This is a genomic window from Nostoc sp., assembly GCF_036917375.1.
Taxonomy (GTDB): domain Bacteria; phylum Cyanobacteriota; class Cyanobacteriia; order Cyanobacteriales; family Nostocaceae; genus Nostoc.
In genome coordinates this window covers 1-54,907 of the sequence record NZ_JBALDN010000110.1, presented here as the reverse complement: position 1 = coordinate 54,907, position 54,907 = coordinate 1, and the positions used below count along the sequence as shown (strand labels likewise).

General features: G+C 42.2%; 46 protein-coding genes, 2 tRNA genes and 3 pseudogenes. 21 read left to right on the top strand and 30 right to left on the bottom strand.

From position 1 onward, the window contains the following. Window positions 1-107 precede the first annotated feature (107 nt). The 4 genes and pseudogenes from V7K45_RS30485 to V7K45_RS30470 all read left to right on the top strand — a co-directional run. Window positions 108-257, top strand: a pseudogene (locus tag V7K45_RS30485) (PadR family transcriptional regulator); the annotation flags it as partial. Between the two features lie 84 nt (window positions 258-341). After that, window positions 342-845 (top strand): hypothetical protein, encoded by a 504-nt coding sequence (locus tag V7K45_RS30480; RefSeq protein ID WP_041565591.1) that lies wholly within the window; start codon window positions 342-344, stop codon window positions 843-845. A gap of 87 nt (window positions 846-932) precedes the next feature. Then, entirely contained in the window at window positions 933-1,331 is a 399-nt protein-coding gene (locus tag V7K45_RS30475) for an MAPEG family protein (protein ID WP_335009350.1), read from the top strand. A 99-nt stretch (window positions 1,332-1,430) separates the two neighbouring features. After that, complete coding sequence (locus V7K45_RS30470) at window positions 1,431-1,922, top strand: YajQ family cyclic di-GMP-binding protein (protein WP_012411046.1); 492 nt, start codon at window positions 1,431-1,433, stop codon at window positions 1,920-1,922. A 169-nt stretch (window positions 1,923-2,091) separates the two neighbouring features. On the opposite strand, the gene V7K45_RS30465 is transcribed toward V7K45_RS30470, so the two are convergent. Further along, window positions 2,092-2,649 (bottom strand): glutathione S-transferase family protein, encoded by a 558-nt coding sequence (locus V7K45_RS30465; protein WP_335009348.1) that lies wholly within the window; start codon window positions 2,647-2,649, stop codon window positions 2,092-2,094. A 6-nt stretch (window positions 2,650-2,655) separates the two neighbouring features. Next, window positions 2,656-3,120 carry a hypothetical protein gene (locus V7K45_RS30460; RefSeq protein WP_335009346.1) on the bottom strand — a complete coding sequence of 155 codons (465 nt, stop codon included), beginning with the start codon at window positions 3,118-3,120 and terminating at the stop codon, window positions 2,656-2,658. A gap of 434 nt (window positions 3,121-3,554) precedes the next feature. Here V7K45_RS30460 and V7K45_RS30455 point away from each other — a divergent pair, with 434 nt between their 5' ends. Then, window positions 3,555-4,274 (top strand): tetratricopeptide repeat protein, encoded by a 720-nt coding sequence (locus V7K45_RS30455; protein ID WP_335009344.1) that lies wholly within the window; start codon window positions 3,555-3,557, stop codon window positions 4,272-4,274. A gap of 225 nt (window positions 4,275-4,499) precedes the next feature. Here V7K45_RS30455 and V7K45_RS30450 read toward each other — a convergent pair whose 3' ends face one another. After that, window positions 4,500-4,910, bottom strand: coding sequence for a hypothetical protein (locus V7K45_RS30450; RefSeq protein ID WP_335009342.1), 411 nt, complete (start codon window positions 4,908-4,910; stop codon window positions 4,500-4,502). Window positions 4,911-5,255: 345 nt separating this feature from the next. Continuing rightward, window positions 5,256-5,345: a photosystem I reaction center subunit XII gene (gene psaM / locus V7K45_RS30445; protein ID WP_040630342.1), complete on the bottom strand. Its 90-nt coding sequence runs from the start codon at window positions 5,343-5,345 to the stop codon at window positions 5,256-5,258. A gap of 200 nt (window positions 5,346-5,545) precedes the next feature. Between psaM and V7K45_RS30440 the strand changes: the two genes are divergently transcribed. The 3 genes from V7K45_RS30440 to V7K45_RS30430 all read left to right on the top strand — a co-directional run bounded on the left by V7K45_RS30440 (window position 5,546) and on the right by V7K45_RS30430 (window position 10,782). Further along, window positions 5,546-6,817 (top strand): FGGY-family carbohydrate kinase, encoded by a 1,272-nt coding sequence (locus tag V7K45_RS30440; RefSeq protein WP_335009340.1) that lies wholly within the window; start codon window positions 5,546-5,548, stop codon window positions 6,815-6,817. Between the two features lie 447 nt (window positions 6,818-7,264). Continuing rightward, window positions 7,265-8,443 (top strand): sulfate adenylyltransferase, encoded by a 1,179-nt coding sequence (sat, locus tag V7K45_RS30435; RefSeq protein WP_335009338.1) that lies wholly within the window; start codon window positions 7,265-7,267, stop codon window positions 8,441-8,443. Between the two features lie 224 nt (window positions 8,444-8,667). Next, entirely contained in the window at window positions 8,668-10,782 is a 2,115-nt protein-coding gene (locus tag V7K45_RS30430; RefSeq protein WP_335009336.1) for a caspase family protein, read from the top strand. A gap of 110 nt (window positions 10,783-10,892) precedes the next feature. Here V7K45_RS30430 and hisC read toward each other — a convergent pair whose 3' ends face one another. After that, a complete protein-coding gene (gene hisC / locus V7K45_RS30425; protein WP_335009334.1) occupies window positions 10,893-11,951 on the bottom strand; it encodes a histidinol-phosphate transaminase in 1,059 nt (352 codons plus the stop codon). A gap of 163 nt (window positions 11,952-12,114) precedes the next feature. On the opposite strand from hisC, the gene V7K45_RS30420 reads away from it, so the two are divergent. Beyond that, on the top strand, window positions 12,115-12,879 hold the full coding sequence (locus V7K45_RS30420) for a methyltransferase domain-containing protein (protein WP_335009332.1): 765 nt from the start codon (window positions 12,115-12,117) through the stop codon (window positions 12,877-12,879). A gap of 123 nt (window positions 12,880-13,002) precedes the next feature. On the opposite strand, the gene V7K45_RS30415 is transcribed toward V7K45_RS30420, so the two are convergent. The 12 genes from V7K45_RS30415 to V7K45_RS30360 all read right to left on the bottom strand — a co-directional run bounded on the left by V7K45_RS30415 (window position 13,003) and on the right by V7K45_RS30360 (window position 27,731). Beyond that, window positions 13,003-13,075: transfer RNA gene (locus V7K45_RS30415), tRNA-Ala, on the bottom strand. A 460-nt stretch (window positions 13,076-13,535) separates the two neighbouring features. After that, window positions 13,536-13,609: transfer RNA gene (locus tag V7K45_RS30410), tRNA-Met, on the bottom strand. Between the two features lie 165 nt (window positions 13,610-13,774). After that, window positions 13,775-16,099, bottom strand: a complete 2,325-nt coding sequence (locus V7K45_RS30405) for a peptidoglycan DD-metalloendopeptidase family protein (protein WP_335009330.1) — start codon at window positions 16,097-16,099, stop codon at window positions 13,775-13,777. 794 nt (window positions 16,100-16,893) lie between these two features. Then, the gene (locus tag V7K45_RS30400) at window positions 16,894-17,355 is read right to left on the bottom strand and encodes a tRNA (cytidine(34)-2'-O)-methyltransferase (protein WP_335009328.1); all 462 of its coding nucleotides are present in this window, start codon (window positions 17,353-17,355) and stop codon (window positions 16,894-16,896) included. A 337-nt stretch (window positions 17,356-17,692) separates the two neighbouring features. After that, window positions 17,693-18,832: a glutamate--cysteine ligase gene (gshA, locus tag V7K45_RS30395; RefSeq protein WP_335009326.1), complete on the bottom strand. Its 1,140-nt coding sequence runs from the start codon at window positions 18,830-18,832 to the stop codon at window positions 17,693-17,695. Window positions 18,833-19,020: 188 nt separating this feature from the next. Continuing rightward, a complete protein-coding gene (locus tag V7K45_RS30390; protein ID WP_335009324.1) occupies window positions 19,021-20,829 on the bottom strand; it encodes a hypothetical protein in 1,809 nt (602 codons plus the stop codon). A gap of 64 nt (window positions 20,830-20,893) precedes the next feature. Next, window positions 20,894-21,148: a hypothetical protein gene (locus tag V7K45_RS30385; protein ID WP_335009322.1), complete on the bottom strand. Its 255-nt coding sequence runs from the start codon at window positions 21,146-21,148 to the stop codon at window positions 20,894-20,896. Between the two features lie 291 nt (window positions 21,149-21,439). Continuing rightward, a complete protein-coding gene (locus V7K45_RS30380) occupies window positions 21,440-21,673 on the bottom strand; it encodes a hypothetical protein (RefSeq protein ID WP_335009320.1) in 234 nt (77 codons plus the stop codon). Window positions 21,674-21,762: 89 nt separating this feature from the next. Then, on the bottom strand, window positions 21,763-21,909 hold the full coding sequence (locus V7K45_RS33135; protein WP_442942077.1) for a hypothetical protein: 147 nt from the start codon (window positions 21,907-21,909) through the stop codon (window positions 21,763-21,765). A 130-nt stretch (window positions 21,910-22,039) separates the two neighbouring features. Next, window positions 22,040-22,186 (bottom strand): hypothetical protein, encoded by a 147-nt coding sequence (locus tag V7K45_RS30370; RefSeq protein ID WP_335009318.1) that lies wholly within the window; start codon window positions 22,184-22,186, stop codon window positions 22,040-22,042. Beyond that, complete coding sequence (locus V7K45_RS30365) at window positions 22,164-26,642, bottom strand: translation initiation factor IF-2 N-terminal domain-containing protein (protein WP_335009316.1); 4,479 nt, start codon at window positions 26,640-26,642, stop codon at window positions 22,164-22,166. Before V7K45_RS30365 ends, V7K45_RS30370 begins: the two co-directional genes overlap by 23 nt. A gap of 171 nt (window positions 26,643-26,813) precedes the next feature. Next, window positions 26,814-27,731 (bottom strand): histone deacetylase family protein, encoded by a 918-nt coding sequence (locus tag V7K45_RS30360; protein ID WP_335009314.1) that lies wholly within the window; start codon window positions 27,729-27,731, stop codon window positions 26,814-26,816. A 108-nt stretch (window positions 27,732-27,839) separates the two neighbouring features. Here V7K45_RS30360 and V7K45_RS30355 point away from each other — a divergent pair, with 108 nt between their 5' ends. After that, on the top strand, window positions 27,840-28,853 hold the full coding sequence (locus tag V7K45_RS30355; RefSeq protein ID WP_335009312.1) for a mechanosensitive ion channel family protein: 1,014 nt from the start codon (window positions 27,840-27,842) through the stop codon (window positions 28,851-28,853). A gap of 38 nt (window positions 28,854-28,891) precedes the next feature. On the opposite strand, the gene V7K45_RS30350 is transcribed toward V7K45_RS30355, so the two are convergent. The 4 genes from V7K45_RS30350 to V7K45_RS30335 all read right to left on the bottom strand — a co-directional run bounded on the left by V7K45_RS30350 (window position 28,892) and on the right by V7K45_RS30335 (window position 32,605). After that, window positions 28,892-29,743 carry a metal ABC transporter permease gene (locus V7K45_RS30350; RefSeq protein WP_335009310.1) on the bottom strand — a complete coding sequence of 284 codons (852 nt, stop codon included), beginning with the start codon at window positions 29,741-29,743 and terminating at the stop codon, window positions 28,892-28,894. An 11-nt stretch (window positions 29,744-29,754) separates the two neighbouring features. Further along, window positions 29,755-30,591 carry a metal ABC transporter ATP-binding protein gene (locus tag V7K45_RS30345; RefSeq protein ID WP_335009308.1) on the bottom strand — a complete coding sequence of 279 codons (837 nt, stop codon included), beginning with the start codon at window positions 30,589-30,591 and terminating at the stop codon, window positions 29,755-29,757. Between the two features lie 19 nt (window positions 30,592-30,610). Further along, window positions 30,611-31,666, bottom strand: a complete 1,056-nt coding sequence (locus V7K45_RS30340; RefSeq protein ID WP_335009306.1) for a metal ABC transporter substrate-binding protein — start codon at window positions 31,664-31,666, stop codon at window positions 30,611-30,613. A gap of 159 nt (window positions 31,667-31,825) precedes the next feature. Next, window positions 31,826-32,605 (bottom strand): MBL fold metallo-hydrolase, encoded by a 780-nt coding sequence (locus V7K45_RS30335; RefSeq protein ID WP_335009304.1) that lies wholly within the window; start codon window positions 32,603-32,605, stop codon window positions 31,826-31,828. Window positions 32,606-32,718: 113 nt separating this feature from the next. Between V7K45_RS30335 and V7K45_RS30330 the strand changes: the two genes are divergently transcribed. Then, complete coding sequence (locus V7K45_RS30330; protein WP_335009302.1) at window positions 32,719-33,156, top strand: VOC family protein; 438 nt, start codon at window positions 32,719-32,721, stop codon at window positions 33,154-33,156. 10 nt (window positions 33,157-33,166) lie between these two features. Here V7K45_RS30330 and V7K45_RS30325 read toward each other — a convergent pair whose 3' ends face one another. Continuing rightward, window positions 33,167-34,852: an S-layer homology domain-containing protein gene (locus V7K45_RS30325; protein ID WP_335009300.1), complete on the bottom strand. Its 1,686-nt coding sequence runs from the start codon at window positions 34,850-34,852 to the stop codon at window positions 33,167-33,169. A gap of 171 nt (window positions 34,853-35,023) precedes the next feature. Between V7K45_RS30325 and V7K45_RS30320 the strand changes: the two genes are divergently transcribed. Then, window positions 35,024-35,917 (top strand): alpha/beta fold hydrolase, encoded by an 894-nt coding sequence (locus V7K45_RS30320; protein WP_335009298.1) that lies wholly within the window; start codon window positions 35,024-35,026, stop codon window positions 35,915-35,917. Between the two features lie 128 nt (window positions 35,918-36,045). Further along, window positions 36,046-37,089, top strand: a complete 1,044-nt coding sequence (locus V7K45_RS30315; RefSeq protein ID WP_335009295.1) for a serine/threonine protein kinase — start codon at window positions 36,046-36,048, stop codon at window positions 37,087-37,089. 106 nt (window positions 37,090-37,195) lie between these two features. Here V7K45_RS30315 and V7K45_RS30310 read toward each other — a convergent pair whose 3' ends face one another. After that, window positions 37,196-37,573 carry a hypothetical protein gene (locus V7K45_RS30310; RefSeq protein ID WP_335009293.1) on the bottom strand — a complete coding sequence of 126 codons (378 nt, stop codon included), beginning with the start codon at window positions 37,571-37,573 and terminating at the stop codon, window positions 37,196-37,198. Window positions 37,574-37,681: 108 nt separating this feature from the next. On the opposite strand from V7K45_RS30310, the gene V7K45_RS30305 reads away from it, so the two are divergent. From V7K45_RS30305 to V7K45_RS30295, 3 genes are all read left to right on the top strand, one after another. Beyond that, window positions 37,682-39,322, top strand: coding sequence for an AAA-like domain-containing protein (locus V7K45_RS30305; RefSeq protein WP_335009291.1), 1,641 nt, complete (start codon window positions 37,682-37,684; stop codon window positions 39,320-39,322). Window positions 39,323-39,387: 65 nt separating this feature from the next. Next, window positions 39,388-40,014: a type I restriction endonuclease gene (locus V7K45_RS30300; protein ID WP_335009289.1), complete on the top strand. Its 627-nt coding sequence runs from the start codon at window positions 39,388-39,390 to the stop codon at window positions 40,012-40,014. An 88-nt stretch (window positions 40,015-40,102) separates the two neighbouring features. After that, window positions 40,103-43,969, top strand: coding sequence for an eIF2A-related protein (locus V7K45_RS30295; protein WP_335009287.1), 3,867 nt, complete (start codon window positions 40,103-40,105; stop codon window positions 43,967-43,969). Between the two features lie 302 nt (window positions 43,970-44,271). Here V7K45_RS30295 and V7K45_RS30290 read toward each other — a convergent pair whose 3' ends face one another. Continuing rightward, window positions 44,272-44,979, bottom strand: coding sequence for a Uma2 family endonuclease (locus V7K45_RS30290; RefSeq protein WP_335009285.1), 708 nt, complete (start codon window positions 44,977-44,979; stop codon window positions 44,272-44,274). A gap of 63 nt (window positions 44,980-45,042) precedes the next feature. Then, the gene (locus V7K45_RS30285; protein ID WP_335009283.1) at window positions 45,043-45,789 is read right to left on the bottom strand and encodes a Uma2 family endonuclease; all 747 of its coding nucleotides are present in this window, start codon (window positions 45,787-45,789) and stop codon (window positions 45,043-45,045) included. 181 nt (window positions 45,790-45,970) lie between these two features. On the opposite strand from V7K45_RS30285, the gene uvrA reads away from it, so the two are divergent. The 3 genes from uvrA to V7K45_RS30270 all read left to right on the top strand — a co-directional run bounded on the left by uvrA (window position 45,971) and on the right by V7K45_RS30270 (window position 49,503). Beyond that, complete coding sequence (gene uvrA, locus V7K45_RS30280) at window positions 45,971-48,859, top strand: excinuclease ABC subunit UvrA (protein WP_335009281.1); 2,889 nt, start codon at window positions 45,971-45,973, stop codon at window positions 48,857-48,859. Between the two features lie 75 nt (window positions 48,860-48,934). Then, a complete protein-coding gene (locus V7K45_RS30275; protein ID WP_335009279.1) occupies window positions 48,935-49,267 on the top strand; it encodes a DUF6883 domain-containing protein in 333 nt (110 codons plus the stop codon). 17 nt (window positions 49,268-49,284) lie between these two features. Next, entirely contained in the window at window positions 49,285-49,503 is a 219-nt protein-coding gene (locus V7K45_RS30270) for a DUF4926 domain-containing protein (RefSeq protein WP_335009277.1), read from the top strand. A gap of 79 nt (window positions 49,504-49,582) precedes the next feature. On the opposite strand, the pseudogene V7K45_RS30265 reads toward V7K45_RS30270, so the two are convergent. The 4 genes and pseudogenes from V7K45_RS30265 to V7K45_RS30250 form a co-directional block, all read right to left on the bottom strand. Next, window positions 49,583-50,317 (bottom strand): annotated as a pseudogene (locus V7K45_RS30265) (IS5 family transposase). A gap of 229 nt (window positions 50,318-50,546) precedes the next feature. Beyond that, complete coding sequence (locus V7K45_RS30260) at window positions 50,547-51,029, bottom strand: hypothetical protein (RefSeq protein WP_335009275.1); 483 nt, start codon at window positions 51,027-51,029, stop codon at window positions 50,547-50,549. 125 nt (window positions 51,030-51,154) lie between these two features. Next, window positions 51,155-51,712: a hypothetical protein gene (locus V7K45_RS30255; RefSeq protein ID WP_335009273.1), complete on the bottom strand. Its 558-nt coding sequence runs from the start codon at window positions 51,710-51,712 to the stop codon at window positions 51,155-51,157. A gap of 128 nt (window positions 51,713-51,840) precedes the next feature. After that, window positions 51,841-52,293 (bottom strand): cupin domain-containing protein, encoded by a 453-nt coding sequence (locus V7K45_RS30250; protein ID WP_335009271.1) that lies wholly within the window; start codon window positions 52,291-52,293, stop codon window positions 51,841-51,843. A 182-nt stretch (window positions 52,294-52,475) separates the two neighbouring features. Here V7K45_RS30250 and V7K45_RS30245 point away from each other — a divergent pair, with 182 nt between their 5' ends. Both V7K45_RS30245 and V7K45_RS30240 read left to right on the top strand, forming a co-directional pair. Next, window positions 52,476-54,035, top strand: coding sequence for an ATP-binding response regulator (locus V7K45_RS30245; protein ID WP_335009269.1), 1,560 nt, complete (start codon window positions 52,476-52,478; stop codon window positions 54,033-54,035). Window positions 54,036-54,141: 106 nt separating this feature from the next. Beyond that, window positions 54,142-54,516: a response regulator gene (locus V7K45_RS30240; protein ID WP_335009267.1), complete on the top strand. Its 375-nt coding sequence runs from the start codon at window positions 54,142-54,144 to the stop codon at window positions 54,514-54,516. A 296-nt stretch (window positions 54,517-54,812) separates the two neighbouring features. Here V7K45_RS30240 and V7K45_RS30235 read toward each other — a convergent pair. Beyond that, window positions 54,813-54,902, bottom strand: a pseudogene (locus V7K45_RS30235) (carboxylating nicotinate-nucleotide diphosphorylase); the annotation flags it as partial. Window positions 54,903-54,907: the final 5 nt, after the last annotated feature.

Sequence of the window (54,907 nt, the reverse complement as noted above, 5' to 3'; positions counted from 1 at the left end):
GGTGGTTCTTCTCTCACCTTCTGTCAAAAGTGGGCCTGTGTTCAATCAGACCTCCTCTTTTTTCTTTGATTTCGACGATTTAGTCTAAACTCCAGTACCATAACCTAGAACAGCGTTACTTTCAGAATCCGCAAGAACTGCCAGAATCAAGCAAATTTCAGTATTTAACTCTCCTAAATGGCATTAGTTATGAAACACATTGGCTAGCCTGGTGTAACCAAGTAATGGAGTTACTGAACCAAACAATCGAAAATTAGTCGCAATGTCTAACTTAAGTTTTCCTCGCATCTACACGCTGTTTGGTAAAATATCTGGGTCGTTTAGTCTGATTATCTCCATCTTTGAGCCAATCAACAGACCTTATTAACCTCGATACATTAGCGCAAGAACTGGCGACAATCCAGCAAACGGGTTCTAAAAGAATTGCCTTGCTGGGTTCTCGTCATGTGCCGATTACGCATCAGAATCTTATTGAAATGATGACTTATGCCCTAGTTTTATCGGGTAATCGAATCATTACTTCTGGTGCTACAGGTACAAATTCCGCGGCCATCAAGGGAGCAACCCGGGCTGATGCAAATTTGTTGACAGTGATTCTACCCCAAAGCCTGGAACGCCAGCCTTTGGAATCGCGCCAGCAATTAGAACAGGTAATGCATCTAGTCGAAAATCCCAGTAATGATAATTTGTCTCTAGCGGAAGCTAGTTACTTGTGCAACAAGGAAATTGTCTCCCGTTGCCAGCAACTAATCTGCTTTGCATTTCACGACAGCCGCACCCTGTTACAAACTTGTCAGGATGCAGAAGAACAAAGAAAAGTGGTGACGCTTTTCTACTTTGATTAGTCATTTGTCATTTGTCTTTTGTCATTTGTATTTGACTAATGACTGATGACTGATGACTGATGACTAATAACCAACGACTAATAAGTAATGATAATTTTTTTGTACTCGATCGCTGCTGCTGCATTTCTCATTTATGTGCCATTTTTGCTAGTAGCTTATGCCCGTGCGCGTATTGGGTATGAAATGTTTTCTAGTCCTCGCGCCATGTTTGATAAATTGCCACCTTATGCCCAACGGGCTACTTGGGCACATCAGAACACCTTTGAAGCCTTTATGATATTTGCCGCAGCTGCATTGATGGCTTATGTAACTGGTGTAAATTCTTTTACAGCCCAAGTAGCTGCGATCGCCTTTGTAGTGGCTCGTTTCCTATACTCAATTTTTTATATTTTGAATATACCCCTTTTGCGATCGCTCATGTTTGCGATTAGCATCTCTAGCTCTGCCACTCTCATCTTTTTGAGCATTATCCAAGCTACTAGTTAATTGGGGCATGGCGACTGGGAAATGGGGAACAGTTTGCCCAATCCAAAATCGTTCGACTAAGCGAAGTCGAAGTCCAAAATCTAAAATCCAAAATATTTTATGGCTTCTACTTTTTCCTTTGACATTGTGAGCGACTTTGACCGACAAGAGTTGGTTAACGCTGTCGATCAAGTTATACGAGACATCAAAGGTCGTTACGACCTCAAAGACACTGAAACTACTGTCGAGTTAGTTGAAGAAAGCATTAATGTCAGCACTGACAGCGAGTTTACCTTAGATTCTGTACACACCATTCTGCGAGAAAAAGCCGCCAAGCGTAACCTCTCCCAAAAAATCTTTGATTTTGGCAAGGTTGAATCAGCCAGTGGTAATCGTGTCCGTCAAGAAATCAAACTCAAAAAAGGCATAAGTCAGGAAATTGCCAAACAAATTTCCAAATTGATTCGGGACGAATTCAAAAAGGTACAAGCTTCAATTCAAGGCGATGCTGTGCGGGTTTCTGCCAAATCTAAGGATGACTTGCAAGTTGTCATGCAGCGGCTAAAACAAGAAGACTACCCAGTTGCTTTGCAATTTACAAATTATCGTTAAAAGATTCGTAATTCGTAGTTAAAAATTCAATTACGAATTACGAACTTGTACTGAGCTTGTCCTGAGTTTCGACTGCGCGGAAATCGAGCGAAGTCGAGATTCAACTACCGCGTAGTCGTTGGCGCAGCCTCTCGTAGAGAAGGGCGTAGCCGAAGTATTACGAATTATTTTAAGTCCGTCCGCCAATACTTCTTTGAAATGCCGGACGCTCAGATAACTGCTTCATATAGCTCAATACCGCTGGATAGGGGCTGAGGTCTAGCTTTAGTATCATCGGGATGTAATTTAAAATAGACCCCACTGCTACATCAGCGACAGTAAACTCATTGCCAAGTAAAAAAGGTTGCTTACTGAAAATTTCATTTAACGGAGTCAACAAGCGGGGCATTTCCCGTTCTCGATTCTCTTCTCCAAAAATTCCTGGAGCAAGGGTAGCATTGGCAAACAACACCCATTGGGAAAATAGAGCATTTTCCTCTGGTGAAAGTGGAGTTTGACTATACTTATCGGCAAGATACAACAAGATTGCTCCAGATTCCCAAAGCTGAAAATTCCCATCAACAATTGCTGGAACTTTACCAAATGGGTTAATTGCTAAATATGCAGGCTGGAGGTGTTCACCCGCCTGCATATCAAGCTTGACGAATTCGTAGGGAATTCCTAATTCCTCTAAATACCAGTGGACAATTGACGCTCGACTACGAGCGCCACCGTAAAGTTTTAGCATAATGACTTAAAGCACTTTGTGAGTGTGAGAATGCTGTTTAATATTGTCTTCTTTGGTGACAACTCTGGCAGCATTTAAAACCCGTTTCCGCTCAATTGAATATTTAAATTCAGTGTAGTTTGTACCTAAGGGAATCAGAGATTTTGCAGATTCACGACGCTTATAGGTACGAGCTGCTGCAAATGCCCGCGGCACAAATTCTTCTCCAAACTGAGCCGACTCTGGAAAGCCATCTGGTAGCAGTGGTGAATCGCCATCCAGCACTGATCCCAAAGTTGTGGCATGAGCCAGCTTATAGGAGGTAGGAATGCCCTTTAACAGCGCTTCCAAAGCCGCAGAGGGAATTGGTTCTATAACTTCGATTTGATAAACTTCTCCATCTTCTTTGACGAAGCAGGTTGCCAAGCCGATCGCTATGTAATCATCGGTTGCTAAATCAGGGGCATTGGGATAGGAAATTGCAGTTGTCATCGGGAAATTTCTCAAAATTTAAAAATTGAATTTAGGGAATGGGGCATTGGGCATTGGGCAAAACAGTGCTGAGTTAGGAGTTAAGAGTTATTCTCCCCCTGCTGCTCCTCTGCTCCCCTGCTTTCTCATTCCCTGTTTAACGAACGGCTTGTTGGCATTCTACCAATTTGCTGCTCTCACTACTTGACTAGTCTTTGAGATTAACGTCTGCTATTTCTGGAATTCATCTTCGGGATCGAGTATCTATGAATAGGTTTGAGGAGCAATTGTTTATTTAAGGGGTAGATTTCTACTGGTATGAGTAGTTTAAATCTCAGTCTCAAGATGGCTTTAAAGTAACCATAAATACCTTGAAAATAGAGATAGTGGTAAAACCACCAGCTTTAAACAACTAAAGTTTTATTTAAAAAAGCAGGGATTTCAAGCAGGGAAAGATGAATATTCACTCATTTTTAGCTGACGATGACCAGCAAAGTAAACAACACAACTACGTTCTAAATATTACAAACAAACTTCAAGAGCGGAGGAAAAGCGATCGCAGCGAATCTATTTTTGGGGATAGCGACTTGCGCTCTTGTGCTTTGAGTTTGGCTCAACAAGGAGATTATACCGAAGCGATCGCACTTTTAACCCAACTAATTTTCCGCCATCCCGACAATGCCGTTGATTACAACAACCGAGGGCTAATTTATTTCCAAAGTGGCGAAAGGGAAAAAGCGCTTTCCGACTACAACACCGCCCTTAAACTGAATCCTTATTTGGCTAGTGCTTATAATAACCGCGCAAATTACTACGCGGCTTGTGGAGAATTAGCATTAGCAATTGCCGACTACGATCGAGCAATTGATTTGAAACCTCACCATATCCGGGCCTGGATTAACCGAGGCATTACCTGGCGTGATTTGGGGCAATATCAGGTGGCAATTGAGAATTTTGAGGTAGCACTGCTTTTCGGTCAACTAGAAGGTCATATCTGGGCTGAACGCGGCAGGACTTACCATCTTTGGGGCGACTGGAATTGTGCGATCGCTGATTATCGTCGCGCCCTTATTCAACTACCCTCTCTCGACAACGATAAGGATATTCCTGGTTGTCGCTTACGTTTACAACTCGAAAATTGGCTAGACGAGTTACTGTCTCAATCAGCGTCCTAATTGGTAGATTAGTTCTTCTGGGGGATTTAAAATTCAAAATAATTGATTAATTTTGAACTAGAGTTTAGTGACGCTGTATCGCTAATGACTAATAGATGATAACTAAATAGCTATTCAAAAATTAGCTATTAACCATTACTTATTAGCAATAATATAAATTAACACCCGGTTTATACGTATCCTGAATCACAATAAACCTAAATAATCCCAAATGCACCATTTGTCTTAGGGTGACAAATTTGTTTGCTCATCTTCTCGGCGATCTTGATTCATCAACACGATCTGACGCTGGCTGGGATCGAATCGGTATCCTTGTCGTTGTCTAATAATTTTAGCTTCTTGGGGATCGAAGTTACGGCTAAATTCCGCCTGTAAACCATTGACATGTACTTCCATCAGCTTGACTTCAGTACTCATTTCTCGCAATTTTTCTTGCTGTAACCAATGATAAGGCAAGAGTTGTGTCAAGGCAGATGCTGCAACGGCTGTAATCACAAGATTAACTGCTATTGTGGCTGTGCTTTCCAGTGCCATCACTTTGTAAGAACGTTGACGAAGATGCCGCTTTGGTCGAGAAATGACCCGGCGTTTTTGTATAGGTTGTAACGGTGGTCTGGAGGGTTGAATCGCGTTCATGATGCTAAAAGATAACCTCGCTTAGTGAAGGGAAGTACTATCAAGAGTGCTGAGTTATGAGTGCTGAGTGAAATTTGCAACTCAGCACGGGCTAAACGCCCCGCTACCGCTAACAGCACTCGATACTCGGAGCTGAATTAGCACTCAGCACTCCTGAATGCTTGATTTAGCTGTCATATTACTTCATTTTTTTGAAATAGCTACAAGTGTCGCACTAGTTAAAAAATAACCTGGCTTACGTAAGTGCAAGCTTTCTAAGTACTTATGACATAAAGCCATAAAATCTGGAAATTGCACCCCGTACTGCCAGGATTATTAGCTTTTCAACTGTGTCACATCGGAGCCTTATTTGTAAAGTTCTGTGGCTAATCGCCAAGCTAGAACTCCTGGGATCAAGGCTACAACTAGAGCGATGTAGACTTGAGTATCTGAGATGGAAGATATCTGAGCAATGTACAGAGTATCTAAGATAGGCATGGCTGAAAACCTCCTAACCTGAATTGATTTTGAACAGTTCGTTTACTACTTTTCCTTGTTTTGCCAGAATTGTGGAATATCTTGTTACAAGATGCAACAAAAGCAGTTATTGGTCAGTAGTTCTTATTTATTCTCCATTAAAAAAATTTATAAAAATTATGAATTTATATCTGGGTATCGACTTCGGCACATCTGGCGGACGTGGTGTGGTGATTGACGAGGAAGCCTATTGTATTCAGGCAGAGGTGCGATATCCCTTCCACGACTCACCAAATGCCGTTACGCCAAAAATTTGGCAGGAGGCTTTGTTTGCGTTGGTGGAACAAATACCTGACCAATTGCGGCGAGAAATTAAAGCGATCGCAATCAATGGGACTTCCTCTACCGTATTGCTGGTCGATGCTGCTGGCAACCCTGTAGATGCACCATTGCTGTACAACGATGCGCGGGGATCGTTAGTGCTAGACCATTTGAGGAGTATTGCACCCCCCAATCATACTGTATTGAGTGCCACCTCCAGCCTCGCTAAACTTTTGTGGATGAGGCAACAACCCTCTTTTAGTGAAGCTAGATATTTCCTGCATCAAGCAGATTGGCTGGCGTTTCTCCTGCATGGACAGTTGGGTATTAGCGATTACCATAACGCTTTAAAGCTGGGTTATGACGTAGAAGAGTTGAAATACCCAGAATGGCTAAAAAAGCTAGAAATACAGATTCAGCTACCCAAAATTTTAACTCCTGGGACTCCGATTGCCGAATTGCGTCCTGAAGTTGCGGACAAGTTCGGGTTAAGTCGTAATTGTCTGGTGTGTGCGGGTACAACCGATAGTATTGCCGCTTTTCTTGCCAGTGGCGCAAAATTACCTGGTGAAGCCGTGACTTCCCTTGGTTCAACGTTGGTACTAAAGTTGTTAAGTCGTACCCGGCAAGAAGATGCCAAATATGGAATTTATAGCCATCGGTTGGGTGATTTGTGGTTGACTGGGGGTGCTTCTAATACTGGAGGTGCAGTACTAAAGAAATTTTTCACAAACCCTGAGTTAGAAAGCCTTAGTCGGGAGATTGATGCTTCAATTGCCAGCGAGTTAGATTATTATCCGTTGTTGAAGGTAGGCGATCGCTTTCCGATTAACGATCCCAATCTACCCCCACGCTTGTCACCACGCCCAGATAATCCAGTAGAATTTTTGCATGGGTTATTAGAAAGCATTGCCCGCATAGAAAGCCGAGGGTATGAATTATTACAACAAATGGGAGCAGACAAATTGAGTCGTGTTTATACCGCTGGTGGTGGTGCGGCGAATGATACTTGGGCTGCAATTAGGGCGCGTCATTTGCAGGTTCCTGTAGTAGCGTCAGCGTACACAGAAGCTGCTTACGGGACAGCACTGTTGGCGATGGGGAATGGAGGAAGTTTTGAAAAAGAGTAATTGTGTACCTATCTTTTTGTAGATATCTTCTAAATCAGTATCTATCCCAGTGACAATCGACATATCTCAGACGATACTGGGATGATTAGATACCGGACTATAGATTCCAGGTTAATTATCTGGGCAGCTATTCGGGGATGGGTGCTTCGCAGCAAGCGAATGTCATCGATCCCCTTTACTAATTACTGGTATAAATTCTAAGAGGATTAGCAGAAAATTTAAAGGTTCTTGAAGAAGGTTTGATCTGCGCGATCGAGATTATCATCTAGGGAAAAGCTAAAGCTGCGGACTCGGATTTCGATCGCTTTTAAGATTTAGTTTGCCCCATGCCCCTCTGCTCCTCTGCTTTTGTGCCCAATGCCTAAACTATTTTTCTCTACGTACCAGCATTTGATAAGTTAGTACATAATCTGAAACAATAACAGTAAAAGCAGAGAGGGGATTAAGTTGAGTCACAATCCAGATGCCATAGCCCCCCACGGTGGACAGTTGGTTAACCGTATCGCTACACCAGAACAAAGAGCAGAGTTTCTCTCAAAAGCTGACTTTTTGCCACGAGTGCAACTTGACGATCGCGCCGTTTCCGATCTAGAAATGATTGCGATCGGTGCTTTTAGTCCGCTGACGGGTTTTATGAACCAAGAAGACTACGATCGCACTGTGACAGAAATGCGATTAGCTAACGGTCTTGTGTGGTCAATCCCGATTACACTATCGGTAAGCGAAGAAGTAGCTTCCCCGTTGCAAGAAGGCGGCTTAATCCGTCTGGATAACTCCAGAGGCGAATTTATCGGAGTTTTGCAACTCACCCAAAAATATCGCTACGACAAAACCCGCGAAGCAATAAAAGTCTACCGCACTGATGATGTCAATCATCCTGGCGTACAGGTACTCTATAACCAAGGTACTGTACATCTGGCGGGTGATATTTGGTTGTTGCAACGCGAACCTCATCCCCAGTTTCCCATTTATCAAATCGATCCAGCAGCCTCACGGCAACTATTTAAAGATAAGGGCTGGAAAACCATTGTCGGCTTTCAAACTCGCAACCCCATCCACCGCGCCCATGAATATATTCAAAAGTGCGCTTTAGAAATTGTTGATGGTCTATTTTTACACCCATTAGTCGGGGCGACAAAAGAAGATGATATTGCCGCTGATGTGCGGATGCGCTGCTATGAAATTTTGCTAGAACACTACTACCCCTTAGACAGGGTAACTTTGGCAATTAATCCCGCCGCAATGCGCTACGCTGGTCCTCGTGAAGCCATATTCCATGCTTTAGTCCGCAAAAACTACGGCTGTACTCACTTTATCGTCGGCCGGGATCATGCTGGTGTTGGTGATTATTACGGCACTTATGACGCTCAATATATCTTTGATGAATTTGAACCAAGTGAATTAGGCATTGTGCCGATGAAATTTGAACACGCTTTTTACTGCACGCGCACTAAGCAGATGGCAACATCTAAAACCAGTCCTAGCAGGCCAGAAGAACGCATTCACCTATCAGGGACAAAAGTCAGGGAAATGCTGCGGCGCGGTGAGTTACCTCCACCAGAATTTTCTCGTCCAGAGGTAGCAGCAGAGTTGGCGCGGGCAATGCGGATAGAAGTACCAGCTTAGGGCATGGAGCATTGGGCATTGGGCATTGAGCATTGGGCACAAGAGGCAGAGGTGCAGAGGGGCAGAGGGGCAGAGGAGAAAAACTTACTGCAACTTTCTCCCCTGCTCCCCTGCCCCTCCGCTCCTCCGCTGCCCTGCTCCGCTCCCCACACTTTTGTAACTTTACAATACAGAGTTCAGCCCTGTAAGCTGCTAACTGAATAGCTGAGGGCTGATAGCTAATTATGAAACGTCGTACGTTTTTAGAGAGAATTGGCTCAATACTCGCGGTATTGGGGATAACTGAAGCTGAGTGGTTGTCTTTGGGAAATCGCTATTACGAAGCTTTGGCACAACCCAGTCCGCGCAAGTTGGCATTGTTGATAGGTATTAACCAATACCCAAAAATTCCAGCCCTCAGTGGTTGTCTGACGGATGTGGAACTACAAAGAGAACTTTTGATTCACCGCTTTGGTTTCCAAGGGTCAGATATCCTAACCTTAACTGAGGAAGAAGCTAGTAGGGAATTCATTGAGACGGCTTTTTTAGATCGGTTGAGTAATCAAGCTAAACCCGATGATGTGGTCTTCTTCCACTTTAGCGGTTATGGCAGCCGTGTCAAATTGGAAACATCTCCAGAGATAATGGAAAATGCTCTGGTGCCAGCTAATGCCAGTTTAAAATCACAAGATGAAAAAATAGTCAACTATATATTAGAAGAAACTCTACTGCTATTATTGCGATCGCTCCCTACAAATCGAGTCACAGCAGTATTAGATACTAGCTATTATGCGCCAACCCCAATATTAGGATTAAAAAGTCGCGTCCTTCCAGAATCATTAGAGGCAAAGCTAGCAGCAGAAGAACTCGACTTTCTCCAACAACTTAAAACTCAGAAGTTACCTAGCACGCCGATTGTCTTAGCAGCTACCTCAAATCCCAAGCAGTCAGCAAGGGAAGAACTCTTTTCTGGTTTTAGTGCTGGGTTATTTACCTACGCCTTGACGCAGTATTTGTGGGAATTCACCCCAAATACCAAAATTCAAGTCGCCCTCTCGTATATGGAAAATTCTCTATCCAAATTGGGTAGTAAACAGCAACCAGGGTTATTAAGTAGTCAAAAAAATCAACATTTAACGTCTCTACCGCCAGACAGTATTATTGGTGCAGAAGGCGCGGTGACAGCCATTGAAGAAGACGGCAAAACAGTCCAGCTGTGGTTAGCAGGATTACCGCCACAAGTGCTGCTATACTACGGAGTTAATTCTCGATTTACTTTAGGAACAACAAGAGAAGAATTAGTATTGCGATCGCGGACTGGGTTAACAGCAAAAGCGCAAATTTCCCAAATAGAAGGTGCAAATCCCCTACAAATTGGACAACTTATCCAAGAAGCAGTCCGGGTTTTACCCCGAAATATTCATTTAATAATTGCTCTGGATACTGGATTAGAAAGAATTGAGCGGGTAGACGCTACAAGTGCCTTTGCTGCATTTCCCCATGTCTCCACCGTAGTCGCAGGGGAAAAATCGGCTGATTATCTATTTGCCAAACTACAGCAAACACCTAGCCGTTATGGTTTATTTTCTCTTAGTGGCGAACTAATTTCTAATGCCACGGGGGAAGCAGGAGAAGCAGTAAAATCAACAGTGCAAAAGTTAGCACCAAAATTATCAACCTTGTTAGCAGCCAAATTATGGCGACTCACAGAAAATCAAGGTTCTTCCCGCTTGGCTGTCAAGACAACCTTAGAAATAATTAACAATATATCGCCTCGCGTTATCATGCAGCGCGAAACGGTACGAACTTTCAAAACAGAAACTTCGATTCAAAAATCACTCCCTACTCCGATTGTCCCTATCGGTAGTCGAATGCAATATCGGGTAGAAAACCAGAGCGATCGCCCAGTATATTTAATCTTGCTGGGATTAAACAATAATCATACAGCGATCGCCTTCTATTCTTGGGAAACCCCCCAAGAACCAAACACCGCGGACACAAAACCCCTCCTGAAAGAAGTCGTTATCTCTCCAGGTGAAACCTTCATCCTACCCCAAACGAATACTGCTTCCGAATGGATGATTTCAGGGCCAGCTTCTGAGTGCGAACACCAACTGATTTTTAGTACTGCCCCCTTTAACGGAACTCTCGCCGCCTTGAACACTACTGCCAAGTATTCCACAGCCGAACAAGAGCCAATTGGCCCATTGTTGAATTCCTTAGAAGTTGTACAAGCCTTGCTACAAGACTTACATAACGCTAGTGCCTTCAAAACAGAGATGAACGTTACAGCAGCCGATTCACATAGCTTGGATGTGAATAATTGGGCAAGTCTTAGCTTTAGTTTTCAAGTGCTGTAAGTTAATGTGATTGAAGAAGAATGCAGAATTCAGAATCAAGACGTTCTCTAGGAGACGCTGCGCTATCCGCTTTTTCAATCAGAATAATATTCTGACTCCTGCCTCCTGCCTTATCCCAACGACGCCCATCTACTTAGTGCCTCTACTAAAGCCTGATTTTGCTCATCTGTCCCAACAGTGATGCGTAATTTATCATCTAGTCCAGGCTGCTTGAAGTAGCGGATTAAAATTCCCCGTTCCTTCAATTTTTGATAGAGATATTCTGCGTTTCCTTCTCTTGGTTGTGCCAGCAAAAAGTTAGCTTGGGAATCCCAGATATGGAAACCTAATTGTTTCAAGTCTGTTGCTAACTTAGTCCGTGATGCTTTAATCTTGGCTACACAAGCATTTTTATAAGCTTGGTCAGTAATGGCAGCCGTACCAATTGCACAAGCGATCGCATCAATGTTATAGCTATCTTTAACCTTAAACAATCCCTGTAAGAGTTTGGGATTCGCCACCCCAAAGCCCAATCGCAATCCTGCCAACGAGTACCCCTTAGATAGTGTCCGAATCACGATAACGTTTTCGTATTCCTTAACCAAAGCCAATGCATTCTCTTCGGTAAAATCTATGTATGCTTCATCGATCGCTAAAACTCCAGATAACTGGCTGGCTAATTTTCGCAAATCATTTGTTGCCACCACATGCCCCGATGGACTATTGGGCGACGCAATAAAGGTCACAGCCCCATTGGCAGCAACTAATTCGTCCTTTGGTAAGCTGTAGTCTTTGCTGTAAGGAATCTCAATAATTTCTGCCGCTTGCATTTCTGTCAATGTCCGATATAGCACGTAAGTAGGCATCGGATAAACTACCTTTTTCCCAGGTTCAGCACAGGCTCGAATCACTACACTTAACAATTCATCACTGCCATTTCCGACAATTATCCAGTCGCTAGGAACTCCTAAAACTTTACTTGCAGCTTGCCGAAATTCTCCCCCAAAAGGTTCTGGATACCGCCGCAACCACTCACCATCAATATTCCGTAGCACAGCTAATGCCGCAGGAGAAGGAGGATAGGGATTCTCATTGCTGTTAAGTTTAATAATCTGTGTACCACGTTGAGGCTGCTCGCCAGGAACATAGCTAGCCATTGCATCAACATTAGAGCGAAAGTAGTTGGTCATAGGGCATGGTAAATTGGGTGGGATGTCTACAACGGGCGTAGCTGCGACACCTTATGGCGTATCCTAAGCAAATTTCAACCCGCAATTTCTGACGATATCGTTTTTTTGTCGTTTACATCAGAAAATACGGCTTTATAAATTACGAATTACGAATTATAAAAATATGTCAGATAAATGGAATCCAGAACTATACGAACGATTTCAAGCTGAAAGAAGTCGTCCATTCTACGACTTGGTAGACATGGTACATCGGCAAGAAAACTTACGAGTTCTCGATTTAGGGTGTGGAACTGGAAAGTTAACGAAATATTTGCATGAAACCTTAGCAGCACAGGAGACTTTAGGGATAGATGCTTCTGAGAAAATGCTGGAAAAGGCGCGTCAATTTGCAGGCAATGGACTACGGTTTGAGCAAAGACGGATTGAGGAAAATCCAGGAAATGAAGAGTTTGATGTGGTATTTTCTAATGCGGCATTGCAGTGGTTGACGGGACACGAGATTTTATTTGAGAAATTGCGGGCAAAACTGCGACCTGGTGGGCAGCTTGCCGTACAAATACCAATGATGGATAGTGAGCCAGTGCATCAGATAGCAGTTGAGACTGCACAGGAATTCAGTGAAGAATTAAGAGGATATGTGCGGCGTTTAGAGGTACTTCCTCCAGAAACATACGCCAGACTGCTTTATAAATTGGGGTTTGTCAAGCAGGAAGTCAAGCTTCAAATTTATGGGCATGTGTTACCCTCACGAGAAGCCGTAGTGGAGTGGTATCGCGGGACATTGCTAACGGCTTATGAGTCCCTACTGGATGCCCAAACCTATGAGAGATTTGTGGAACGCTATCAGCAGAAGCTATTCGAGTTGTTAGAGGATGAGCGCCCGTTCTTTTTTCCCTACAAGCGTATCTTAATGTGGGGGCATATTTAAGAAACTGAAGCTAGTTGTAATTTCAAGCATAATCTTGCTTGATTTGGAAGGTGAAGTTGCACAACCTGTCCAACTTTTCCTTCAAGTCACACAAACAGGTTTTGAGTAGCTATGTTTTAATAATGGAGCTAAGCGGATTCGAACCGCTGACCCCCTCAATGCCATTGAGGTGCGCTACCAACTGCGCTATAACCCCAAAACTACTAGTAGATAAGCTTAAAAAGCTTACTAATTAGTTTTATAAATTGTATTAGCTTTATTATTATGCAAGTTTATGCAATTTAAGTCAAGACACCTATATTAAGTTGTGTGGATGCGATCGCCATCAGTTACGCTTGTTATCAAAATGCCCTTTCTGTGAAAAACCCTTTCCTATTCTGGCTTGATGGATAAACGGACAATGCAAGCAATGTTTTATATCCTTTGTAGAAATTGCAGAATATCAAAAGCATTACTGACTAAGAGAATTTGTCCTAACAAACCACTCTACACAGTCGATAAGTCTCTAATATTGCGACATTAGTTTGTGAAACTCTCGAATGAGCTACGACACCAATTAGTGCAATAGCGACATTAATTTGTGAACGGCGACATCTAATTTGTGAATGTACAGTACAACTAGGAGCTGAAACCCTTATATTATCTTACTTCTAAAGTGGCTCAGGTCGGAGTTGAACCAACGACCCCAGGCTTATGAGTCCCGTGCTCTAACCAACTGAGCTACTGAGCCATGTTTTTCAAAATCATTAATTAATATAGCACAGAAATTTGCTCAAGACTAGTCCATTTTGCAATTTTGTTAGAACTTTCATCCCTATTGAGGTAATAAAAGTAGAAGAGGGAGGTAAACTCCCTCAACTAACAAAGCAATGATTTAGTTAAAGACAACTAAGAATTACAGGCGTTGTGGTAGAAAGGCTATTGGGTTAACAGCACCCTTGCCTGATGGATGAATTTCAAAGTGGCTGTGTGGGCCAGTGCTGTGACCAGTAGTACCCATTAAAGCAATTGTTTCTCCTTGATGTACCTGTTGACCCGGTTGCACCAGAATCTTGCTGTTATGAGCATAGCGAGTACTGCTGCCATCAGGATGATGGATTTCGACGAGGTTGCCGTAGCCACCATTGTTCCAGCCGGCTTTTTCTATCGTACCGTCAGCTGAGGCAACAACTGGCGTGCCAGTGGAGTTAGCAATATCAATTCCCTTGTGGGGTCTTCCCCAACGCATACCAAAGCCAGAAGTGAGAGTACCCTTCGTTGGCCAGATATAAGCCAAAGTTGAACTGGATGGAGGAGGCGTAAGTTCGTCAATGGGTCTGGGAAGATATTGATCCACTGCTGCCAAAGGCGGTAATACCTGTGGAGAAACTGTGGTTCCTCGCATCTTTCCTAAGGAGTCAGAGGTATTTACTTTACCAAGAGGCGTTGCCACCCTTGTCGCAGATTGAGTCCGAGAGGGAGTCCACTGGCTAGCAGAACCTAGATTAGGCAAGAATTCTGGGTTTACTGCTTCGGTAGGGCGTACAGTAGTACGGAATTGGGGCTTAATTGGCTGAACGCTATAGTTAGCCCGAATCGGTGTTGGAACTGGAATTGGTATTGCTACACTATTCGGTTTAGATGCAGGGTTAGGTACACTGAAATTATTGGGCGTAGAAATAGGAGTGAGTATAGCAGCATTATTTGCTTCGATCGCTGCTGCTGGTACAACTAAATTACCAGACTGTTGAGCGCGATATTTCTGCTGTAACCTCTGGATTTCCGCTTGTAAGCCCCGCAAACGGTCATTATTGTTATTGTTTACCCTTGCTACCCTATTTACTGGTGTCTTCGGCTGTTGCATTTCGGCAAAAGCTTGTGGCACTGGAATATCACCACCGACGCCATTAGACTTAGCTGTTGGGGGAGCAGTTTCTAAGTCGGTTGCACTATTTGCCTGAATCTGTACAGTTACCGGTGCAGGAACGGCAACGCTACTGTTGTCGGCAATAGTTGGTGATGGTGAACTAGGTAGATATGAGTTAGCACTACCAATATTCAAAGGTGAGGTAGCAACATGAGGAGTTTTGCTAGACTCTACAAAAGTCGGCTGACTTGCTACAGTTGCCTCAACTTGAACGGTAGGAATTTGAACCGCAGGAATTTGAACCGCAGGAATAACTAGTTTTTGACTAATTCGCAGTTCATTGGGATTATTGAGGTTATTTGCTTTAACTAGTTCTGATACTGAAGTGTTGTATCTGCTGGCGATCGCTGCTAGTGTATCTCCAGGTTTAACTTCATAAGCTGTATGTGTCGAGGAGGCAATAACTATTGGCGCCGATGGTACAGATGCAGTGTCTCTTGTTTTCTGTTTTAACTTCGATACCAGGTTCGCTTGGCTTGCATCGCTAGAAGTGTCTGACTGGACTGCTAATGCAGTCTTCTCAACCACAGTTGTCGGCTGCGCCAATTCTATATCAGCTTGTGATAAATTTTTGGTCTCTCCAGACTGCAACTGCGCCAGACTCTTTCTTAAACGGTTCGATTTTTCTTGTAAGCGATTTAGTGCGAACTCTTGTTGCGCCTTAAGTTGTGCATTTATTTCACTGTTAGCTACGCCAGATGTTGCCACTATTTGTTGTGGCTGGGCAGTTAGTGATGTATTTGTACTATCAACACCATCAGCACTATAGTCAGACAGCTTATTGACTGTTGGAAAACTAGTTTCGGCTAAGGTATTGTTCAATCCCTGTGCCATTTTGGGCTTCAGGTAAGTGGAATTTTTATAACCTGCTGTTTTTTGAGAAAACGTGTTTGATGCAGGAACTTGCAAAGATATTCCACTTGCCGCTACTTGCCATTTAGCTTCAAGCCCAGGCACTTGTGATACTGCCGTTGGTTCCACGATTACAGGATTTTCCGGCACGCTCCCTGATGAGACTGCTTGGGACTCCAGCTTTGTGGAGGCGAATTTCACCTCGGTGTCAGGAACAGCAGGAATCGCTGAAGTTGCCTTTTGGCTACCTACTGGCACCGCTGCTTGGGCTTGATCGCTTTGTCGAGTCACCAAAAGGCTGGTTGCTCCCATAGAGATTGCCAAGCCAATCATCGCCGCTTTTGTCCGCACCCGGCTCTTAACTTTTGAATTCATCACATTTAGCAGTTCTACCGGGGCATCATCGCTGCTAGGGGTATTGTTCAACACAGCTTTTACTCTCTTTTTCAATGCTCGTTTCAAAGACGACCTCCTTACGATCACTAGCGCTTAACTAACCTCGATTTTTCAGTTGGATACTAGTCAATGATTTAGATCGCAACAAATGATAGATCGAGATCACATTCACCAGAGATGCTTACGCAAGATTAACCTGCTTCTCTGATTTAGACAAGTTCACATCTGTTTGCAAAACTTAAATTTTGCTGTGTTTACTTGTCCGAACCACTCCTAACACCACTTAGGACGAGATTTTATTCTTTACCATTATCCGCGCTTGTCTTGCGTCAATCGCGGGGACTGGACAAACTATTTGCCAAGTCCAAGTCGCTGCTAAAAATTAAATTGCGGCGACTTCTGGAAAAGTTATGCCCCCTGCTGTAGATATCTTCAAGATATTTCTACCCCATCCGTCTTCTCAACACGAGACTTTACGTTGATTATTCCCTAAAAAACAACCGTATTAACTATCGGCTACTTTTAGGCTGATTTCTGTCCTTGATTGAGCAAAAATAGCTCAAATGTAGTACATGACTGGATTTTAGCAATTTCGTTCCTAGTTTAGGATGTTTTAAATTCATCAAAATCTATCATTCAAATTTGGCAATATCCCAAGTTTCATATACAAATTTCTTATAATAACCTTACTATACTTGTAAGTATCTTCCACTACATTTCGCGAATAAACCCAATTTTTGGTATATTGCTTTACATATTCTTGCTGCGATCGAGAAAATTTTTGCAGTCACAAATAAATCGTCTAATAGGTTTCTGGAAAGCTTATAAGTAAATACACTTATAAACATTCATGTAAACAATTATTCTAAATAGCCTAACTGACGACGGGTTTCAAATAAACCTATTGCTACACTCACTGACAGATTCAAGCTGCGAACCCCTGGTTGGCTCATGGGAATATAGACGGTAGCATCGCAATCTGACAGGATTGCTGGTGGTAAACCCGTGGTTTCACTACCGAACAGTAGCCAATCATCAGGTTGAAACTGAAAGCTTACATAATTACAATTTCCATTAACCGTATAACCCAACCATCTGCCGCCACGCTTTTGATGTACGGTTTTAAAGGCTTCTAGTGATTCGTGATAGTGTAGTTTGACATAAGGCCAGTAATCTAAGCCGGCTCTTTTGAGGTAGCGATCGCTAATTTCAAACCCCAAAGGCCCCACTAAATGCAACTCTGTACCTGTAGCTGCACAAGTACGAGCAATATTACCTGTATTAGGAGGTATCTGCGGGTTCACTAAAACTACCTGAGGCATTATCCGTATAATTTAAGTATTGTATAAAACAATTTATGGTCAATGTTAAATCTACCAAAAGATAGAGGCTATTCATAGGTTTTGTTAATAATAATCAAGCATCCTTTATCGATTAGATTTTTAAAAGGAAGTACAAATTATCCCAGATCAATGCCTGAGAGGATATTTGGCTACAATCGGAAAATATTAAGTTTTGTGTAGATAAAGTAAGTACTTGTGTTTTTTAGGGCTGGTGGTGCCTGCAAAAAAATCTACCATTTGTATGAACACGAAAGTGGGGAAATGAGTAGATAAAACTAAGTGTTTTCTCAATGCTCAATCCCCAATGTCTTTTGAGTTAACCCAGCAAAGACGAACATAATTTGTCTTCGAGTTCGATTTCGCGCTCTTGGGTGGCGATAATAGCCTGAGTGATGACGCGCTGGGTGTCAAAACCGACCGCGTGTAATTGCAACCACTGTTGAGCTTCATTGCCTTCGCGGAGGATTTTGTGCAAAGGCGAAAGAAAACAGCTAAAACCTTGTTGCTTGGCGATCGCCCAAACATCTTGGTAAATTTCGGCAATCCAATCTCTGGCTACGATGCTTCTGCCATCTTGCCAATGCCTTAACTGAGCATCAAGGCTGCCAGCAGCAGCAGCAGCTTCGTTTTCAGCAGTGAGGGTAACGAGTTCTTCAGCAGAGAAAGTGCTTTGGGTTAACGGATCGATGCTGGGATTTTCGATTATTTGCAACAAACGCGCTTCTAATAAGGCAGTAATAGCTAATAAAGCAATGGGATCTGTGACTAAATCGCAAATTCGCAATTCTAGGCGATTCAAGTCATAAGGACGGCGATCGCCATTTGGTCGCACCGATGCCCACAAATGCCTTACATTCTGCATGGTTCCGGCAACGAGTTGGTCTTCCACCCACTGGATATGATCGGCGTGGCTGGCAAATAAGGGCACATGGCTAGGCGTTTGTGGGAAAACGCCCCAACGGGTGGAATGATAGCCAGTAGCTTTGCCATCCAAGAACGGAGATGAGGCGCTGAGGGCGAGAAATAGGGGCGCTTCCATACGGATGACTCGACACGCCCGCATTAATATTTCTGGGTCGCTGATGCCTATATTGATGTGTACGCTGGCGGTAACTACTTTCGTGCCGTAGGTGTTCTCAATGTAGTCATGATAGGGGTTTGCTGGATCGGAACGGAGAAAGCGATCGCTCCCACCCAAAGATAAAGTACTCCCTGGTATTAAGGTGTAATCACCCAAACGATTGAGATAGTTTCGCAACTCCCGCCGGGGACGCAGCAAGGCACACAATAAATTTTCGTAATTATGGGATGGTTGAGTTATGTACTCGACGTTGCGGCTATCTGGTTCGCGCATAAATCCATCCAAAGCCGCAACAATTTTGTCGGAGAGACCGACGATTTCACCTTGAGGCGTGCCTGTGTACATCTCAATCTCAAAGCCTTTTAATAAGACCACCTTGTTCTCCTCGGCTCTCTCTACCTATAAATTGTATCGAACAAGACGAATCTCTGGATCTATCTTTAAGTCAATCAAAGGTTAAGAATCATTTAATTGACATCCCCGCAAAATGCAAGCTCGGTATATTTCTGGGCTGTCTTTGATAAATTATGACTATTGGAGTATGAAAAATATCCTAGTGTAGGTTAGGTAAGGGACAAAATAAAATCATTGGGTGAATCACTCTCTTGAACAATCTTGAGACGTATAAACTGCGCCCATACTCGATCGTTAAGTAAGTTTAAAGCAGTTTCGGGATTGTTAATTGCGATCGCGCTGATAACTTTACGCCATCCCTGCTGCAATAAATCAATAAAAGCCTCTTCGATAGAAACTTGACTCAGCAACGAAAGTGCAGTTTTAAAACTTGCTGAATCACCTGATAAGTTTTTTGACTTTAATCCCTGTATTGCTACATCCAACCATACAGGTAGAAGTTCAAGCCAATTGTTTTTCTGTATCTCTTTGAGTGCAATATCTTCCATACCTAGCGCACCCCACATACATAAAGACTCTACAGCCAGTTGAAAATCACGGTTTTCTAGAGCATTTTGCCATAATTTTTGAGCGTGATTTTGGAAGCGATTAGCGAGAAATTCATAAGCTTCCTGGACTTGAAGGGGAATTGTCACTTTATAAACTGACTCGCCTAGTGGTAGGTAATTGCCGCGATAAGATAGCCAGTTATGAGAGCCGCAAAGATAGATTTCTCGATCGACTATTACTTCTTTGACATGGGAATCTCCCAACCAAAAAAACTGTACAGATGGTAAACCATCAGGTGTTTTTATCGCTCGAAGTTTTTTTTCCACTTCTGGTGGAATTGGTTTATCCTCATTTTCTAGTTGCCGTGTAATTCCATGTCCGATTAAAATCCATACTCCGCGATTAGCTAATTTCTGAAATAGAGTCAGAATTTTTTCATTAACAACTGCTTGATTTATCCAAGGAGAATAAATCAGAACTTGGCTTTTAGCCGAATTTAAAACTTCTAAAAAATTTTGAATAATTTGTCCATTCCGTAACTGAATTGCTTCACCTAATACTGGTTTTTTAGAAGTTTCTAGAGCCTTTGTGCGAATACTTTTGAGTCTAGCTTCTATTTCAGTATTTTTCAGATCGAGAATGGTTTCACGTTCACAATTGATGGTTTCGGTTGACAACTTACATAATTTTTGTACAGAAATTTTACCTTCGCTATGTAGCACTTCTAACCAATTGGATGATAACTCTAAAATTTGTTTTCCATTTCTTACTTGAATACTCAATTTATCTTCAAGGGCATCAAATATAATGAAAATCGATATCTTTCTCCAAAATTTTTGAGTTGAAGCTAGCACCTTACAGGAAGTGACAATTTTTCCTTCTTCTGGTACATGAAGTGCTAAACCTGAAGCTTGAATGCTTGTTTGAATTTCCTCAAGTGCTAAGGAAGCAATATCAACAATTGTATTATCAATAGTTATAAAGTCTGCCAAATCAGGCAAATTTATTACTGTCTCATTTAAGGATTCAGATTGAAAGGTTATCTTATCGCTTAAAGAATCTATAATAGCATTAATTTGTATAGGATATGGCGGCTGTGGTACAGACCCTTTTTCATAAAATGAGCGACCTTCAGGAGTAACTGTTAGTGGTGATGTTGGTGATAGAGTTTGTAAAGAACGAAGAGTTGTAGTAGTAGTTTTAATAAATACAGAATCCAGCCCAAGTACAGAGGCTAATTCATCCTCTGTTGGCGGAGGTTGAAATTCAATAGCAGCACGGATGATAAATTCTTCGAGTAGGTTAAACTGGCGGGGTTCTTTGATGCTCACTTCTACCGGAGTTTGAAGCAAACTATAACGGAATTGACGCGCTGCTAAAACTGATAAACTAGAACTTTGGGCTTCAATTTCGTCTACCAAGTTTTTGAGATTGTCATCAATGGGTTTAGCAGAAGAGGCTAGAAACATCAACGTAACAAGATTAGATAATTCAATTTCTATAAATACTTGTAAAGCATGAGGTAAACTACTTTTATGCTTTCAACAAGTCTTGGCGACGACTAGCCCACCAAGTAAATCCAGCACCAGTAATAAACATTAGTAGACCATAAATTGCCCCAAGAATGGCCATTGTAGGACTATTCAGTAGCGTAGGTGTAGAAGTGATCGCGATCGCCAGTGTCCCATTTTGAATCCCTACTTTTCCTGTAATTTGCGTAACACGTTTTTCTCCTAATCGGGTTAAAGTAGCGATCGCAAAACCTAAAGCTATTACAACCACATTCAAAACTAGAGTTGCCCAACCCACATCTATGACATAGAAACAATAGCGTCACAGAAAGAGCAACATCACCCCCAGCCAAAAACGTAATCATATCACTTCCATCCTTAACCCGTGTTGGTAACAATAAAAGTGCCTCTGGATTTTACCGTATTCCCGTTAAAATTTTAGTTATTGCTTGTGACAATCAATATAATTAACCACAGATAAACATAGATTCTCATAGAGGCGCACAGATGTACGCCCCTAAGCTAGCCTATATTTAATTCAAATGAGAATCGCTACAGCAGGCAGACTTCATCGAAGAGGAGTGCTTTGTACCTCTTCTAACGATGGTAGAGATTTAGAAGAACTAGCGCTACTTTCTGGTGTTGAAAGTTCATCATTTGCAACTCCATCCCATGAATAATTGCAGATTTTAGTGCGAAGTAATGTACCAAATGTCAGGTTAATTACTCCAGCGAAGGAATCGATAAAAATTAGATTCAAAAAGCGATCGATCATTAGACCCCCTTGAGCTAACTTGAGCATCAAGTGATATTTGCTTTCTTACTACACATGCCACAATGTCTTTTCCAGAAATGCATGGTGTATTAATACTTCTCGGTTGGATCGCACAGCTAACTGTGCGCCCATATGGTGACAGAAAAACGCCGAGTCCCTCGATCTGGTTGTATAGCTTCTACCCATGCGCCTGCGATCGCTTGACCTTGAGTATCGGTGACTATCCCCGATCGCGTGTAAGAACGAATTAGCGGAATCATCACAGGGGTATAACTGCCAGCAATCACATCAACGGCTAAAGACTCAACCGCTGCCTGCCAATCAGGCGGTAAACCTGCTGGATCGAGGTCTAGCGGTGTCAGTACTGGCGAATAAGGTGAATTGAGGCAAAACTCACCAATCTAGATTAAAACGGCTAGACAAGCGATCGCTGAGAAATGCAGCACTCAAGCTGGCAGATAGATTATAACGAATATCTGTTTTATCTACTAAATTCTTAAGAGTTTCATCAATAGATTTAGCTGAAGAGGCGAGAAACATCAACGAAACCTTCATGAAGACTTACAATATTTGAAACTTCTGAATACATACTTCCGACTTTACCTGATTGATGGGTAAATAAATTATGGCAACCTACAATTATTAATAGTTCCTGAGCGCGGGAAAATGCAACATTTACTCGTTCTGGCTTCTTAGCAAATCCCACATCTCCTTTACTATTGTTGCGAACCATACTCACAATAACAACAGGTCTTTCCATGCCTTGAAATCTGTCTACTGTACCAGTACGAATTTCTAGCGAAGGAAAAAGTTCAGATTGCAGACGTTCATCAATTTTTCTTAATTGAGCGCCATAAAATGTAATTACGGCAATTTCTTTTTTGGGTTCACCATTAGCAACTCTAGAAGCCCAAGTATTCTCAAACTGATGACACAAACGTTCAATCGCATCAATTTCTGGAGTATTAAAGTAAGAAGTTCCATTTTTTTGCTCTAAAAACTGATTCTCTATAGGCGTTTTTACCCAGAGAAGATGCTGAGATTCTCGGATAATTTCATCTGCTAAATGATGTGCGCGTTTTGTGTCCGGTTCCAAAATTCCAGATTCTAGTTTACCGTCATAAAATTGATTGATTGCTCCCATAATAAATGGATGCATTCGATATTGTGTAGTTAGCATTTGTTTAATGCTTTCATCAGCAGATTCAAACTGACTTTTAAATAGTGATTCTTCTAAGAATTGTAGTTCGTCTCTTGTATTGCCTATTGTTTGGGCAACTTCTTCTAAAGTGCTAGTATCAAGCATGGGTGGTAATTGCCGATGATCTCCTACCATAACTAACTTTTTGCCTTTCAATGCAGGGATTAGTAACTCTGGTGGAGTACACTTACTAACTTCATCAATGATGACGACATCAAATGATTTGAATTCTTCTGAAAAACCTCTATTTGCAGCCTGAACACAGGTAATACCAACTACATTAGCATTATCTAAATATATGCGCCTTAAATCGTCGCGATCGCCTTCAGTTGGCTCTCTTAATTTCCCTATCCAATCTTGAACAAAATTCTGATATTTCTTGAGATAAGTTTCGTCTGTCTGGAGTTGTTGCTGCCAAGATTCAAACTGAGTTTTTATTTTGCGTAAAAACTCTATACTAAATAAGTCGGCTTGGGAATTTTCTAGTTTCAATTTATCAGGTATTGTTTGCCATTTTGTCAACCACCAGCTTCGTTCTTCTCTTAGGTTTTCTGATGGCTGTAGTTGTGATTTTTGTTCTACCTCACATAGATTAATTTGTAATTTCTGAAGTTGCTGTAGAGAAGTTTCAGTTTCTTCTTGTAGCTTTGATAAATGTTCATTTAGAGAATGTTTAATTATCTCCAATACAGCAAAAGGTTCTAATGATGAGATTAAAGTTTCAAGCTGACTAATGGAAATTATACAATAATTTACTTGATTTGCAAATTCTTGGGGTTGCTCCCAAATATTTGATTGTGTTGCAAGATATTTTTCAACTAGAATACGTAATTGAGCGGGGATATTTTTTTGATTAAGTTCTTGCAATTTATTAATAACTATTCCCAGTTGGTAATTAGCATCTTGCTGTGCTTTTTCTACCTCAGCTTGAGTAATAGATATTTGCTGTTGGCTAACTTCATTTTTCTGAAGTTCATTTAATTGTCGTTGCAGATGCTGAAGCTGTTGTTCAGTTTCCGTTTTGACTTTTAAAACGCATTGGCGCGCATTTGTAAGGATAATATCTAGCAATTCTTCTGTAATGCGGGTGAGAGTAGAGTCGATATTATTCCATTCCCATGATGTACCATAAGTCCTTTGCATTCTAATTAAGAAAACCTGGGTATTCTCAACAAGTAATTTTCGCTGTTTGGGGTTTAGTAGTTGATAATTGCTAAACTGTTGATAGGTTTCTTGCCATTGGGTGCGATCGCTCTTTGATAGCACCATTGGAATCTGGCTAAAATTTTCTTGTAAAAAATAGCTAAAATTATGCTGTTTACCCCGCCTGTCAGTAAAACCTCCGTCTATTTCATAAGCGATCGCCTTTGCTAATACTTCCCATTCAGGTAGGTTAACTTTATAAGTTTTTGGTACTATTGGGAGTTTTAATGTATTAGCAAACATCAACAAACCTAGTGGTAAGTCCACTAAATTTTCTGTAAGTGGTAAACCTGATTGATGACATTCTTTTAAAGTTTGATAGAGATGAGAAGATGCTGTAGATTTCCATTCCTTAACTGCTGAGATAATATAATCTATTTCCCGTTGACGGTTTTGCCATATCTGGATTGTTTGCTGTATATTTTGCAGTTTGGTAAGATATTGCTGATAATCTGGTTGTAATTGATTTAAAGAGGCGAAATTTTGTTTGACAACCTCCACTGATGCTGCAACTTCTAAGATGGCTTTACTTGCCTCTTGAGCATAAATCAAAAAAGTTTTAAATCCAAAAATTTCTATTGCTACAGTTTCACGCAACCAAGCCGCTAAACCAAAAGCACCAAGTGCCGGACGCACAAAGCCAAGTTCATCAGTATATTTGATGGTTTGACGAACATTTGCTAAAAATTGTTCTACCAAACTGTTACCTTCTGTGTAGGGTTTAAGAAGTGGCAAAAAATCTGTAACTTCTGAAGCTTCCCAGTTGATATTTGGTAAAGTATTTAATATATTTCCTAATTTTGCAATTAGTGATTCAACCTCGTTATTTTTTTCTACAGTTTCGTTATAAAATTTTTCTTGATTTTGAAAGTTTGCCTCTAGTTTTATCTTGTTTTTATTGAATTTAGTTTGTTGCTGATGAAATTCTTCCTCTGCTTGAAAGTAAGCGGTAAATCTTTGTGATGATGCCAGTAATTGAGTGAAAACTTGAATATTTTCCAGCCGTTGAGTCAGATTATTTTCGCAGTCAGTTGCAGTATTTTCTAGCCATCTGCCAATCACTTGGTCTTCTAAAAATGGCTGTCCTTCTTCCCCAACTTTTTCGGCTCTCCCCTTGCGTACAGCGCGAATTACTGGGTTGTGAACTAATCGACTCAGGGCGTTATCTACTGCTAAATTGGCTTGAGAAGCAATTAGAGTGCGTCCCCCGCGAAGGGCAATTTGATAGCAAATTTCCGCAATTACGGTAGTTTTCCCAGTACCTGGTGGCCCTTGGATAAGAACAAGATCCTTAGCGGCAAGTACCTTTTCTACTGCTGCTTTCTGACCAGGATTTGCAGAAGATAATAATAAATCTTGTGGTTGAAGTTCAACAGTTGTTTTGATTTGTCTAGCCTGAGAAGCATCGAATAAAAAGTTGCCTAAATAGGGATTTTGGGTATAACCATTATTCAAATCATCTAAAGCTTTTTTCTTGCGCTGAATCTGCTGAATATCACCAACTGCTTCAAAACATAAAAATCCTGTATCTGGCAACTTATAACGCTCTGTTGCCATGAATTCAGCTAAATCGCGTTCTAATCGGAGGCTGATAATACATCGGTTGGGGTCAACTTCTTCAACAGTCCCTAATTGACGGCCGCTAATCCAATTTTTGCCGATAGGAGCAGTTTCAAAAAGCTTTAAATCTTCGTTTTTTGTGCGTCTTGCTCGTTCCCAAAAGTTTTCTAATTCGAGGGAATTTTGATAAAAGCCGTCAAGGGTGGCTGAGGCTACATCAATTTCAAAACTGATTCGTCTTTTAAAATTATAGTTATGACTTACGTAACGCACGCAAAATTGACGCGCTTTAGCGATTTTTTCTTCAATTTGCAAAAACGCTTTCCAAGCTTTCAGTTGATCTTCTGTAGGCACATTTTCGCCACAAACTGGCGCGGCAGCAATGCGTTTCAATGTCGCTGCCGGAATGTCGAGATGATGCTGATGATTAGCCAGTAAACGCAAGCGACAAGGTATAGCGTAGCTGTCGGCGTGTCCTCGTGAAGGTTGTAACAACTGAGCCGAAAGTATTTTTATACCGTCGCGTCCATCTTTTTGTACAGCCGCTCTAAATCCTAATGTTTTTTTGAGCTTCTCAAGTCTTGCGGGTAATGGAAAATCATCGGAGTCTGTTGCTATTGTCAAATCCCAGATTTCCTCTCTTGCCTCTTTTCCCGTGCCTTTGCGACGCACATAAAACAGACAAGGCTTTTTACCGAAACATTCATACATTAACTGATTGGCGCGATCGCGCCGCTCCCTAAAATCGGAATATGATTTCAAGGCAGCCTCACCTTCAAGATGGCGGATAAAGCTATCAATTGCTGAAGCTATAAACGTATAGCCCCAATCTTCAGAGTTTGTTTTAGTTTTCGAGGATTTTGCTGTTAGTTTATTTACCGCTAGACGAATGCGTTCTCCATCTGATTCTGAGATGGTGCTAGTATGACCTTTGACTAGGATGTTGAGCTTATCGCAAATTACTAATAGCTTTTTGCTATCCAAATTCAATTCTTTTGCTAGTTCGTAGACTCTGAGTTTGCCGTTATTCATCCAGTTTCGTAAATTCGTAGACAATCAGGGTTTAAATTTAAATGCAGAGGGTAACAGAGGAGCGCAAATTATTATTTTAGTGTGATTTACTACGAATTAAATTTGGTAAGACTCTACGTAACTATGCGTTTAAAAACTTTACCACTTGCGGTAGTATTGCCCATTAAATGACTATAGTTTATACTGCTGATAGATTTGACTGGCGGCGCGATGCAACAGGGAATGCCGCCATACTAAAGATTTCATATCATCAGCATAACCACCGCCAATGACGCAGGCGACGGGATAACCGCTACTCATACAGGTACTCAAAACCTGCATTTCCCGACGAAAAATGCCAGCATCAGTTAAGGCTAATTTTCCCAAGCGATCGCCTATATGAGGGTCAACACCAGCATCATAAAATACTAAGTCTGGCTTGACTTTAGACAACAAATCTGATAAATAATTCGCCAAGGTTTGTAAATAAGCGTCATCTTCCATTCCCACCGGCAAAGGAACATCCAAATCGCTGTTTTGTTTCGTACCGGGGAAATTGACTTCGCAGTGCATGGAGAAAGTAAAAACGCTGTCGTCGTCTTGGAAGATAAAAGCGGTACCGTCTCCTTGATGGACATCCAAATCTACAATGAGGATTTTTTGGACGAGTTCAAATTTTTGTAAAACGCGACAGGCGATCGCTAAATCGTTGAAAATACAAAAACCAGATCCATAACTAGGAAAAGCATGATGAGTTCCACCAGCCGTATTACAAGCTAAACCCTGACTGAGTGCCAGTTTCGCAGTGAGTATCGTACCACCTACCGCTACACAAGTACGATTTGCTAGTGCTGGACTCCAAGGCAAACCAATGCGTCGCTGTGCTTTGGCATCTAAGGTTCCTTCACAGTAGGCTTGAACGTAGCTTGGAGTATGGACTAACTCTATTAATTCTGGTGGCGGACGTTCGGGAGTGTGAAATTGTTCTTGATTTGCCACACCATCGGCTAATAGCAATTCGTAGAGTTGTCGGAATTTAGACATCGGGAAACGATGTCCTTCAGGTAGAGGAGCAATGTAATCTGGGTGGTAAATAATTGGCAAATCCATAAGGAAAGAAAATCTCAAGCAGCTAATCCGACAACAAGGTAAAATTTAGCCATAATCACAGTAAAAATGCTGTTCTTGTAAATCTAAACTTCCAAATTGAAATTAATTATGATGGAATGGATTCTGCCCATAGCATTTATTCTAGCTGGCTTACTAGCTGGAATAATTGGTGAAAAAATTATCTTCAAAAAACTGGAAAGATTCGTTAATTATAAACGAATTGCCGGGGGTAATATTATATTTCACTCTCTGCACCGTATGACATTTATTTGGTTTGTTATTGCTGGTTTTTTTTGGGCAGTTCTGAGCGCACCCCTGAAACCACATATTGCGATCGTACTGCAAAAAGTTTTGACGATCGCACTGCTATATTCAGTAACTCTAGTTTTAGCCAGATTGACAGCTGGTTTTGTGAATTTATTTATTCGCAGAGCAGAAGGGGTTCCCACATCACTAATTTCTAACCTGGCTAAAATTACTGTTTTAGTTTTGGGAACATTAATCATATTGCAGACTGTGGGTGTTCAAATTACCCCAATCGTCACAACTTTAGGTATTGGTGGTTTAGCAGTTGGTTTGGCACTTCAAGACACACTTGCAAATTTATTTTCTGGCTTTTACTTAATTATTTCTAAGCAAGTTAGAACTGGTGACTATGTAAAATTAGATGCTGGACATGAGGGATATGTTATAGATATTTCTTGGCGGAATACGACCATTAAAGAAATTTCCAATAATGTCGTCATTGTTCCTAATTCTAAGTTATCTTCGGCTATTTTCACCAACTATCATTTACCTGCAAAAGAAATTACTTTAACAATGGATGTGGGCGTAAGTTATGATAGCGATTTGGAACAAGTGGAAAAAGTGACTGTAGAAGTTGCTAAAGAAGTCATGCAAGAAATTGCACCGGAATTAAAAGATAGTGAACCATATATCAGATTTCATACTTTTAATGATTTTAGTATAGATTTCACGCTTTATATGCGGGTAAGCGAATACTTCGATCAGCGGATTGGGAAGCATCTATTTGTCAAAAAATTACACAAACGCTATCAGCAAGCAGGAATTCAAATTCCTTTTCCGATTAGAGAAGTTTATATGCCAAATAATATAAAATAATATAAATGAAATTCGGCATTAAACCAGACTAACTCTTGTTAAAGGAGGTGTTTTGGGAGGGGAGGGAGACGGCGTTTATATCGTCCTTGCAGGGTCTTGGCGAGCAACACGCAGGCAAATATAGCGGTTGACAGTAGCACTACACTAGCTCCAGAGGCAATGTCGAGGTAGTAGCTGAGATAGATACCTACAAACGAAATTACAGCTCCTAAAATCCCGGAAATAATCATCAGATAACCAAAGCGATCGCTCACTAATCGGGCAATTGATGCCGGAATCACCACTGCTGAAATAATCAGAGTCACCCCTAAGACATTCAGTGTAGCCACCAGTAAAGTCGCTAACATCAAAGCAAATAAAGTATCCATTGCAAAAACGGGTACGCCATGAACCTGAGCAACTTCCCGGTCAAAACACCAAAATAGCAACGGGCGATAAAACAAGAAAACCAGACTGAGTAAGACAATCGTTACACCAGTCACTACCCACAAATCATTAGGGGAAACACCCAATACATTACCAAACAAAGCAGCTTCAAAGTTTTGGCTAAATTTGCGATAGCTACTGATTACAGCTACTCCTAAAGCAAAGCTAGCAGTTGTCACAATTCCAATAGCTGCATCCGAGTAAATTTTCCGTCCGGTCAAATATTGAATCAACAGAGCAGCGGCAAAACCCCAAATCCCAGAGCCAATATAGAAATTCAAGCCCAGTACATAACTCAGCACGGCTCCCCCTAAAATCGCATGAGATAAACCGTGGGCAATGTAACTCATTCTGCGAGTTGTAATATAAACTCCCATAATGCCGCATAATAGCCCCGCCATCATGCCTACTAGAATCGCACGGCTAAAAAATTCGTAGCGAAAGGGTGCTAGTAAAAGATCCATATACAGTTAAATTAAGCAGATTTCGATGAGTTGGAGGGGCGCAATATTTGGGGCAAGTTATCTTGCATTTGATGGCGTAGGGAAGTACCGCCGCTAGCAATCAAAATCCGGTCTTGTTGGTAGAAAACTACCATTTCTCCACCAAAAGTCTGCTCAAGATTTGCGGGAGTGAAGACATCAATAGGTTGACCTTGGCAAATTAAACCGTGGTTGAAACACACCACCCAAGGTAAATGAGTTGCCACCGAATTGAGGTCATGGGTAGAGAGAATAATTGTCAAGCCCTGTTGATTCAAATCAGCCAATAGGTGCAAGAGTTCGTGTTGAACGTGCAAGTCTGAACTGCTGGTGGGTTCATCTAGAAGAACAATTTCCGGCTCTCCTACTAAAGCACGGGCAATAAAAACCCTTTGCTGTTGACCACCAGATAAATTACCAATGGGTTGGTGAGCAACATGGGCAACTCCAACGCGCTCTAGGAGTTCCCTAGCAACTTGGCGATCGCGCCGCGAAGACCAAGGCAACATCTTTTGCTTTTGGTAACGCCCCATCATCACCACTTCCAATGCTGTAACTGGAAAAGTCCAATCCACTGTTTCCACCTGTGGCACATAGCCAACCAAAGGCGGTGCTACTCCTGGCTTTAAACGCCTTCCTCGAAACCAAATCTCTCCAGTCCAAGGACGAACCAGCCCTAAAATAGCTCTGATTAAAGTGCTTTTACCACTACCAGAAGGCCCCACCAAACCAGTAAGTTGACCTGGATAAAGCGTCAGATTGAGATCGGTAAACACTGGCTGGGTTTGATAACCACAGGTTAAATTTCTAACTTCGAGTATCGGTTCCATGCACTTAATTTTCTTGATACTACTTGGTTGCTGTTGGCCCAACAACATTTCCAGTGTTTAAATTCTTCACCAAATCAGGATTTCCTCCCAAATTAGAGGCGATAATCCGCATGTTGTTAGCCATCATGCCAATATAGGTATGCTCAGGATTAGTATTTTCCATTGCATTAGCTGAACCAGTTCCTGGTAACTCATCATCGGCAGTGTTAGCTGTTTTTACCTTCGCTTCGCGGGCAATTTGTTCTTCTACCTTACTAGGGTAGACTTCAGAACCAAAAATAGCTGGAACGCCTGTTTTCCGAATTTGGTCAATTAGCTTTGTGATATCTTGAGCGGATGGTTCCTTGAAATCTGAAGGTTGAATCGCACCAATTACTTGAAAACCATATTCTCTGGCCCAATACGCCCAAGAATCATGGTAGGTCAAAAGTTTACGGTTATTGGCGGGAATACTGGCGACGATTTCTCGTGTTGCCTTGTCTAGATCATCCAGACGTTGTAAATAATTTTTGAGATTAGTCGCGTAGTAGTCTTTGCCAGCAGGATCTAAGACAGTTAACTGTTGGGCAGCTAGTTTAGCGTAAGCTTCAGCATACTTAGGGTTTACCCACAGATGAGGATTGGGATCGCCCTTTTCTTTCGGAAAGCTGAAGTCGAAAAGCCACTGTTCTTTAGTAATGGTATTACTGCCTAGTTCAAAGATTTTAGTTTCTTTGGGAATTGAAGCTTTAGCTAGTTTTTCTGTCGGGGATTCCAAATGCAACCCATTGGCAACGATCAGATTAGCTTTGGATAGTATATTGGCATCGCTGGGACGAGGCTCAAAGGTATGAGAGTCGGTTCCTTCTGGAATAATACCCTTAACTTCTAAGCGATCGCCTGCAATGTTACTCACAATATTCGTTAAAGGAGCAACTGTCGTTACTACTAAAAGCTTATTCTGTGTCTTTTGCTCTCCTGCTTGAACCGGAGTGCTGGTTACTTCGGGATTAGAAGACACCGTTTTATCCTGAGGCGGACTGCAAGCTACGACCATGAAGCTAAGTACAAATAGCAATCCAGGGAGGGTCTTCATTAGACTCAAGCCTTCTAAAGTAAAGGGTCAATCTTTGATTAGACCTTTTACCGATATCAAAATGCAATGCCCCCTCAGGGTATTTTCGGTTGATTTTTCGATTTGTTTACCTAATCCACTCGAATAGATTGTATGTCGGCATCCAGTATCTACTCAAACTTAAATTGCTAATGCTCGTTTTTCTAATGGTAGTTCAAAGCGATCGCCTGGTTTCGGCTCAAGTACCTGCGTCGAAAGATTGTTCTTTTCTAATAACGAACGAAATTCCTCAGCACTTCCTTTAGTTTGAATGAGTTTCATCAGCAAACCCTCAAAGGACACATCTCCACCAGCAGCAGTAGGTATTATTACTTGAGGCTGTAATGATTTGACGACTTCTAAAGCACTATTTTGTCCTTTAATAATCGGCCCAAGCAAAGGTAGCGTCATGTCAATAAACGGCGCGATCGCTACATCGATAGGTGCAGATTGCTGAAGTTGTGGAGAATGATACCCGTGAGGCTCATAGTATACAGTTAAACCACTCGCCAATTCTTTGAGAAGATAACTATTTTCTACCAGAGTGGGGCCAATGGGGGAGCCTGGGAAAGCTTTGATTTCAACTTGATTATTTAAAGTGAAACTTTCACCATGAGCGAGAGTAGTTACTTGGGTATAACCTAACTGCTGTACTACCTTGGCAGCATTGGGAGAAGCTACAACCTTGATGCTGCGATCCAGTAGCTTGAGCGTTGGTGGGTGAGCATGGTCTTCTAAACCCTGAGATAGCAGGATCAAATCAATATTATCTGGGATTGGGCGATTTTGCGATCGCGAACCTTTAAATAGCCAATCCAAATTGCTGAAAATTAACGAATCAACCAGCCAAGGGTCAATTAGTATTCGTTTTTCGCCAATTTCTAGCAGCCAAGAGTTGCTGTCGAACCAAGTTAAAAACATAAATTTTGTGAAGATAACGCCTACCTTCATTATCAATCGTGTCAGCTTTTCTTAGTAAGCACTGATGCCAATACTTACATTCGTCACGCCAAGCTTACACACGGAGTTTTTTTATGTCTGATATTGGTTTTACTCACATTGCACTTGCAGTTAGTGATGTTGATGCAAGCATCTCATTTTATGCAAAGTATGCCCAGATGACAGTCGTGCATCATCGCATCGATCGAGCAACTCAATCAGATGTTGCTTGGATTAGTGACTTGACTAGACCTTTTGTGATTGTCCTAATTAAAGTACCTAAAGTAGAAGGCGCACTATTACCACAATCCCATCTTGGGGTAGCTTATCAGAATCGCGGGGAAATCGATCGCCTGTGCAATGAGGCACGCGCTGAGGGAATACTGCTGGATGGGCCAAATGACTGGGGCCATCCGGTTGGTTACTGGGCTTATCTTCAAGACCCAGATGGTCATACACTGGAAATTTCCTATGGTCAGGAAATTAGTTTTACAGTTGAGCAAGCTAGAGACGCAATTAATCGCGTCTCTTAAAAAAATAGTGTTACTTGTTACCAGGGGTGCGTCCACCTTCATCGTTACTGCCACCGTGAGGATGGGAATTGCCAGGGTCACAGCCCTCAGCACCATTACCAATTCCTTGGTTGCAATGGCGACGCGGTTTTACGCCCTCCGTTGAAGTTTCAGTCTGCTCCTCAACTGCAACTTGTTGTTGTCCAACGACATACTGCGAGGAAATGTTTGCTACTTGTCCAGTGCTAGACAGGGCTTGGTATAACAAAGCAGATACTTCAGACCTGGTTGCTACCCGTTCAGCATTAAGCAAGTTCACATTGGGATAGTTGACTACTATACCGCGTTGTGTCAAGGCTGCAATTAGACTGCGATATTCACTACGAATAGTAGTTGCATCGCTGTAAACAGATAAGATTGTGTCTGTAGAACCACTGCTTTGATAATTTAATCCCCGCGCTAAAGCTACCAAAATATCAAGGCGAGAAAGGCTTTGGCTGGGGTTAAAATCTTTGCCAATAACAGCGTTTAAAAAGCCCATTTGATAAACTTCGCTGATGGCATTGTAAGCCCAATATTGAGTTGAGACATCTTTAAATGCGATCGCTCGACGAATTTTCCCTTTGCTAAACGCTTTCCGCAACATTGCCGCAAATTGGGCACGAGTTACTGGTGCATCCGGGCGGAAAGTCCCATCAGGAAAACCTTCAAGAATTTCCATTGAGGCCAACTCGGCAATAAAATCTTTAGCCCAGTAGTCTGTGGAAATATCAGAAAACCCAACCTGGAGAGTGCGAGACATCCCGACTTGGCGATAATTCATCAGCATTTGGCTGACATCATAGCTAGAGTTATCGCTGACTTCAATCACCTGCACCAAACTACCTGGAGTAGCTTGCAAAGCCTCTGCCAAGTCAGAACTAAAGACGCTCACGAACGACTGACGCACTAAAGCATACTCACCCTGAGTGAAAGAGGTGGGATAAACGCTGGTTGCTGCAATTTTTGACAAACCTTCTACTTGGAACTGACTACCTTGGAAAGTTTGGGAACTGCTGAGGAAACTAACACGTTGGTCGCTGACTTGGGTGAAGTAGTCGTAGGTGGTAGTACCTGCGTCAATAGTACCGTCTTGGTTAGCATCAATACCATAAACAGTGCGAACGACTTGGTATTCTGTAGGTTTGGCTGACAAAACCAGGTTAACTGTGGTGTTTGCAGACAAACATTCAAATTCGCTATAGCCAATAAAGCGGTTTTGAACATCATACAATCGCACGACGATGCGATCGCTAGCTTTTAACCCCTTAGCAAATTTTGCTATTTGCTTAATTTTGTACTTATAATCACCCAAAAACCGCTCTTTTAAATAGCCCTTGCCACCTTTACTCTTGACAGAAATGCGAGCAATCACTTCTGAAAAATTACCAGTTGGTTGCCAAATGGCAAGGCTAAAACCTGTTTTTTTTCCTTTTGCAGAAACAGTACTAGTGCGGCTTTCTGTGGTGATAGTTTGCCGCTCAATAGTAGTAGTACGACTCCTTGTTTCTACTTTCTTATCGGCTAAAAGTTGTTGATTTGTAGAATTATCAGATATTTGGGCGACGCTGGTAGAGAATCCTAAAGTTGCAGATGCAGAAGCTATTGGCGAAAATATTGCCACAGAGGTTGCAGCCAGAACAAACTTGCTCATTTGAGCCAAGTAACTTTGATTCATGTATTTCATCTCACACTACCATTCGTCTAAAAAGGCACAGGGGTATTTGGTATCCCTTGACTTATTAATCCCTTGAGGTGGATGGAAATAACATCTAAATCATTGCTGAGTGAGGAGTCATGAGGTCAGAGAACATTACTATATTAAAGAAACACTTTATGAATCTTATTAATGACTGTAACTACACAACAGCTTGCAACCCAAGACGCCTTTGAAAAATTCATTTGGAATTGGCAGGGCTACAAAATTCAGTACACTGTCATGGGTACAGGACGCCCTTTGGTATTAGTTCACGGCTTCGGTGCTTCCATTGGACACTGGCGCAAAAATATCCCAGTTTTAGCTGATGCTGGCTACCAGGTATTTGCCATAGACCTTTTGGGTTTTGGTGGTTCCGATAAAGCGCCTATTGATTACAGTGTGGAAGTTTGGGTGGAACTGTTGAAAGATTTTTGCACAGCACACATCCAAGAACCAGCTGTATTTATTGGCAACTCTATCGGCGCACTTTTGAGCTTGATTGTACTGGTAGAACATCCAGAAATTGCTGCTGGTGGTATTTTAATTAACTCTGCGGGTGGGTTGAGTCATCGTCCCCACGAATTGAACCCGCCGCTACGGATGGTGATGGGAGCTTTTAATCGCTTTGTGCGATCGCCAATTACAGGTAATTTTGTCTATAATCGCATCCGCCAAAAAGCCCAAATTCGCCGCACCCTCTACCAAGTTTACCGGAACCGTGAAGCCGTCACCGATGAATTGGTCGATTTACTTTATACTCCCTCTTGCGACCCAGGAGCGCAACAAGTCTTTGCATCTATTCTTACAGCCCCTCCTGGCCCAAGCCCAGAGGAACTTTTGCCTAAAGTCGAACGTCCCTTATTAGTAATTTGGGGTGCTGACGATCCTTGGACACCAATTACCGGGGCCAAGATTTACGAAAAGGCGCGGGAGAATGGCCAAGAAATCAAAATTGTTCCCATTCCCAATGCCGGTCATTGTCCTCACGATGAGGTTCCAGATGTTGTCAATGCCCAGATTGTCGATTGGCTAGCGCAAAGGTAATAATTTCGCCTTTCTGCCGATATGTATTAGCCCAAGCAACGTAAAAATGAGGCTAACAATCTGGGTGAGTGGATCTTAATCTTTTAATTGCGCCTTGACATAATCAAACTCGTATGGTGTGTGAATAAATGGAGCTTGATGTGCGTAATGGAGATAAAAGGGTAATTCCCTTAAATCACCATCCAGATTTTTCAGAACTTGGCTATCAAGTCATCAGCGAACTAGGACGTAACCGAGAAGGGGGAAGGATTACTTATCTAGCTAATGTTTTCAAATCTAATCAGTTGGTGGTAATTAAAGAGTTTTGTTTTGCTCGTGCAGGTGCAGATTTATCAGGTGTGAAAGCATATCAGCGCGAAATTGAAATCTTGCAACAACTCAATCATCCCCGCATTCCTCGTTATCTAGATTCCTTTGAAATGCCGGGGGCTTTTTATCTGGTTCAGGAATATAAAGATGCTCCATCATTGGGATTAAAACGTAGCTTTCATCCTGAAGAAATTAAGCAAATGGCTCTGTCAATCTTAGAAATTTTGGTTTATCTGCAAAAGCAAGTTTCCCCAATTATTCATCGGGATATTAAACCAGAGAATATTTTGGTTGATGAAGAACTAAATGCTTACCTGGTTGATTTTGGTTTGGCTAGAATACAGGGTGCAAAAGTAGCTCTGAGCAGCTTTATAGCCGGAACTCCAGGTTTTATGCCACCAGAGGAGCAGTTTGGTCATTCTCTGACTGAGGCATCAGATTTATATAGTTTAGGAGCAACACTAATTTGCTTACTTACTAATACCCGTTCTGTTGAGATTGGCAAATTAATTGATGATAACTATCGCTTTAATTTCGAGCAATTAGTTCCTCAAATCAGTCCGCGTTTCCGGCGGTGGTTGATTAAAATGGTGGAACGTAACCGAAAACGCCGCTATGCTAATGCGGCTATTGCTTTAAAAGCACTTGAGACAATTGAGGTTGTTGGTAGTGCGACTGGGATAGATAATTTCATCAGTACAATCAAACCTAGAAAACGAGCTGCTTTGTTGGGACTAGCTACTGTTGTTACACTGGCTGCGGTTGCGGGAACTTTGATAAGTTATCAGCCTGGTAATACGGTTAGGCAATTGTTGGAAGCTAGAGAATGTCAAAGTTTTGATTTAAGCTCAGGTTGCCAATAAAAAATCGGAAATTAAGATTAATTAGGTTGCATCTGGCTAAGGATTACAGTGGTTTTCAATTGAATAGACTACACGCGTAGGGGCACAATATATTGTGCCCCTAAAATTATGTATATTCCACGCTTGTGAAAATTGCTGGAATTTGCATGAGTATCAAATACTCGTCAACGGAGTTCAGAGGTGGATTCATCCAGTTCAAATACTCGTCAACGGAGTTCAAAGGTGGATGAATCCAGTTCGGATACTCGTTAACGGAGATAAAAGGTGGATTCATCCAGTTCAAATACTCGCCAACGGAGATAAAAGGTGGATTCATCCAGTTCAAATACTCGTCAACGGAGATAAAAGGTGGATTCATCCAGTTCAAATACTCGTTAACGGAGATAAAAGGTGGATTTATCCAGTTCAAATACTCGCCAACGGAGATAAAAGGTGGATTTATCCAGTTCAAATACTCGTTAACGGAGATAAAAGGTGGATTCATCCAGTTCAAATACTCGTTAACGGTAATGCACTATCAGTAATTGTGTAGTTATCTGCTGTAGTAAACTACATCTAAGCCAGAAGCCTGCATTCAATAGTTGATAGCGCTGTGAAAAAAATCCTGATTGTGTCAGCTAATCCCACGACAACAGATAAACTTCGCTTGGACGAGGAAGTAAGGGAAATTCAGGAAGGGTTGCAACGCTCTCGCAGCCGAGATAAGTTTGAACTGATTACTAAATGGGCGGTGCGTCCTGACGATTTGCGGCGTGCGCTTTTAGATCATAATCCTCATATCATCCATTTTTCTGGACATGGTGGAGGAAATCAAGGTTTAGCCTTGGAAAATATTACGGGGGAAATGCAGCTGGTGAGTACAGAGTCACTGGCAAGGTTATTTAAGTTATTTAAAGACAAAGTTGAGTGTATATTGTTAAATGCTTGCTATAGCGAGGTGCAAGCTGAGGCTATTTACCAACACATTAATTGCGTAGTTGGGATGAATCGGGCAATTGGCGATCGCGCCGCAATTAAATTCGCGGTAGGCTTTTATGATGCACTGGGCGCTGATAGGTCTTATGAGGATGCCTACGAGTTTGGCTGTAGCGCTATTGATTTAGAAAGTATTCCAGAATCTTCCACCCCAGTGCTGAAAAGTCGGAACAATCTTCAAAATGCTATCTCTGCTAACGAAATTATTTCAGATACCGAGATAAAACCAGCAGTCTCCTTAGAAAATCCAGAAGGGCAGGTATCTCTAAAATCTGCATTCTATGTGGAGCGATCGCCTATTGAGGTAGACTGTTATGAAGCAATTCTCCAACCAGGGGCCTTAATTCGCATCAAAGCTCCCCGGCAGATGGGCAAAACTTCCCTTATGTCGCGGGTTCTTCATCATGCTAGTCAACATGGCTATCAGACTGCACCTGTCAATTTCCAGTCAGCCGATGCAGAATTTCTCGCTAATTTAGATCAATTTTTGCAGTGGTTCTGTGCCAGCATTACCTACGAACTGAATCTACCCGATAAGTTAGATGAGTATTGGAAGGGTGTTTTAGGTAGTAAGAATAAATGTACAAATTATTTTCAACGGTATTTATTACCTGCGATTAATAACCCCGTAGTTTTGGGTTTGGATGAAGTCGATGAAGTCTTCAAACATCCCAAGATTGCGGCTGATTTTTTTGGATTACTACGAGCTTGGCATGAGCGGTCAAAGAATGAAACAATTTGGAAAAATCTCCGGTTGGTGATTGTGCATTCTAAGGAAGTTTATATTCCGCTCAATATAAATCAGTCGCCTTTTAATGTGGGCTTACCCATTGAATTACCAGACCTAAATCAAATACAAGTACAAGACTTAGTACAGCGTCACGGACTCAATTGGCCTGACTCACAAATTGAAGAATTAATGACACTCGTGGGTGGTCATCCTTATTTAGTGCGGGTAGCGCTTTATGAAATTGCCCGTGGCAGGATGACGCTGGAAAATCTACAAAAAATCGCGGCAACCGAGGAAGGGCCTTACAGTGACCATCTGCGCCGCCATTGGCTGAACTTGCAAGAGGATGTAGAATTGCTAGCTGCGGTCAAACAAGCGATGATAGTAAATCACGCCGTGGATGTAGGCACAACTGAAGCATTTAAACTCCGCAGTATGGGGTTAGTTAAGTTTCAAGGTAATCAAGTAGTGCCACTGTGTGAATTGTACCGTCAATATTTTTGCGATCGCTTGGGAATTAAAAATTAAAAAAGTAGATTAGGAGTGCAATAAGACTTTTATTTGCAATTACCATTTAACAAAAAGGATTAACAATGGTTCAAGTTATTCAAGGAAGAGATGTAACCTTAGCCCAACTCATCGATAAATTTGGGCTACAACGTGCAGACAATGAACAGTTTTTTTTAGAGTGGCAGCAAGATTTACCTGAGTTGAGTGATTTAGAAAAGCAATCTCTCAACGAAGTCAAAGCAGAATATTTGCATTTATCCCGCTACCAAATTTTGGAACCTGTAGTCAAAATGGTGGTGCTATCTCCGATATTGCGTCTAGCAGGTTTTTATCAACCGCCTTTTTACATCGCGTCGGAAGAAGAGGTCAGAATTTCTTCTGAAGACGAAGGCACAATTATTAGAGGACGTATTGATATTTTGGTGTTTCATCCTCCATTTTGGGTTCTCGTTGTTGAGGCGAAACGAGCAGAATATTCTTTGGAGGTAGCAATTTCTCAAGCATTAGCTTATATGTTGGCTAATCCTGGTAATGATAAACCTACATTTGGTTTTGTAACCAATGGTCGAGAATTTCAATTTATTAAGTTGACGAAACAAGGTACACCAAAATATGCATTATCTTACACACTGTCGCTCAATCGTGGAGATGACCTAGATACTGTGGTAAAAGTGTTAAAACGTCTAGCTTATTTAGTCTGTAATTCGTAGTCTCCGTGCTAACATACCCTACCAAATTTGTATTTCATAATTTTTAATTTTTAATTTTTAATTTTTAATTTTTAATTTTTAATTGTTTATGACCCAGTACCAATATCAAGTCGGTGGTAGTCTGCCTCAAAATGCACCAACTTATGTTAGACGGCAAGCTGACCATGACCTCTATGAAGGCTTGAAAGCTGGGGATTTTTGTTATGTACTCAATTCCCGCCAGATGGGAAAATCTAGCTTGCGGGTGCAGGTAATGCAGCGTTTGCAAATTGAGGGATTTGCTTGTGCTGTTGTTGATATTACAGCTATTGGGACGGCAGATATTACGCCAGAACAGTGGTATGCCGGGGTGATTGATACTCTGGTGGGAAGTTTGAATATTTATACAACTTTTGATTTAGATACTTGGTGGACTGATAACGGGTTGCTGTCACCAGTACAGCGCTTGAGCAAGTTTATTGAAACAATTTTACTTCAAACAATTACTGAAAAGATTGTTATTTTTATTGATGAAATTGATAGCATTTTAAGTCTTTCATTCAACTTGGATGACTTTTTTGCCGTTATCCGCGATTGCTACAACCGACGAGCAGACCATCCTGAATATAATCGCCTTACCTTTGCTTTGATTGGAGTATCTACGCCTTCAGATTTGATTCAAGACAAATGCCGAACACCTTTTAATATTGGACAGGCAATTGATTTAACTGGCTTTCAACTCCCAGAGGCGCAACCCTTGGCACAGGGATTGGCAGAAGTGGGTGATTCTCAAGAGTTGATGCAAGTGGTGCTGGACTGGACAGGAGGACAGCCGTTTTTGACGCAAAAAGTTTGTAAGTTACTGGTGCAAGGGGGACTGGAGACTAAGAATTGGGGACTAGAGGATGCGGACTGGGTGGAAGACTTGGTACGCGAGGGGATTATTGAGAATTGGGAGACGCAAGATGAGCCGGAGCATTTGAAGACGATTCGAGACAGAATCATGCGGAGTGGGGAAAAGAGGACTGGGCGATTGTTGGGGTTGTATCAGCAGATTTTGCAGCAGGGAGAGATAGTAGCTGATGATAGTCCTGAACAAACGGAACTGCGGCTGACGGGTTTGGTGGTGAAGCGGGAGGGGAAGCTGCGAATTTATAACCGAATTTATGCAGAGGTGTTTAAGCAGGAATGGTGCGAAAAGATTTTAGCAAACTTGCGCCCCTACTCCGATACATTTAATGCCTGGGCTGAGTCGGAACGTCAAGATGAGTCGCGCTTGTTGCGGGGAAAGACTTTGCACGATGCTCAAGAATGGGCAGTCGGCAAAAGTTTAAGTGATTTGGACTATCAGTTTTTAGCTGCTAGCCAAGAGTTAGAAAAGCGTGATGTGCAGAAACGGCTGGAGGCAGAGGAACAGGCAAGGCAGTTATTAGCAGAGGCAAACCACAAAGCTAATCAACGGATTCGCATTGGTTCTGTGGTGTTAGGACTGACTGTGCTGGGGGCATTTGGGTCATTAATATTTGCTCAATATCAATTGGGAGAAGCAGGAACAGCAAAGGCAGAAAGAGATAATGCCCAAACCGAATTAAATCAGGCGAACAGAGAAACTAAAGCAACCAAGAAAGATAATCAGCGGATCTCGACAGACAATGCCAAAATATCACGTGTCAATCAAAAGATATCAGAACAGGCGGCACAGGCAAAACGGAATCTTACTAACGCAACTTCAAGTCTGAATGTTGCAAATAACAAAGTGAATCAGGCACAGCAAAACCTGAAACTAGCCCAAAACAAAGTGGCAGCAGCTAGCGCAAATGCTAGTCAAGCTGAAGTACGGGCAAACCAAGCAATTCAACAACGGCGAGAGGCAGTTAATGCCCGTAAAACTTCTGTGAAGGAACTAAAAAAGGCAGAAGCAGCCCGAAAAATTGCTTTAATAGCTACGCGATTGGAACAAGAGGGAGCAAATGCGTTGCGACTATTTGATTCAAGCGAAATAGATGGTCTGCTATTAGCAATGCAGACGGCAGGAACATTGAAAGCTTTGGTTAAGGATAAACAATCTTTAGCAGGCTATCCAGTCTACGGCCCTTTGTTTAGTTTACAGAGAATTTTATCTAATATTCGTGAACAAAATCGTCTTGAAGGGCATAGTGATTCGGTCAACAGCGTCGTCTTTAGTCCAGATGGCAAAACTTTAGCTTCCGCCAGTACTGACAACACCATCAAATTGTGGAATCTCGACACTGGCAAAAAAATTACCACCCTGAGTGGGCATAGCAATTGGGTCAACAGCGTCGTCTTTAGCCCGGATGGTAAAACTTTAGCTTCCGCCAGTACTGACAACACCATCAAATTGTGGAATCTCGACACGCGCAAAGAAATTACCACTCTGAGTGGGCATAGCAATTCGGTCTACAGCGTCGTCTTCAGCCCGGATGGCAAAACTTTAGCTTCTGCAAGTTTTGACAACACGATCAAATTGTGGAATCTAGACACTGGTAGAGAAATTACCACTCTGAGTGGACATAGTAATTCGGTTTACAGCGTAGTCTTCAGCCCGAATGGCAAAACTTTAGCTTCTGCAAGTTTTGACAACACCATCAAATTGTGGAGTCTCGACACGCGCAAAGAAATTACCACTCTGAGTGGGCATAGCGATTCGGTCTACAGCGTCGTCTTTAGCCCGGATGGCAAAACTTTAGCTTCCGCCAGTGGTGACAAGACGATCAAATTGTGGAGTCTCGACACGCGCAAAGAAATTACCACTCTAAGTGGGCATAGCGATTCGGTCAAGAGCGTCGTCTTCAGCCCGAATGGCAAAACTTTAGCTTCTGCAAGTTTTGACAACACGATCAAATTGTGGAATCTCGACACGCGCAAAGAAATTACCACTCTAAGTGGGCATAGCGATTCGGTCAAGAGCGTCGTCTTCAGCCCGAATGGCAAAACTTTAGCTTCCGCAAGTCGTGACAAGACGATCAAATTGTGGAGTCTCGACACGCGCAAAGAAATTACCACTCTAAGTGGGCATAGCGATTCGGTCAACAGCGTCGTCTTCAGCCCGAATGGCAAAACTTTAGCTTCCGCAAGTCGTGACAAGACGATCAAATTGTGGAATCTCGACACAGGCAAAGAAATTACCATTCTGAGTGGACATAGCAATTGGGTCAACAGTGTCATCTTCAGCCCGGATGGCAAAACTTTAGCTTCCGCCAGTGCTTATAACACCATCACATTGTGGAATCTCGACACGCGCAAAGAAATTACCACTCTGAGTGGGCATAAGGATTCAGTCAACAGTGTTGTCTTCAGTCCGGATGGCAAAACTTTAGCTTCCGCAAGTTTTGATAACACCATCAAATTGTGGAATCTCGACACGCGCAAAGAAATTACCACTCTGAGTGGGCATAGCGATTCGGTCAAGAGCGTCGTCTTTAGCCCGGATGGTAAAACTTTAGCTTCTGCCAGTGGTGACAACACCATCAAATTGTGGAATCTCGACACGCGCAAAGAAATTACCACTCTGAGTGGGCATAGCGATTCGGTCAAGAGCGTCGTCTTCAGCCCGGATGGTAAAACTTTAGCTTCTGCCAGTGGTGACAACACCATCAAATTGTGGAATCTCAACACGCGTAAAGAAATTACTACTCTGAGTGGGCATAGCAATTGGGTCAACAGCGTGGTTTTCAGCCCGGATGGCAAAACTTTAGCTTCCGCCAGTCGTGACAAAACCATCAAATTGTGGAATCTCGACACAGGCAAAGAAATTACAACTCTGAGTGGGCATAAGGATTCAGTCAACAGCGTGGTTTTCAGCCCGGATGGCAAAACTTTAGCTTCCGCCAGTGCTGACAAGACAATCAAATTGTGGAATCTGAATCTTGATGATTTATTAGCACAGGGTTGCAGTTGGCTTAAGAGTTATTTGATTAGCCATCCTGATGCGGTTAAGGTGTGTCCAAGGCAGTAGGAGATAAGGAGGATGAGGGAGTTAATATTCAAAAATAGCTATCGCTCGGTAAAAAAGAAATGCGATCGCAGTTCTTAACTCGGTGTTTCAAGTTCCGAACACCAATGACCGAGCAAAAAGGTCAAACTTCCGAGTTCCGAACACAAACGGCCGAGTAAAAAGGTCGAAGTTCCGAGTTCCGAACACAAACGGCCGAGTAAAAAGGTCGAAGTTCCGAGTTCTGAACACCAATGACCGAGCAAAAAGGTTGAAGTTCCGAGTTCTGAACACAAATAACCGAGCAAAAAGGTTGAAGTTCCGAGTTAAACCTCAGGTTCGACTCCCAGCGCTTTTAACTGGGCTGCTAATTTCTCTGCACGCTGGCGTTCTTTTGCTGCTAACTCCAAACCCCACAGTAATAATTCGCCGTTGTCATCCCACCAACGTAACCAATAACCTGTGCGGTTTTCTCGGCTTCCTTGCCATACGCCTAAAAACAAATTCATTTCGGCAATCCAGTGACGATTATTTGCATCTGGTGTTTGCAGTTCATAATTTCCTAAATCATCTCGCCGATAAACTTCTAACACTCCGCTATCTGGTTCAAAAATGGCATAGTTTGGCACTTTTAAAATCTGCTCATAATAAAACCATTTACCTGGGGGATAGGTCGGTTTACTCGAATACTCTCCACCTTCGGTATCTGAGAGAAATTCCATCACAATTACCGGAATATCACCTTGAAGTCGTGGCGTATAACTGCGCTTCACTTCTTCTCGTGAGACTCGAATAGATGATACATAACCCCAATCTGGTGCTTTGACGACAAATCGATTATTTAAGGTGGCACAAATACCGTAATTAGTGATGGTTAAAGCATCGGTGAGTAATCTGCCAGCAAGTTCTAAGCTTTCTGTTAAAGCAGCAGCCAAGAGTGGCTGATTAATGTTACCCACTGGCTCGTTGTCTAAAACAAAATCATCAGGTAACTTTTCCCAGGTGACATCATGAGTGGCTGCATTGGCTAGCATGATCGGAATATCTCAAGTACAAATTCAATTTCTAATGACCCGATTAAAAAATTGCACACGGCGTTAATCCTGAGCAAGGGTTCGCACTTCTTCCACTGACAATCCCAAAGCTTGGGCAATCTGTTCGATGCTCAAATTCATTTGCAATAATCGGGGTATGGCATCTCTTCTGGCTTGTTCTGCAAGTTCCGCCCGTTGTCGTTCTTGTTCAGCCCGTTGCCTTTCTTGCTCGGCGTTGCGAGAAATTTCTGTATAAGTTAAAAACCGTTCTCCATCAGGGCGATATAACTGTAAGCCCTCTGTTGATAAAGCAAACCGAATTTTTAAACGGGGACTCACCCAATCTTCCATTTGGGGGATGACATCTAAACCGTCTTCGCTACGCAACCATCCACGCAAATTATTGCGATCGGGATCGTAAATGTAATACTCTTCCACGCCATAGCGATCGTAGAAAAGTAATTTCTTGTCCATTTCAGTTTGGGTGTTGCTCGGAGAAAGAATTTCAAACACCACTTGCGGTGCAATTCCCTCCTCTTTCCATTGTTGGTAGCATAAGCGATCGCCTTTTGGTCTGCCCAATACCACCATCACATCTGGGGCGTTAACGATTTTGTTACGTCCCTCTACGGGATACCAAAATAAATCTCCAGCGACAAATACATTTGGATCGTCGGCAAATAGCCAATCTAAATTCTGCTTAATTTCTACAATCCAGCCAAACTGTATGGTATTATTTGCCACTGGTTGTCCGTCACTATCTGGGTAGATGACCTCTGGCTGGGTCGGCGGTTGGATTTGCGATACCATAGCTTCGCCCTCAGAAGGATTTAAATCGGGATGCTTCCAAATTAGCAAACTCTTAAGGATATTTGTGCCATGAATCTGGAACGAGAACTAACTAAAACAGTACGATTGTTCTACTATAAACTAATTAAAGATAGTATTATTAAGGACTGTTTCATAAGAAACTCCTTCTTCGCCGCCCAATATGTCAGACCAACAGCTAGCAGCATCCTTGAATGGACATCTTCCGTACCCCAGCCACAACAGCCAGAATACCATTCGGATTCGGGGTGCTAGGCAGCATAATCTGAAAAATATTGACTTGGAATTGCCACGCGATCGCCTAATTGTATTCACTGGCGTTTCTGGTTCTGGTAAGTCTTCCTTAGCTTTTGATACCATTTTCGCTGAAGGGCAACGTCGCTATGTGGAATCCCTCAGCGCTTACGCAAGGCAATTTTTAGGACAACTGGATAAGCCGGATGTAGAAGCCATTGAAGGCTTAAGTCCAGCAATTTCCATTGACCAAAAGTCAACGTCTCATAACCCCCGTTCCACTGTCGGTACGGTGACGGAGATTTACGACTATTTGCGGCTATTATTTGGTCGGGCTGGCGAACCCCATTGTCCGATATGCGATCGCTGTATTGCCCCCCAGACAATCGATGAGATGTGCGATCGCATCATGGAATTACCAGATCGCACCCGCTTCCAAATCCTTGCACCCGTTGTCAGGGGGAAAAAAGGCACACACCGGAAGCTTTTGTCAAGTCTGGCTTCTCAAGGTTTTGTCCGCGTGCGGATCAATGGCGAGATCCGTGAACTATCAGATTCCATTGAATTGGATAAAAATTTTACCCACACCATCGAAGTGGTAATTGACCGCTTGGTGAAAAAAGCTGATATTCAGGAGCGTTTGGTTGATTCCCTGTCTACGTGTCTCAAGCAATCAGGTGGGATTGCAGCCATTCTGGTGAGTCTGCTTGGTGACGACGGACAAGAAAAAGAAGAAGAGTTAGTATTTTCGGAAAATTTTGCCTGTCCAGAACATGGCGCGGTAATGGAGGAACTATCACCGCGATTGTTTTCGTTTAACTCACCTTATGGTGCTTGTCCCCACTGTCACGGAATTGGGACTTTAAGAAGATTTGCGCCAGACTTGATAGTACCTGACTGGGAAGCGCCAGTTTACGCTGCGATCGCGCCTTGGTCAGAAAAAGATAATTCTTATTACTTGGAATTACTCTATAGCGTCGGGCAGATTTATGGGTTTGAATTACAGACAAATTGGAGCAAGCTGACAGAAGAACAGCAGCAAATTATTTTGTTTGGAGAGAAAGATGAACGAGCCGCAGAGGCGGGGAGGAAGCAGAGTTTTAAAGGTGCTATTCCAATTTTGCAACGGCAGTATGAAGGTGGTTCGGAATTAATTAAGCAAAAATTAGAGCAGTATTTAATCGATCAACCGTGTGAAGTTTGTCTGGGAAAACGGTTAAAACCGGAAGCCTTGGCGGTGAAGTTGGGACAATATGGAATTTTAGAATTGACTACCGTATCAATTCGGGATTGTCGGGAGAGAATTGAGCAATTTAAGTTGAGCGATCGCCAGTTACAAATTGCTGATTTAGTCCTGCGAGAAATCAAAGCTAGATTGCAATTTTTGTTGGATGTAGGTTTAGATTACCTCACCCTTGACCGTCCAGCCATGACCCTTTCCGGTGGCGAAGCCCAACGAATTCGTCTAGCAACGCAAATTGGTTCTGGATTAACGGGAGTTCTCTACGTTTTAGATGAACCGAGTATTGGTTTGCATCAACGAGATAATGGCAGGTTGCTCAAAACCTTAACGAAATTGCGCGATTTGGGTAATACATTAATTGTCGTTGAACACGATGAAGAAACAATTCGCGCAGCCAATCACATTGTTGATATTGGCCCTGGTGCAGGAATTCACGGCGGAAATATTATCGCCCAAGGTGATTTTCAGGCATTATTAGCAGCAGAAGATTCTTTGACAGGTGCATATTTATCAGGAAGGCGAGTAATTACCACACCAGCAGAACGCCGAGAAGGAAATGGGCGCAGTTTGGGAATTAAAAATGCCCATCGCAACAATTTAAGAAATATAGATGTAGACATTCCGCTAGGTAAACTCGTCTCCATCACTGGTGTGTCTGGTTCTGGCAAATCTACCCTGATTAACGAATTACTATACCCATCTCTGCAACATCATTTAACTAAGAAAGTTCCGTTACCGAGACATTTGGATAAAATTCAGGGATTGAATGCGATTGATAAAGCGATCGTTATCGATCAATCTCCCATTGGACGTACACCACGTTCCAACCCTGCAACTTACACAGGAATTTTCGATGCCGTTCGGGATGTATTTTCCCAAACAGTAGAAGCCAAGGCCAGGGGTTACAAACCTGGACAATTTTCCTTCAACGTTAAAGGTGGACGTTGCGAAGCTTGTAGCGGACAGGGTGTGAATGTGATTGAAATGAACTTTCTCCCTGATGTTTACGTGCAATGTGAAATTTGTAAAGGTGCGAGATACAACCGCGAAACGTTACAGGTGAAGTATAAAGATAAGTCAATTTCTGATGTACTGAGAATGACAGTTGAGGAAAGCTTAGACTTTTTCCAGAATATCCCCAAAGCGATCGCGCGTTTGCAAACTTTATTTGATGTCGGGTTGGGTTATGTCCAACTAGGACAACCTGCGACTACCTTATCTGGTGGGGAAGCGCAACGGGTAAAATTGGCAACAGAACTATCTCGACGCGCTACAGGTAAGACACTTTATTTAATAGATGAACCGACAACAGGGTTATCTTTTTACGATGTCCATAAATTATTAGATGTGTTGCAAAGATTGGTAGATAAAGGTAATTCAATTTTAGTAATTGAACACAACTTAGATGTAATTCGTTGTTCTGACTGGGTAATAGATTTGGGGCCAGAAGGTGGCGACAAAGGCGGAGAATTGATTGCTGTGGGTACACCGGAGGAAGTTGCAAAAAATCCCAGGTCTTATACTGGGCAATATTTGCAGCAGGTATTAAAACAATATCCGGCGGTGAAATCTTAGTCTTTTCCAAGTAGGTACATTAGATACAGGGCATATCTAGGTCAAAAAAGCGGAGAAGGTTGTAGCAAACGTATTATGAAACTTCCTAACCGTGAATGCGCTATCGTTGAAATAGATAAAATCGCGGGTTACTGTCTCAACCCCGAACATCCAGAAGGAAAACACAAAGCCCGTATATTTAAATCTGCACTAGGCTTAAATTTAGATGATGCAGAAGAATTACAAGCGATCCTTTTACAAGCAGTAGCAAATTATGATGCTATCCCTGGTAAAAAGAATCCATACGGTCAAAAATATATCATTGATTTTCCCCTGAATCGTTCAGATAAACAAGCAATTATTCAAAGCGTTTGGATAGTGCGTAATAATGAAGGCTTCCCCCGCCTAGTCACCTGTTATGTAATCTAAGAAATGAGGTAATACCAATGAAATTATTAGATGTGGTTGCCCTAACAGAAGACTTACCAGAATTGGGATTGCATCGCGGTCAAGTAGGAACGATTCTAGAAGAATATGAACCTGGAGTTTTTGAAGTAGAATTCAGTGACTTAACAGGAAAAGCTTATGCCGTAGAAACTTTAAATGCTAGCCAGTTAATGACTTTATATCATCAACCAATTGGTGGGAAAACATTATTAGTTTAACTGCCCTCCCTACGGTATTTTTGAGGTCAGTTCAACACCCACAAATAAACAAACTTAGAGCTGATTCGTAAAGTAAATATTAAATAGCCAATCGCCTAACCATGAGACGAAGCAAAGAACCATAAATCATGGCTTCACTTACCTCTGAATACACTTCATAATCTTTACTCAACCGCCGAAATCGATTCAGCCATCCAAATGTTCGCTCAACAATCCAGCGTTTGGGCAACTGTTCAAAGGTCTGTGAGGTTCGTTCAATTACTTCCACCCGCACCCGTTCACCACAGACTTGCTGAACTGCATTGGCAAAGTTTTTACCAGAGTACCCCTGGTCTACCCAAATAACTTCTAATTGGGACAACTTTTCCTTGCGAGTCTACAACTATATGGCGCTTACGCCCTTTAACCTTTTTGCCACCATCAAAACCGTAGACCTCCCCTTTTTTTCCGTTGTCTTCACCGACTGAGAGTCAGCGATCGCAACGGTGGAATGCTCATCTCTACCTAATTCCCTTCGTAGTTGTTGGCGCACCTGATCGTGCATTTGTTGCCAGATGCCTTTACGTTGCCATTTCTGAAAGTAGCCATACACAGTGGTGTAGGGTGGGAGGTCATGAGGTAACATTTCCCATTGGCATCCTGTACGTTGTACGTAAAAGATGGCATTGAGAATCTCACGAAAATCCACTTCTACAGGATGACCAAACCCTTTAGGCGCGGGTACAAGTGGTTTCAATACCTCCCACTCTGCATCACTCAGATCGCTGGCATAGGGTTTCCTTTGGGGATTGGCAATCTCAGGTAGACTACTCATATTTTCTACAACTATTCAACCTGATCTAGATTAAAATCTAGTCCAGCTCACTTAAAAGCTCTTTAGATTTTCTTTACGAATCACCTCTTACATCAACATGAAACAACTTTCCCAGCCTCAACTTATTTTTTAGTGACTTATAGTCGACAAAATCCCCAACTTGTTTGATAAGTTGAGGATCTGCGGTTTGCAATTCTTACAAATAAAATAGGATTGCTATAAATATTTCTCAATTTGTAGCTAAAGCTGGTTCTGCCAAAAAATATTTCAGATTTTCTTGCTGGGTAGCAAATTTCAAATATTGAGATGCCATTTCTGGTGTTAGCAATTCAATCATTAACCTGTTTTCCACCCAGAACTCAATCACATCAAAGAAAGAATCGCGGTTACAGCGCACTACACGCCAACCTTCACGCACACCAATTTTTTCAATTTCTTGCTGGCTAATGGGTACAGAGATTGCTGCATGAATATCTGTATACCTGGCAGTAATAGCAGTATGCACAAATACACATTGTTCATCACCTTCACCAGGTTCTATTTGAGAACCTAAAGGATAAAGTTCAATACCTGTACCGTATTCATCAAAAGGTAGAACCATATAACTTCCTGGATTAGGAGGAAAGGGAACAGCTTGCGCTTTTAAGATTTCCCCCAGAACTTTAGCAACATGACTAGGGTTTCTAACAGCAATTGAAATATGGTGAATCATAGAATAACCTCAGTTCGATATTTTGTAGATTAGAAAACAATCGGGTAGAACTAGGGGAGGCAGGGGAGAGAAAAAATTCTTAACCTCAGCGTATTGGGTTTTATGCAAATTGAATGCTCATTAGCTTACTGAGGTCGTCCATAATGAGCGCGGCCTTTACCATCGGCAGTCTCAAGTACTAAAACTTTCTGCCCATAATCATTCGTCTCAATCGACCATTGGTAAGTCTCAGGCTTTGCTGTATTGCGGCTGGAGTAGGTGCGCCCGCTATTGCAGATTTGCCCTTTAGATGTACTGTCGCTGGGTTGAAAAGTAAGGCGTTGAGCCTCAATCTTAACTTTGCCTTTTTCCTCTATGAAGAGGTTAGACGCACAGTTGTAGGTGTTGATTTGAATCAGTCTATTTCGCTTGTAGTTGCCATTAGATGTAAGTTGGAATTGGTCGCTAGAGCCGTTTGGGGCTGCTGACTGCCCTGTGTAACTGTCTTGGTATTGGATAGACGAGATTCGACCGTACCGCCACTCGCCCTGGAGTTCAGCAGGCACTCCAGTATCGTTACCCGCCTGACTCGCGCTTGGGTAAAAAACAAGGCTAGCGGTGAAACCCAAACTCAGGGCAGTAGCAGCGAAAAAACGGACAGTTTTCGGTATGGAATAGAATTGCCTGTTGGTTATTGAGTGCATAGCATTTTTGTAGAAATAGATTTATTTATCAACGAAAGCGATTTCCAAAGCGAACTCTGCGTGTTTCTATATCGCCTTTCCGAATAGGGGCACACAAATGTTCATCCAAATCCATCTAAACGAAAACTTCATGCAATAAACTGCAATCCATATTTGTTCAAAATAGGCTGTACTTTTTCCATATTTAGCGATGGACTATCTGCTACTTGACCCATTTCTTCATAAAACTTTTGCGCGCCCTTGGGTGAAATTAAAACCAGAAATTTCGCAGTAGCAGAACGAATCTTAAAGCCGTGTGGTGTATTGTGAGGAATGTTAATGAAAAAGCCTGGTGATGCCAAAATTGTTTCTGTACCAATTTGGATGTCTAGTTCACCTTCTAGAATATAAAACGCCTCTTCCCAAGGGTGAGTATGAAGTGGTGGACCATTTTCCTCTGTATCTGTAATTTCATAAATTGTCCAAGCTTGGTTAGTCTCTTCTCCGGTTACTTTTGTTGTGAACTGTGCACCAATAACTGAAAATTGATTACCTTCCCCTGATGCAAGAATAGTTGGTTTACGCATGGTTGCACTTTGCATACAAGTTACTCCTTGTTATGTAATTTAGTAAGTGATTTACAAACTTGATTTGATGTTTTTAACATTAGAAATTAATCGGGGAGAACTAGGGTAGATAAATGGGTAATTGCTATTTTCTTTGTAACTGATTATTAAGATATTGAACTAAGGTTAAAATCTCTAGAAACAATTAGTAGCCTATTGTGGCTAAAGTCGATATTTCCATGCCTAAAGAGTCACTCAACTTCCCCAAAGCAGACATACTGGTGATTGATGACACGCCAGAAAACCTGAATCTCCTATCTGCCATGTTGACGGAACAGGGATATAAAGTTAGAAGTGTAACTAAAGGTTCTACGGGTTTACGGGGAGCAAGTGCAGTTCCTCCCGACCTAATTTTGCTGGATGTGAATATGCCTGAGATGAATGGCTATGAAGTCTGCCAACATCTGAAGGCAAACGATCGCACCCGCGAAATTCCAGTAATTTTTATCAGCGCTTTGGGTGATGTACTAGATAAGGTAAAAGCTTTTACAGTTGGTGGGGTGGACTACATCACTAAGCCTTTCCAACTAGAAGAGGTCTTAGCACGAATTGAAAATCACTTGACCATTTGGAAACTGCAACGACAACTCCAAGCCCAAAATGAGCGGTTGCAGCAGGAAATTTCTGAACGCGCCAAAGCAGAAGAGAAGTTTGCTAAAGTTTTTCGCTCTAGTCCCAACCCAATCGCGATCGCCACAGTTTCCGAAGCTCGTTTTATTGATGTTAATCCCAGCTTCTTAAAGATGAGCGGCTATTGTCTAGAGGAAGTAATTGGAGATACTGCTACAGAACTTAATTTAGGTAAAAGTACAGTCGCGATCGCTCAAACAATTCAGCTTCTGCCGGAAACTGGGTCACTATACAATCTAGAATTTGAATTTTCTACTAAGTCTGGAGAACTCAAAACCATACTGATATCTCTCGAATTAATTGATCTAGGTGGAGTGCCATGTGCTTTATTGATTGCCAATGACATCACCGAACGCAAACGCCTAGAAAACGAATTTATCTCTTTAGTCAGCCATGAATTGCGTACACCTTTAACTTCCACAATGGGAGCATTAGATTTATTGAGTTCAGGACAACTGGGAACTCTAACTGAACAGGGACAAAAAGTCCTCAGTATTGCCACAACTAATACTGAACGCCTGATTCGTTTAGTGAACGATATTCTCGATTTAGAGCGGATGAAATCGGGCAAAATCTTCACACGCAAGGCGAAGTGCAATGCCGCAGACTTGCTAATTACGGCAACGGAAGCAATGCAAGCAATGGCAGATAAATTACAAGTTCGACTAATTATAAATCCCGTAGCAGTAGAACTTTGGGCAGATCCCGATCGCCTCCTGCAAACCCTCACCAATTTACTGAGCAACGCGATTAAGTTTTCTGAACCAGCTGGCACTGTGTGGATAAGCGCCACTCTCTCAGAATCCAGAGGCGTTGAGTCTAAAGAAAATCAGCCTTCATCATCCAACTTCCTTTTAATTACGATCCAAGATGAAGGGCGAGGAATTCCTGAAGATAAATTGCAAATAATCTTCGAGCGTTTTCAGCAGGTAGATGCATCTGACTCCCGCAACAAAGGAGGAACAGGTTTAGGACTTGCTATTTGCCGAGATATCATACAGCAACATAATGGTAAAATTTGGGTTCAGAGCATTTTAGGCAAAGGTAGTACCTTTTATGTACTGTTACCTTTAGCAGACTCTCAATAACAGCATTTAATTACCCAAATCTCCCCTACTTCTGCCCGATTGCATTCTAAAATAGCTGAAGACTAATCAAGCTAATCAGCATCACATATCATGCGAGAGTGACAATATGAGCAGAAATATTTTGATTGTTGATGATGAAGAAGATGTGCAGGCGATCGCAAAATTGGGATTAGAAATGGGTGCTGGTTGGAACGTATTAACTGCTTGTTCTGGTCGGGAAGCGTTAAATTTAGCTGCCAACTCTAAGCTTGATGTCATTTTACTAGATATGATGATGCCTGATATGGATGGGCGTGCCACTCTGCAACAATTGAAGGCTAATCCCATCACTAAGTCAATTCCAGTAATTTTACTAACTGCCAAAGTCCAGGAGTCTGATCAAAAGAGCTTTACTGGCTTAGATGTAGCTGCTGTCTTTGCCAAGCCTTTCCGTCCCTTAAAACTAGCAGCGCAAATCCGTGAAGCATTGGGCTGGAACTGATTTTTTGGGTGGTTACAGCAAATTTTGCTCTATATAATATAGTCACTGCTTTTCTTATTCGCATTGACACAGAAGTGGGCAAAAGTGGGTACAAAACGATTGGGCGTTGGATACCATCTGTCAGATTGAGCCGCAAAGAAATTGGTCTATAGATCAATACGGTTCAGTTAAGCAAATTTATCTGTTAAGGCAAGCAGGGGGAGCAGGGGAGGCAGGGGAGGCAGGGGGAGAGAAAAAAGCTTAACTGAACTGTATTGGTCTATAGATACTTTAGAAATAATTTAGGCTCTGGGAAAGCGATCGCCCCGACCAATATCCTCCACCAACCAGGTACGCAACAGAGGATCTAAAACTAGGCTTGGCGGCAAAACAGCAGAATAGCTCACAAATT

Bases quoted from the DNA above. Each gene is read 5' to 3' on its own strand.
- V7K45_RS30475 (WP_335009350.1), top strand. From the start codon at position 933: ATGATAATTTTTTTGTACTCGATCGCTGCTGCTGCATTTCTCATTTAT.
- V7K45_RS30470 (WP_012411046.1), top strand. From the start codon at position 1,431: ATGGCTTCTACTTTTTCCTTTGACATTGTGAGCGACTTTGACCGACAA.
- V7K45_RS30465 (WP_335009348.1), bottom strand. From the start codon at position 2,649: ATGCTAAAACTTTACGGTGGCGCTCGTAGTCGAGCGTCAATTGTCCAC.
- V7K45_RS30460 (WP_335009346.1), bottom strand. From the start codon at position 3,120: ATGACAACTGCAATTTCCTATCCCAATGCCCCTGATTTAGCAACCGAT.
- V7K45_RS30455 (WP_335009344.1), top strand. From the start codon at position 3,555: ATGAATATTCACTCATTTTTAGCTGACGATGACCAGCAAAGTAAACAA.
- V7K45_RS30450 (WP_335009342.1), bottom strand. From the start codon at position 4,910: ATGAACGCGATTCAACCCTCCAGACCACCGTTACAACCTATACAAAAA.
- V7K45_RS30440 (WP_335009340.1), top strand. From the start codon at position 5,546: ATGAATTTATATCTGGGTATCGACTTCGGCACATCTGGCGGACGTGGT.
- V7K45_RS30430 (WP_335009336.1), top strand. From the start codon at position 8,668: ATGAAACGTCGTACGTTTTTAGAGAGAATTGGCTCAATACTCGCGGTA.
- hisC (WP_335009334.1), bottom strand. From the start codon at position 11,951: ATGACCAACTACTTTCGCTCTAATGTTGATGCAATGGCTAGCTATGTT.
- V7K45_RS30420 (WP_335009332.1), top strand. From the start codon at position 12,115: ATGTCAGATAAATGGAATCCAGAACTATACGAACGATTTCAAGCTGAA.
- V7K45_RS30400 (WP_335009328.1), bottom strand. From the start codon at position 17,355: ATGCCTCAGGTAGTTTTAGTGAACCCGCAGATACCTCCTAATACAGGT.
- V7K45_RS30390 (WP_335009324.1), bottom strand. From the start codon at position 20,829: ATGTTTCTAGCCTCTTCTGCTAAACCCATTGATGACAATCTCAAAAAC.
- V7K45_RS30380 (WP_335009320.1), bottom strand. From the start codon at position 21,673: ATGCTCAAGTTAGCTCAAGGGGGTCTAATGATCGATCGCTTTTTGAAT.
- V7K45_RS30370 (WP_335009318.1), bottom strand. From the start codon at position 22,186: ATGTTTCTCGCCTCTTCAGCTAAATCTATTGATGAAACTCTTAAGAAT.
- V7K45_RS30365 (WP_335009316.1), bottom strand. From the start codon at position 26,642: ATGAATAACGGCAAACTCAGAGTCTACGAACTAGCAAAAGAATTGAAT.
- V7K45_RS30360 (WP_335009314.1), bottom strand. From the start codon at position 27,731: ATGGATTTGCCAATTATTTACCACCCAGATTACATTGCTCCTCTACCT.
- V7K45_RS30355 (WP_335009312.1), top strand. From the start codon at position 27,840: ATGATGGAATGGATTCTGCCCATAGCATTTATTCTAGCTGGCTTACTA.
- V7K45_RS30350 (WP_335009310.1), bottom strand. From the start codon at position 29,743: ATGGATCTTTTACTAGCACCCTTTCGCTACGAATTTTTTAGCCGTGCG.
- V7K45_RS30345 (WP_335009308.1), bottom strand. From the start codon at position 30,591: ATGGAACCGATACTCGAAGTTAGAAATTTAACCTGTGGTTATCAAACC.
- V7K45_RS30340 (WP_335009306.1), bottom strand. From the start codon at position 31,666: ATGAAGACCCTCCCTGGATTGCTATTTGTACTTAGCTTCATGGTCGTA.
- V7K45_RS30335 (WP_335009304.1), bottom strand. From the start codon at position 32,605: ATGTTTTTAACTTGGTTCGACAGCAACTCTTGGCTGCTAGAAATTGGC.
- V7K45_RS30330 (WP_335009302.1), top strand. From the start codon at position 32,719: ATGTCTGATATTGGTTTTACTCACATTGCACTTGCAGTTAGTGATGTT.
- V7K45_RS30325 (WP_335009300.1), bottom strand. From the start codon at position 34,852: ATGAATCAAAGTTACTTGGCTCAAATGAGCAAGTTTGTTCTGGCTGCA.
- V7K45_RS30320 (WP_335009298.1), top strand. From the start codon at position 35,024: ATGACTGTAACTACACAACAGCTTGCAACCCAAGACGCCTTTGAAAAA.
- V7K45_RS30315 (WP_335009295.1), top strand. From the start codon at position 36,046: ATGGAGCTTGATGTGCGTAATGGAGATAAAAGGGTAATTCCCTTAAAT.
- V7K45_RS30310 (WP_335009293.1), bottom strand. From the start codon at position 37,573: ATGAATCCACCTTTTATCTCCGTTAACGAGTATTTGAACTGGATAAAT.
- V7K45_RS30300 (WP_335009289.1), top strand. From the start codon at position 39,388: ATGGTTCAAGTTATTCAAGGAAGAGATGTAACCTTAGCCCAACTCATC.
- V7K45_RS30295 (WP_335009287.1), top strand. From the start codon at position 40,103: ATGACCCAGTACCAATATCAAGTCGGTGGTAGTCTGCCTCAAAATGCA.
- V7K45_RS30290 (WP_335009285.1), bottom strand. From the start codon at position 44,979: ATGCTAGCCAATGCAGCCACTCATGATGTCACCTGGGAAAAGTTACCT.
- V7K45_RS30285 (WP_335009283.1), bottom strand. From the start codon at position 45,789: ATGGTATCGCAAATCCAACCGCCGACCCAGCCAGAGGTCATCTACCCA.
- uvrA (WP_335009281.1), top strand. From the start codon at position 45,971: ATGTCAGACCAACAGCTAGCAGCATCCTTGAATGGACATCTTCCGTAC.
- V7K45_RS30275 (WP_335009279.1), top strand. From the start codon at position 48,935: ATGAAACTTCCTAACCGTGAATGCGCTATCGTTGAAATAGATAAAATC.
- V7K45_RS30270 (WP_335009277.1), top strand. From the start codon at position 49,285: ATGAAATTATTAGATGTGGTTGCCCTAACAGAAGACTTACCAGAATTG.
- V7K45_RS30260 (WP_335009275.1), bottom strand. From the start codon at position 51,029: ATGATTCACCATATTTCAATTGCTGTTAGAAACCCTAGTCATGTTGCT.
- V7K45_RS30255 (WP_335009273.1), bottom strand. From the start codon at position 51,712: ATGCACTCAATAACCAACAGGCAATTCTATTCCATACCGAAAACTGTC.
- V7K45_RS30250 (WP_335009271.1), bottom strand. From the start codon at position 52,293: ATGCAAAGTGCAACCATGCGTAAACCAACTATTCTTGCATCAGGGGAA.
- V7K45_RS30240 (WP_335009267.1), top strand. From the start codon at position 54,142: ATGAGCAGAAATATTTTGATTGTTGATGATGAAGAAGATGTGCAGGCG.